The following is a 57671-nucleotide window of genomic DNA, read 5'->3' on the forward strand; positions in this document are numbered from 1 at the left end:
GACACCAAGCTCGCCGTCTTCTTTTGCTGAATACCGTCGCGGTTGATATCATGATAGACCTTACCAACGATAATACCATCAGTATTCATAACGCCGCGCTCTACATCAATCTTCCACTGCGCTTCTCTTGAGCTTACGCTTTGACCTTGTTCATTTCTAGCAATTGCGGTGGCGCGGTTAATACCATCGCCGCCTAGCGATGACGCACCGATGAGCACACGATAAGTAACTTTTTACTTTCGCCAACTGCCATGTTTCCTAAGTTCAATACCTGATATTTACCATCAGCTTTAAACTCAGTGGTCTGCGCTTGGTTGATATCAATATCAGTCGTTGGACTAACACGTACACTGTTCTCAACGTAGTCAAAACCACGTGGTAAAGCGTCTTTTAGTTGTACATCGTAAGCAGTCGATTTGCCGTTATTGGTAATATCGATGGTATAGCTGACATAATTACCAAGCTCTGCAGTTTTGACATCGCTTTCTTTAGTGACAACCAAACTGGCACTATTATCAATTATACTTACTTGAGAACTCAGATCCTCGATAACTACAGTAAAATCGCTATTACTTGGTAGCTGATCAGCATCTGTACCAACAGAAGGAGCAATACACGCTTCTAGACTAGCAGTTAAAGTATCGTTAGCTAATGTCTGAATGAACTTATCATTAATAGCATTGGCGTTGTTTTGTGTCGGTGCAGTTAGACGATATTTGCCTGTATTATTACCAGTTTCAATTCCTTTAAGAGAATAGGTATCACCTGTTGCAGGAGACTTAACGGTAATCCATACTTGATCAGGCTTATCAGATTGTACATTACAGTGCGCGTAACTGGCATCAATATAAACGTTGTCGCCGATTTGTGAGGTAGTTTTAGTACCGTCAAATTGAGGCGTGGTAAAGTTGATTTTAGGTTCAACAATAACCAGTCTGTCAATTGCTTCGACAGCTGCTATTGATGGATCTTCTAGTATGATAGCGCCAATCTTTACATCAGCGGTATCGCCATCTTCACCCTCGGCATCTGATAGAGCCTGTACGATAAGCTGAATACTCTCACTCTGACCAAGTTTGATCTGAGCGCTCAGGTTATCGAGCATGATTTGTCGATCTTCTGAATCGACTTCTCCGTTATTATTAAGATCTTGATAGACCTTTAAATTAGAAACAGTTGGTGATATAGCAAGTGTCAGCTCAACAGTCTGACTACTATAGCCAATATTACTAAGAACATTGACCCAATTCACCAATGTATTGGGTGCGACAGTACGCAAGGGTTGCTGAGTTAAATTAATACCATATTCAGGTAAGGTAGAGGCTTTGACTTGAACTTGGTTTGAAATGCCATTTTGTTCAATAGAATCGACGTCATAAGTTGCATTAGCAATGTTATTGATAGTTTGTACGAGAGTGCTAGGCGCAGCAGACGCCATATTTGATTGCATAAGCAACATTGCAGCTGTCAGCGCAGAGATCTTCGCTGTATGCAACGTAGTACGATTAGACGTTGAGTATGTAGTCATATGTCGCTTATCCAATAAAACATAGAAGAGTAGGTTAGTAACGCTCCAGTTTGGCTAACCAAAAACGATTAGGTCAAGCTGGAGCGTTAGACTATAAGTGTCTTGTGACGCTTATAGTCTTTGAAATATTAAATATAAATTAACGATCGTTTTTGATTTTGATTTTAAAAGTCAAGGTGCCAACGCCGCCAGGAACTATAGTAAAGTTAGTGCCAAGAACAGCAGCACTAGTCGTACTAGGCGTGCCTGCAGTAGATGAAGCAGTCGCAGAAGTAGCAGGTGAACCAGCTACTAAATTTGCACCAGCTGAGAAGTTAGACAACAAATCCGAGATGGTTAAAGCGTTAAGATTAAAACCTAACGCTGTTGAAGAAGTGTTAGTTGCCTGAATACGATAGATGACACATTGATCAGGTTTCGCCTCGAGCGCAGTCTGAACAAAGGTACTTGCAGCAACCGTACCTGAACAAGTCTCATCTAATGCTTGAGACTTCACTAAAGTTAAGCCTCTAACGTTAGTCGTATCAGTCACTGAAGTAACAGCAGGTGGATTAATACCAGCAGGCGTTAGCGTTACAACAGAAGTTTCAGTGCTACCAACAGCTGCAGCATCATCAACAGTTGCAGGAGCAGCTACATTGCCAGACGACACATTGTAGTTGATCGCTAATTTGCCACCAGGTGCAATACCATTTGGAAATTGAGCAGTTGGTAGTGTAGTGCTATTAAGAGTATATGTATTACCACCAGCAACGGTAGGTTGCAGTGTTATAGTAACCGGGGCTCCACCACCAGGCGGCGTATAAGTAGCACTAACAGGACCAGTAACAGGTCTGACACCCACATTATTGCCACCATCGGCAATAGTGAAAGTCAATGGGTTAGCATTGGTACCTTCAGCATCTTGACCGCTGTTAGTAATGAGAGTTGAATGAGTCGCTTGACTAGCAGTACCTGAGGCAGGGGAACTTCTCTAGTCGTTGGATTGCTCACTACAACCGCTCGTCTGGTAAAGTTAGTCACACCAGCAGTATCTATACCAGCGCCGTTACCTTCACCTGCATCATCAGGTATTCTAGTAACGCCTATAGTGCTATCTGTACTATCCAAAATGTTATAGTCAGTATCAAGTACAGGAGCAGCAATTAACGGACTAACCGGACCGATGAACTTATCGTAGACTTCTGCGTTGTTAGTTACTGAACTATTAGCAGCTGTAAACTGAGTTTTATCGACGTTAACCGTGAAAGTAATCGTGCGACTTGCGCCAACAGCTAAGTTCGCTACGGCAACATTAATAGCTTGTTGAGTACCAACAGTAGAGATCGTCGCGGTACCAGCACCAGTTACGGTCACATCTGATGCTGTGCCACTAGGCAAGCTCAAACCTGCAGGAAGGACATCTCGGATGACAAAATCAGTCGCAGCAGTACTATAGTCAGTAGTCGCGTTAGTGACTACGATACTATAAGCAATCTGTGGGTTAGCGACTGTCAAATCGACAGTACTGGTCGCTGTTTTTGTAATTTTGAAGGTAGGCAATCTCACGATAGTTTGGTTTTCGTTCACCAATGTCGCATTTGCTGGAAGATTAGCAGTAAAGAAAGTACTGGTCGCTGTTAATGTGCCTACACCTTTGTCATTACCGTTACGAGCGGCTGGTGTAGCTGCTTCGTAGCTTAAGTTAGCTCTGGTACCTGGTTGTAGTCTAATAGTACCACCGTTGGCTAGGGTACCTGTCTCCGCTTGAGTTCCTAAAGCGGTGCGCTGAGCAGAAGTCAAAGCAGTGCCATCTGCTTGTACAATCGTAAACGTGACAGGCGCAGTACCTAAAGCATAGTCTGGCGTAGCTGTTACTAGTGCTGAGTCATTACCTGTGGTATTAACGGTATAAGTATCCGTCACGTTACCCGTATTGGTTAAGGCATGAGTAAAGGTAGTCGTACCACCTGGCGTAGCAGTCTGATTGATAGCAATATCGTCACCAATGCTACCATCATCAACAGTCGATACGAGTGCAAAGTTAGCTGTTTCGCTAACGCTTACAGTCACTGTGTTAGAAGTAACGTTTGGCTGAGCAATGCCAGCAACGCTATAGTTTGCGGTTGCGACGTTGGTAATCGGTGCTGCTCCTGCACTAATACCACCAGTAGTATTAGGAGTAGCTGCATTAGCGGCAGTAGAGATACCCATTGCAGCCACAACACCTACGGCTAATACTGAATATTTAAAAGAATTTGGTTTCATGCAGTAAATCTCCGAAAGATTAAATCAGTAAGGGTGAAGGGTTATTTGTTAACGACAGTATTAAGGGCAACAGCTGCTGCCTTTTTTGCGGGTAGTAATTTGATGTTCCAGCGTAGCGTACGGTATTCAGAGTAGGGTACTTTAACCATTTTGCCATCGACTTTGCGCATTAGCGGCATATCAGCATAGTTTTTGCCATCAGTGCTGGCTTGCGCGCTTGCTGGCATCGCATCACCAGTAAAGGTCATGTTGGCAGGAATGGGTAGAGTTACCATCAGATCATTAATATCTTTATTAATGGTATTGGTATAAGTTGCCTTGTACTGAATGACAGTACCTGCTGGTGCGGTACGTACTGCCGTATATACTGTCTTACCATCAGCATTTTTGATGACTTGATTGGCAGTCAGTTCCATCTTTAGAGCATCTTCAGCATGCGCGAGGCCTAACATGCAAGTAGAAGCAACCGTTGCTAATAGAACATTGCGTAGAATCTTGAAACGTTTCATATAAAATCCTTTCTTATACCGTTGCTATCATTGGGATATTGATGCTTTGGGCTCCAGTGAGGCTGTCTATAACTCGATATCAGGCTCGTCTGTAAAAAGCACACATCTCCCTTTAAGCTATTGTCACGTAACCAATACAAACTTTCATTATAAAGACGACAAATGGTATTTCGAGATGACCAAACGGTAAAAGCCCTATCTAGGAAGATAGGGCTTGATTGAGTATTCAGTAATTTGATACACAGGTGTTTAGTTACTAATGGTAGTACCATATTTAGTATTAAAACGAATGGCATGACGGCGAGTGGCTGTTGTAGTGGCACCTAAAGAAAAAGTATTGGTAGTCACTGTACCGTTGTTACCAATAGATACCGAGTTTGTTGCAAATGATGGAGTGCCGCTATTTTCACCAATAGGTGTTGGATTAACTAAGGTAGAGGTAATCAGCGAATTATTAGAGTCATTTTTACTCTGTAGCGTATCCTTGATAACAATATCTGTCAGAGAAACATTGCCCCGGTTGATGGCTTCAATTCTATAAGCGATACATTGTCCTGGCACAATGCCAGATATTGGTTTTATACTATACGCGCTGTTAGCACTACCTTCATAATTGACACCAATTGTAGCAAGGTTATTTAGACTACAGTCATGAACATACTGACTTTTGATTAATACTAATGCAGCATTTTCTTGGATAACATCACCGAAATCATTGCTAGGATAGTTGTACTGACTATTAATAATGTTTATTTGTCGCACATCGCTTGTCGTGTCTACAGAATATGCATAATTGCTAGGTTCATTCTGAGTGACACAGAGTCTTGTGTAACTGCCAACTTGTGCAGATGTCAAATTGAAGCTGTAGGTACCGTCACTATTGATATTCACTGTTTGAGGCGAAAACGTCCCACTATCACCAGCACATTTATTCAAAGTAATGGTGTGACCAGTGGTAAAAGGGATTCCAGATTCAGTTGGTGAGTCATATCTACCATTAAAATAAAGACTATTATTTAGATATTTAGTAGAGACATCATCTTTGGCTGGAGATGTAATTTGACCGTTATCGTTAAATACAATACCTGAAAAGACATAATTGGATCTGTCATTTGTGATTGTACATGCCCAATTATCTCCGTACGTAAGCTTTAGATTTTTTGGATCTAAAGTAGTAACGGTTGTACCATCCGATCTTCTACATGCATATAACGCAGTATAATCTACTAGGTTGGTCGTTCCTGAGACGGCTTCTGTCAGTGTATAGGTCTTGGCAGGGTTCACCTTAAAGGTTCCTGTAGTGCCTGTACCCGTAGTAACTGTATTGCCTGAACCCGACGTAGTGACCGAGCTGATGCCGTTGGTAACAACCGAGTTATCTGCATTGTCCTTGATTTGAACAGTAAATTGATCGGTATTTGTTTTACGAGAAGAAGAGAGAGCTTTAGTATATGTTAGGCGCGGCTGTGGTAGGTAGCAGTAACCATCAAATACAATGTTGATCAGCTGATCACCAGGGTTACCTACAGTGCCAGTAGTATTATCGTAGTATTCTAGGTTAGGGTTATTGCCATAAGACACATCTACTCTAACGATAGGTTGATTAAAAGCAACGGATACTTTACATCTTTCATCTACAGAATCTGTACTACATAAAACGCTACCAGTAGTAGTTGTTTGACGATAGGGTGCAGTAGTCGTTATTCCGATGCCTCTATATGTCAAAGTTGGCGTCACACTAGCACCCGCACTAGTAAAACCAGTGATTGTTACTTGGTCGGAAAACTCGAAATACCTAGTACCTGCTGTTGTTCCTCCGTTTCCTGTCCCTGTACCTAAATAGTTCACATCTATATCATAAATACTTAAGCTGACATTGGTAAGGGCTTGAGATTCGTTGGTGAAACTGTTTTTAAAAGTGTATGAGACCGCACGAGACGATCCCTTATTAGTAAAATCCTGAAAAAATTCAAACGATTGAAGGTTGCCTGCTAGCGTCTTAGGTCTATAAAAATTTGAGCCGCCAGCATCTAAACTGCCAGTAGTCACTAAACTGTTAGAAGCAATAGTGTAACTTTCACTTCTGAGACCGTTTAAAAGTTGGTTTACACCAAGGATAGGTGGCGATGCTGTCGATCCTAAGTTACTGTAATCAGTGCTTGCAAACTCATCAGAAATGTAACCAGCAGGACATGTTGTTATCGCTGCAAAAGCTAAATAATTAGGTAGCAGGATTAATAAGGATGGTAGAGCTATCCAATGCGTTACTCTTGACTTTAGAGTCGATGGTATAATATACGGGTTCATAATAGCTCCGAGAACAAGGATAGAATATACATATAATCTTATAATAAGAATAATACTTAAATCACAATTAATATACACAAATGAGACGAATGTCTATTTATAGGGTATGAGTAACAAGAAGTGTATTTTCGATTAGTGTATTTATTAATTAAAAAAGCAGATATCTACCGCTATGGACAGCAAATTTCATCTACCTATTACTAAAATCTTGGTATCAACGGAATAATGGTTAATAATATTTACCTAACAACTAATCATTATTTATTTAAAAAATACTTGTTATTTCATCATTTCTCTACAGCCATAAACAACTAGCCCGTAAACGCTTATAATGGAATGTCATAGTCAAATAACGATTAAACGAATAGCTATAGCATTATGACGATTTGATAGGTGTGTTAATTTGATGCATTTGTCGGTACAAGTAATACTATTTTTATAATCAAGCTGTATATCATCGCACAAAACAATGGAATGCTTGGACGTAGCAAGGATGTCATAAGTAAACCAATCTCTCATCATGCATTTTTCAATGAAGCCCTGCCATTAGGTAGGTATGACTGATATAAAAGGATTAACAAGAATGAATTATTATAAGGATGCTGATAGCACCGAAACTCAGGAATGGCTGGCAGCCTTTGAGTCTGTGGTCAAACACGCAGACAAGGACCGTGCTCAGTTCCTCCTAAAAGCCTTATACAATATGGCAGTTCAAGAAGGACTGCCGTTCAACAGACTAGACACTGCGTACGTCAATAGTATCGCTGTTGAAGACGAGCCAATGTACCCAGGCGATCTAGGCATGGAGCGTAAGATTCGTGCACTGATTCGCTATAATGCGCTTGCCATGGTGATGCGTGCGAATAAAAACGATGACGATTTGGGTGGTCACTTAGCGACATTCGCGTCTAGTGCCACGCTATATGAGACAGGTTTTAACCATTTCTTCCGCGCTGCTAGCGATCACTTCGGTGGCGACATGATCTATTATCAAGGTCACTCAGCACCAGGTATCTATGCACGCTCTTATCTAGAAGGTCGTTTGACCGAAGATCAGCTTGATAACTTCCGCCGTGAAGTAGGCGGCAAAGGCCTATCGAGCTATCCGCATCCATATCTCATGCCTGATTATTGGCAGTTCCCAACGGTATCAATGGGACTTGGCCCAATCATGTCTATCTATCACGCCCATGTACATCGTTATATGGAGAACCGTGGCTTGCTAGAAAAAGAAGGTCGTAAGATTTGGACATTCTTAGGTGATGGTGAAACGGATGAGCCAGAAAGCTTGGGTGCTATTTCTCTGGCAGGTCGTGAGAAGCTGGACAACCTAATATGGGTAGTCAACTGTAACTTGCAGCGTCTTGATGGTCCAGTCCGTGGTAACGGTAAAATCATTCAGGAACTAGAGTCAGTATTCCGCGGCGCAGGCTGGCGAGTCATCAAAGTTATTTGGGGTGGCAATTGGGATTCATTACTTGGTAAAGACCATACGGGTGTGCTTAAACAACGTATGGAAGAAGTGGTGGATGGCGAGTATCAGTTATACGAAGCGCGTACGCCTGAATTTACTCGCAAAGAGTTCTTTGGTAAATATCCAGAGCTAGAAGAAATGGCAGATGCGCTGACTGACGAAGAAATCTCACGTCTGAACCGTGGTGGTCATGATCCAGTTAAAGTTTATGCTGCCTTTAGCGAAGCTATGAAAACCAAAGGCCAACCGACGGTTATTTTGGTTAAAACTGTCAAAGGTTATGGCTTGTCTGCCCAAACGCAAGCAGTCAACAAATCGCATCAGGTGAAGAAGCTTGATCAAGAAGCGTTGATGTATTTCCGTGATCGTTTTGATTTGCCATTTACTGATGAGCAGTTAGAGACCCTACCGTTCTACCGACCTGAAGAAGGTTCGGCGGAGATGAAGTATCTAAAAGGTCGTCGTGAGTCGCTAGGTGGTCATTTGCCAAACCGTCGTAGTGGTCATATTCCATTGAATATCCCTGAGTTATCGATGTTCGATCGGGTATTAAAAGGCAGCAATGGTAAAGAGCAATCTACAACGATGGTATTTGTGCGCTTGCTATCTGCGATGCTCAAAAACAAAGACATCCAAGATCGCGTCGTACCAATCGTACCTGACGAAGCGCGTACGTTTGGTCTAGAAGGTATGTTCCGTCAGCTAGGTATCTACTCGGCTGTTGGTCAAAAATATACGCCAGAAGATAGTGAAGCATTGATGGGCTATAAAGAAGCCATTGATGGTCACATGTTAGAAGAAGGTATCAACGAAGCAGGCGCAATGAGTACTTGGATTGCGTTGGCAACCAGTTATTCTGTGAATGCATTGCCGATGATTCCAATGTATATCTACTACTCAATGTTTGGTTTCCAGCGTGTGGGCGATTTGGCTTGGGCGGCAGGTGATTGTCAGGCGCAAGGCTTCTTGTTAGGCGCAACCGCTGGCCGTACGACACTTAATGGCGAAGGCTTGCAGCATCAAGATGGTCACTCACAGATTCTATTCAATGTCGTGCCAAACTGCGTCAGCTATGACCCTTGCTTCGGTTATGAGCTAGCTGTGGTTATGCATGACGGTCTACGCCGTATGTATGGTGAAGGCGAGCGCGTTTACTATTACTTGACTTTGATGAACGAAAATTACGAGCAACCTGCCATGCCAGAAGGTGCAGAGGAAGGCATTAAGCGTGGTATGTACTTGCTTGAAGATAACGGATCTGCACAAGTACAACTATTAGGTTCTGGTGTTATCTTACGCGAAGTACAAAAGGCATCACAAATTCTAAAAGACGAGTTCAATATCACCTCTAACGTCTGGAGCGTGACCAGCTTCAACGAGCTGACTCGTGATGGTATGGATTGTGATGATTACAATCGCCTACATCCAATGGATGAAGAAAAAGTGCCATGGGTTACTGAGCAGTTAGCACCGCATGAAGGTATTGTGGTTGCAGCGACAGATTATATGCGTAACTATTCAGAGCAAATCCGTGCTTGGCTACCAGACAACCGTCCTTATACGACTTTGGGTACGGATGGTTATGGACGTTCTGACACGCGCGAAAACCTACGTAGCTTCTTTAACGTGGACGCTGCGCATATCGTTGTTGCAACGCTTAAACGCTTAGCCGATGAAGGCGAAGTTGAGATGCGTTTGGTTAAAGACGCTATTTCAAGCTTAGGTATTGATGTGGATCATCCACCCGCATGGCAACAGCAGTCTTACTATGACCAGTCTCCAGATGCACCAGCACCAGGTAACGTAAATCCAAATCCTGTACCTGAATTTATCGCTGAAGACGATGATGAAATCAGTAATGAAGGCCGTGCTGAAGATCAAGCAGATGCAAACGTACTTGATGATAAAGATGTCAAATAATAATAACCATAAGACGAGGAAATAAATCATGGACATTAAAGCCCCCGATTTAGGTGTGGATAGCGCCGAAGTCAGCGAGATTATGGTAGAAGTTGGTGATGTCATCGCAAAAGACGACAACATCGTATTATTAGAATCTGACAAAGCATCGGTTGAAGTACCAAGCTCTGCTGCTGGTAAAGTGACTAAGATTAGCGTTGCTATCGGTGATCAAGTTAGCGAAGGTATGGTGCTAATTGAGCTTGAAAGTGCAGAGGATAGCGTAGAAAGCAACGATGACAATGCTGCTGAAGAGCAAGAAGCGAACAGCACAGACGATGTTAAACCAGAATCAAAACCTGAGCCTGCTGCAACTGAATCAAAGCAATCAGAGTCTGCTGCCAAGCCAGCCGCTAATGCTGGTAAAGCAACTACTCATGCATTACCTGACTTAGGTGTTGATGAGGCACAAGTTTCTGAAATTATGGTTAGTGTTGGTGATACTGTTAGCGCTGAGCAGTCGATTTTGCTAATCGAATCAGATAAAGCTTCAGTTGAAGTACCAGCACCAGTTGCTGGTAAGATTGAGAAAATCTTGGTCGAAGCAGGTGATATGGTTGCTAACGGTCAGGACTTTATCGTTATCATGGCGAGTGGCACAGATGATGCTAGTGATAGTGAATCTGAAGCTCCTAAGCCACAAGAGTCAGCACCCGCCAACACAGAAGATAAACCAGCTGCTAAAACCACTGGTGAGCCAAAACAAGCTGCCAAACCGACCAATACTGATACAGCTGCTAGCAAAACAGAGGGTAAATTAACTGAAGCACAGGTCAATGAAAAATTGGTCGATGTGTATGCAGGTCCTGCCGTTCGCAAACTAGCGCGTCAGTTAGGTGTGGATATCACACAAGTGAATGGTTCAGCTCTAAATGATCGCATTCTAAAAGAAGACTTGTTTGCACATGTTAAGAGCAGTCTAGCCAAGCAGAAAGCAGCACCTGTGAGCAGTAACGCTGTTGGCTCAGGTCTACCGAAACTGCCTGACATGAGTAACGCTGAAATCTGGGGTGAGACAGAAACGCAAGACCTCAGTCGCTTGCAGAAAGTCTCGATACCACAGCTCAACTACAATACTTTGCTACCGCAAGTAACGCAGTTCGATCTGTCTGATATCACTGAGACCGAAAAACTACGCGGTGAGCTAAAAGGTGGCATGAAAGCTGAAGGTATTGGCTTTACTATCTTGGCCTTTGTGGTTAAAGCAACTGCTTACGCATTGACCCAGCATCCACGATTCAACAGTCATTTAAGCGATGACAATACTCAGGTCATATTGCGTAAAAGTGTCAATATGGGTATCGCAGTGGCAACTGATGATGGTCTTATCGTACCTGTTATCAAAAACGTACAAGATAAAGGCCTGAAGCAAATCGCAATTGAGATCGGCGAGCTTGCTGTAAAAGCTCGTGATAAGAAGCTCAGTACCAAAGATTTGCAAGGGGCAAGCTTTACTATATCGAGCCAAGGTAACTTGGGTGGTACCGCCTTTACTCCACTAGTCAACTGGCCACAGGTTGGTATTTTAGGTGTCTCTGAAGCAAGTATGCAGCCACGTTGGGATGCTAAAAACAAAGCTTTGAGCCACGTTTGATGCTGCCACTGTCTTTGTCTTATGACCACCGTGTGATTAATGGCGCAGACGCTGCTGTATTTACTCGTTATATCGCAACGCTATTGGCAGATCCACGTCGTATCTTGATCTAAAGCTAACTAGCAATTAGAAAAGACTGCCCACGGGTGGTCTTTTTATGGAGATTATTTGTTCTTACAGGTTATTATCTATTTTTATAAATAATTGCTTAGTAGCTAGAGTAACTAGTAATAGCCATCATTAATGGGCACAAAAAAGCCAGCCTGGTAGCTGGCTTTTATTACACATAATATTTTGACTAATTTAGAACTGTTTAACGAATGCTACGCCATATACCCATGGGCTAATATCAATCTCACCAGCATCTACGCCGTCCAACTTAGCATCGGTTTTGATGTCCTTGTAGCGCGCATCGATACGGAAAGATTCAGTAGGTGCATATGGGATGTCAAGACCGATATGACCAGCAACACCCACGCTATCATCAAGATCTAAATCTGCACCATTAGAAACTCTTTCTTTAAAGAAAGTGGTGTAGTTCACACCAACACCAACGAAAGGCTTCACATTCATAGGCAGGTTATAGCCATCGAAGTGATACTGTACAGAGAGAGTAGGTGGCAAGTGCTGTGTTTTACCTGTTAAAACTTTTGTACCATCAGCACTATTTAAATCAAAATCATGATGGAATGGAAGCGCCGCTAGTAGTTCGACACCAACGTTGTTAGCGATAAAATACTCACCACTGATAGTAGGACGTACATCACCATCAACATCAACAGATAAACCGTTATCTAGAGTACCATTGTCACTTTTAGGATCAACATAGTGTGCACCAGCAGCAACAGACCAAGTACCAGCTGGGACAGCAAAAGCAGTTGTCATTGTAAGTGCAGCAGCAGTTGCTAAAACTAGGGATTGTAGTTTCATCATTTCATTCCTTAACGTAATAGAAAATTATCAGCAGTGTTCTAATGAGGGATGGCATTAGCTACTGATACACAATGTCCTGATTAATGTTTAATCTGTAACATTTAGTCTCTATTATAGTACGAAAATCATTATTGTTGGTAAGGTTTTAAATATAAATTAGCAATGTTTCTGCAATAAATTACATTTACGTGTAATTCAATTGTCTACAGTCTATAATTAAACACAACAAAAGCTGCTTTTTAAGTAAGTGTCATTGACGTAAGTCGGTATCTCTTATTTACGATTCAACAAGAGGTGCAATATATTATGCTTGGCTATTGCAGTAACTCCCCTCTACGCTGTACGAATGCGCGTACGATGAAAATACTGAATCAGGTAGACTCTTGTTGTCCTGAATGTCACTTGTTTTTGATACCTGCGCAGGATATTAGTCAGCAGCTTCGCGCTGACGAACAGTTCTTGAGGTTCTCTATCCTACTAATTGTGTTTATACTGCTTGTATCAGTCTATATTTATTATCTGCATTTTGTATAGCCGATAGTCATGGCTGATAATGGACAGGTCAGTACCAAATGAAGCGTTTCTGATACAAATCATGGATGATTGCTGCAAATATATCCTATGTCCTGTGATGAAAGTTTGGTTTTTATGGTTTGACCGTTGTTTTATTCTATTAATATCAAATCGGTATTTCACCGCATAGGGCTGGCATGTTATTCCAATCTATACGGCGCTTGCGTCATTTTGTTTATGATATTTTACAAAATGAAGAACATGACACGTTATTTAGCCGTTACGTTGATTATTTTCTTATATTTTTGATTATGACTAACGTAGCGGCTGTGATAGCCGAGTCTGTCGATCAGTGGTATTACCCTTATCAAGATTATTTCACCTTATTCGAAAACTTCTCTATCGTTGTTTTTTCTGTTGAGTACTTATTGCGTTTGTGGAGTGTCGCTGAAGCCAAGCCTGACAATACGACGTGGAAACAGCGTTGGGATTGGATTAGAAGCCCATCAGCGTTGATTGATTTAGTAGCCATCGTGCCCGCCTTTTTGAATTTCTTTGTCAACATTGATTTGCGTTTCTTACGTATTTTACGTTTGTTTCGAATCCTAAAATTGACGCGTTATTTTGCCTCAATGCGTATCTTGCTAGTCGTAATTAGCAAGGAAAGAGGTTCGTTTCAAGCCGTTATCTTTATTCTTATTATTATGATTGTGACTGCCTCTAGCGGTATTTATTTAGTGGAGAATCACGCACAGCCAGACGAGTTTGAGTCCATACCTAAAGCGATGTGGTGGGCTGTGGTGACACTGACAACCGTAGGCTATGGAGATGTCACACCAATTACTAATGCGGGCAAAATATTGGGTGCGGTCATTACGATATTGGGCGTAGGTCTCGCAGCACTGCCAGCTGGTATTCTAGCGACAGGATTGGCAAATGAGTTGGCTCAGCGCCGTGAAGAGCTTGAACAGCATTTTCGTGAGCAGCTCATTGATAGCGACTTTGATCTGGTACAGAATCAGATGATGATTGATAAAATTCGTCGAGAGCTGGGTTTAGATAAAGAGCAGGCACAAAATATCGTCTTACAGGTACTTCGAGAGCAAGAGCTTGAACGGCGTGAGAAAGAAGTTGAGACGCGCCAAAAGAACTTCTGTCCGCATTGCGGTGAAGTTTTATAGCGAAGTGTAAGATGATTTATGACAGGTAGGTTTTTAGCAATTAATCGTAGTTAATATTTTGACCATAAAAAGAGGTCTTGTGTTTACATAGCATAAGACCTCTTTTATATGCGATTACTAGTTGCTGTTATATTCCCTGAGGAATAGGCAATGCACGTGCTAACTCATGAGCTACTTCTTGTGCTGCACCTGCTAGATCTTCTGCAGTAAGTGGTAAGTTTTGCAATGTTAAATGCCAGTCGTCAACAGATCGACGCAAATGCGCTACCCATAGCGTGGTGCAGTCGCGTGGGAGCTGCTTAAGGTTGACTTCAAAACAACGGTTTCCTTCATCGTCACTCAGATGAATTTCGCCTTTTTTCACCCTAGAAAACGAATGGCCATGGTATGAGTTGGCAATTAAACCAATATGAGTAATATGAGCGGGAATTTTTCGAGCTCCAATCTGATTTGCTCTTGATCAAGTGGGGCAAGATACATGGCTTGTTCACCGCGATCCTTACCATTTAAGCTGTCACCTTGATGCTTGACCGACTCAGCTTTATCTCGTAATTGTTTAAACCAAACAATGTCACTGATGACACAGTTATCATCATATAACACACAAGCCAAATCAATATCCATCGCGCTTTGATTTTTCTTAAAGCGCTTAAACATGCCTTTTGGCTCAATTTTGGTAAATTCATAATTGAGCGCAAAGAACAAAGTCCCTGCATCTAGTCCCAGTCCTCGTAAACTATCTGACAACAGTGGTGATGGGGCAGTGGTCGACATAACTTTCCTTTTTTATTCTTAGTTTTTAACTGTTATCTAGATTTGGTGTTTGCTTACTTAAGGTGTGCGGATGTTAGCCTATCTCAGGTCAGTGATGTCACTCACTGATTGCTGTCGAAGACTTATCTAATACTGCTTGATAGAGCAGCTCAGGCTTAGCATCTAATAACCCACTACCAAACCCACGTAGCCACCAGACCAGCTGTGAGGTTAAATTAACAGTGGCTTTGACAGTAAGGGTGTTATCCTCATTTAGCGTCACGGTTTGATTATCATTAAGCTTACTTTCGGTCAGACTCTTACCAGCTTGCCTAGTGAACCTAAGCTCAACAGCAGTATTTTTGCCACGCTCATCCAATTCGCCAAACAGTGGGTGACTAAAGCCCATGCTGCCTTCATCCAAATACGTATCAAGTTGGAAGTTTTCTGGCGTTTTTGCAGCGGTTTCGAGAATCTCAACACTATCAAAACGATGTAAGGCAAAGGTGCGAATGGTGGCTTCTGGGTCGTCGGTACGAGTTGCCAGTAGATAGATAATCACGCCACGCTGGATAATTGCGATTGGATTTAGGACGTATTCGCTGGCTTGTAATTTGTTGCTACGAGTATAACAAGCATGAATTTGCAGCTGATAAAATAGCGCGTGGTAAATATTGTCTTTACTGTCCAAATCTATATCTGGTGCGATGAGTGGCTGTGTGGCAGGCTCAATACGCACTCTGTCTATCCAAGAGTGGGTCACTTTGCTGTTTTTGAGCTGTCGCCGTGCTAAGTCAAACCAAGGAAATAATTCATCTAAGATAACAGGTGGCAGTAACTGGGTCAGATTGGCCTCGACCATATTAAAGGCAACCGCTTGTGATAAGTTCATATGCGGCAAGCTTTGTAATGGGGCATCTTCTTTCCAGCGCCATCCTTGTGGATTGGCATTGTTTTTTTCGATAGGGAAGCGTTTGGCAAGGGCATTCAAATCGCGTTGGACAGTACGTAGGCTGATATCAAAGCCTGCCATCATCAGCTGCTCATAAATATGCGTGGTACCTACCCAGCGATTGCGCTGCAGCTGTGATAGTACCTGCCATTGCCGAGCAGTCGTTGCCGCACCATGTCGATTGTCATTAATATTGGCGGCATTGGCCTCTTTTGAGGTGCCAGTGTCTACAGCTGCAAGCGCACCTGCCTGTTCACTAGGATTGGACTGAGCTTGGATGTTATCAGCATCAGTAGGATGTACAGTCATTAAGAGATACCCTTTATGAAGTTACAAGTCGGTTTCTGGCACGATATTGCTCGATCAGGAACCATTAATCATCGCAGAAAAGCAGCGTAGCGTCTAGCGACGTTCATGCATGTGTATGTTTATTTAATAGTTGCTATTCGATGGTTGCTGCTCGATCTAGCCATAGACATAACAATGAATCTAGTCGAACAGCAATGTGCGTGCGTATCGGTAGTACTGTTCAAATTTTAATTATCATCCTCATCGATAGCTGTTGTCTGACTATCGTTTAAGGTGTCATCAATAGGCTTAGCATCGCTTTGCTTGTTACTTTCCCCGCTGTTTCTCTCATTACTTTTCTCACCTTTTCGCTTTTCTTTTATTCTCTTATCTTCTTTCTTTTGACGTTTTTCTTTACGCTTTTTCTTCGCTTTCTTTTTGGACTTTTCATCATCGATGTCATCAGTGCTTTCTTGGTTTTCATCCCATAGCATCAGACGGCTTAATACTTTGCCAAATAAAGTATCTTTACGATAACGGCCTTTTTATTCATGGTGTCGATGGGCAAACCAGTCATCAGCGTCAGGGCTTCACTTAGAGTATAGACGCCATAGATATGAAACTGACCTCTATTTACTGCATCGATAATGTCGTCACGTAGCATCAGTTGTTTGACATTGGCCATCGGAATGACAACGCCTTGATCGCCTGTTAGCTCTTGCTCGCGGCAGGCGTCGAAAAAACCTGCGATTTTAGCATTGATGCCACCAACTGCTTGTACTTCGCCTAGCTGGTTCATAGATCCAGTAATCGCAAGAGACTGATTGATAGGGACGTTTGCTAACGCGGATAGCAATGCACAGCCCTCGCTAACAGTAGCACTATCACCATCGATTTGCGCGTAGCTTTGCTCGAACGCCAGTGAGGCACTAAAATTCAGCGCATGATGTTGACTAAACAACGCACGCAAATAGCTGGTCATAATCAGCATGCCTTTGGCGTGTAAACTACCGCCCAAGTCTACATCACGCTCAATATCAAGAATTTCACCTGTGCCAATATTGGGCTGAATGACCGCAGTAAGCCGTGCTGGCATGCCAAACTCACTATCGGCATAACTGACCACGGTTAATGCATTAACTTGTCCGATAGCATCGCCTTGCGTTTGAATCAGCTGTTGGCCGTTTTTAAGCTCATCCCAGTACAGATCGCGCAAATATCCTGAACGCTCATCCATGTCATCGATTGCTTGAGTGACGTGATCTGCCGTCACCATAGTCTCATTGTTTAAGCGAGCGTGACGGTTTGATTCATGCAGTAGTTTAATCAATAAATCACTGTGTAGGCTTAAACGATCTTGTTCTTCAGCTTGCAGGCTTAAGTGCTCAAGTAGTGTGGCCTGCGCGCTGCTCTCAAACGGATAAAGGTCGGCATAGTCGATGATATCAGCCATTTTTGCGACCAATGCCAATTCATGTTCAATGGTACGAGGCACATCGTCATGAAAGTCAGCGCGGACTTTGAATACCGCATCAAATTCAGGCTCAAGCTCTAGCAGCTCATAATATAAATCTGCTTCACCTAACAAGATAACTTTGATATCTAAATCAATAGGCGCTGGTGAGAGAGATAAGCTACCGGTTAGCGTCAGCATTTGCTCTAGACTAGACAGTTTTATTTTTCGTGATTGTAATGCGCGCTTTAAGCCCTGCCATGCATAAGGATGCTCAAGGACGTGGCTGGCTTCTAACAGTAAGTAGCCGCCATTGGCGCGATGTAGAGCACCTGCACGAATCATACTCACGTCAGTGGTTACTGTGCCTAATTGGGTGATTTGCTCGACATGCCCCAATAAATTGAGATGGGTTGGCAAATCTTCAAAAACCACGGGTGCGCCACTGTCAGGTGTGTGACTGACAATAACATTGACCGCATAACGACTGGGCGTCGTAGCCAATACTGCCGTCACAAACTCTTCATCATCGCCATTAACGATACGCTCTACGTGAGTGACCATGTCATCAAATACAGCCTTGAGATATGCCACGACAAGTGGATGAGTCGCAAACTGCTCATAAATAGGAGTAAATAATGGCTGTAAAGCACGTTGGGCAATACTACGATGTAATGCCTCTATCTCATCGTTGGCTTCGTCTTCTAATTGCTCTAAAGCAATGGTCAATTGACTCAGTCGCTTTTGCATATGGTTCTTTTGTACAAAGTTATTCAGCTCAGCTTCATACTCATTATTGCCATATGTAGAACCTTTGTTTTCCTTACTTTCAGTGTTTTCATCGCTCAAAATGTTAACTTTTTCGCTATCATCGAGCTTTTCTGAATCTTGACGATTGCTAGGTATTTTTATTTGCTTGTCATCATCGCTATTACTTTCTGTAGGCAGTTGACTAGGATGAACAAATACTGCTTTATTATCGAACGAGCGAAACGTTAATGCTAGGTCATATTGTTTGCCTTCAGCATTAAGCGCGTCATAGGCATGACTTTCTTTTTGATGAGTACTGTTTTTGATGGCTTCGATTTTGCTTTGGTATTGATCGCTACGAAAGCGTTGGCTTAAACGCTTTTTTGCTTGCTGCCATAAGTTATTAACTTGCTTCTGTAATAGCGAGGCTTGACCAGCTGGTAGACGCAGCGCCAATGGTGTGCGTGGATCGGTAAAGTTATGCACATATACCCAATCATCAGGCGTCGGTGCGTCGGCGGCAATACGCGTCAAAAGACGACTAATCACAGTACGTTTGCCCAAACCGTTTTCACCAGCGGCAAACACATGATAACCACTGGCTTTAATATCCAGCGCTGTATGTAATGCTTTAAGCGCGCGTTGTTGACCGAAGCCCACATCTAAGTCGGGCGCCGTGCGTGTGTCTGTAGGCAATTCATCAGGGTCGCTATAGCGTTTTAATTGCTCAGCGGAAATGCGACAATTTTGCTGAACTTCTGTGAAGATAGGGTTTGGGGTATCAGGTGCTGTTTGCTTAGTATTTTTTGTATCGGTAGCAGGTACTATCATATTGTTAGCGTCTTTTGATACTTGCGATATAGGGGTGTAGGGTTGTTCTGTCATAGGCGTTTGAAAAATCATCTTAAAAAGTATTAAAGGAGTATGAAAAGTGATTGGTTTTATCTGTTCATGCGTATTCTGAGTTTTTTATAATCAATCATGACATCTTACAAGATATAGTCACCTATTAGCGAAGTCATTAAGCGCAGTTTTGTATCATATTTAGACAAATGCTTGAGTAAAACTGGTAAAAAACGAATGAATTAATCAACGAATTGGAGGCAATCAAAGCAGAATAACGCCTCATGATCAGCGTAGATAGTATAAGATGTCCCACATTGGCGCAATCTGCAACTATTCAATGGGCAGACTGCATGATAAAATAAACGGTTCACAAGTCAAAACTGGATAACTCGTTGTATGTCAGCTTCCGCTAAAAACTCTTCATCGTCTGCTAGTATGGATACTATCAATATTGATCCGACTGGTTTCGTAAAGCTTGGTGCGCAACTGCCAAAGCTGGCCAATATCTTAGCGCAAGCGATAAATGAGCTGGGTCTGCCGTTAAGTGAAACGCAGCAGCGCACGTTATTATTGTACTTAGACCAGCTTTTACTATGGAATAAAGCGTATAATCTGACCGCCATTACTGATCCAGAAGAAGCGCTGATCAAGCATGTGATAGATTGTCTGTCTATTATAACGCATTTACCCGCTGGATCGTTGCTAGATATCGGCACGGGAGCAGGGTTGCCGGCAGTTATTATTGCCATTTGTCAGCCTGAGCGCCAGTGTACGGCGCTTGATAGCAATCAGAAGAAAATTCGTTTTATTAAGCAAATCAGCAGCGAGCTTGGTTTGAGTAATATGCAGCCGATTGCATCGCGTATTGAAGCGCATGAAGCAAGTTATGCTGTGGTGACATCACGAGCGTTTGCCAGTTTGATAGATTTTGTAGAAGTAGCGCAGCCAAGATTAGCAGATGGCGGCTTCTTATGTGCTATGAAAGGCAAAGTGCCGAGTGAAGAAGAGCTGCAAGCACTTGATAGTGATTGGCATATCAGAACCATCAAGCTGACGGTACCACGTTTGCACGACAGTCGTCATTTAATTGAAATGTCTGCTAAAGATAGTTAAAGCATAAATACTTCGCAGTCATGAAACAGGCACTGTTTTTTGTGAAACACAGTTTACGTCTGTATCTAAATGACATAGTATTTAAAAGCATTTAAAATACTCGACCGTAAACTGAGTATTTTAGACCATGAATTGCTTATTTTTAAATACTGAGTGAGTGTCGCTGTATAAGATTGAACAAAAATAATCGTACCAACCGAGTCAAAAGTAATAGACCCTAATAAAATTGAGTGAGTGTATGGAAATCATAGCAATTGCGAATCAAAAAGGCGGTGTGGGTAAAACCACAACGGCAGTAAATTTGACCGCCAGCTTGGCCGCTAAACGCAAGCATGTACTGCTGATTGACTTAGACCCACAAGGTAATGCGACCAGTGGCACAGGTGTTGACAAAAACGAGTTGGATCTTACCATAGCGGACGTTTTGCTAGATGGTGTCGCGTTGTCTGAAGCAATTGTTACTAGTCCTGCAGGGTTCGATGTCATCGGTGCCAATCGCGATTTGGCTGGCATGGACATTACGCTGATGAGTAAGACGGACAGTCATGAGCTGTTCAAAACTGCGATGGTCGAATTGGTTAACGATCAGGTATCCACACAAAAACAGCCATACGATTATGTGATTATCGATTGTGCGCCTAGTTTGAATCTATTGACGATTAATGCGTTGGTGGCTACAGATAGTGTGATTATCCCTATGCAGTGTGAGTACTATGCACTAGAAGGGTTGGCTGACTTATCACAAACCATTGAACGCCTTACAGAGTTGAACCCTAAGCTATATATTCGCGGTGTGGTCAGAACGCTATTTGATGCGCGTAACACGCTTGCCCGTGATGTCTCTACTGAGCTAGAAGCGCATTTTGGCGATATCATGTACAAGACTCATATTCCAAGAAATATTCGCTTGGCAGAAGCTCCTGCACACGGCCTACCAGTTATTGCGTATGAGAGATGGTCGAAAGGCGCGCGCGCGTATCAAAAGTTGGCTGCTGAAGTGATGAAACAAAGCAGCTAGTTTTATCTAAAGTTCTTACAAAGGGTTCTTAGATAAAAAGCGTCACTGATTAGCACAGTGAATGAATAGTATAAGTATAGAACACTTAACATTGTATTTAGTAAGCCGCATCAGTAATCAATGGGCTTTTATTTTAGCGTTAGAGGATAGGTAATCATGGCGAAGAAAAGAGGGTTGGCTGCTAATCGGGGCTTAGATGCCTTATTAGGGTCAATCAAAAAAGAAAAGCAAATTACCGCCTCTGCCTTGCAAGACGACATGGTGGCGCGTGAAAGTGCTGCGCCAGATACCAATGTGCCTGTAGATACTAATGCGCCTATAGATACTGTGTCCACAGATATAGCGCCAGATATCACTCCAACGAAAGCCAGTAAAAAATCGACTGCGAAGACTACTGATAACGATACTGCTAGTGAGAATAGCACTCGTGCGCCACGTTCACCTCGTGCTAATAGTAAGGCGTCGCTCAACAAATCGCGTGGCAATAGTGCAGATACGAGCGCTAGCGAAGATCAGATTAGCCTTGTGCAGATTGATGTCACACGCTTGCAAGCAGGTAAGTACCAGCCTCGTCGTGATATGAGTGAGACAGCACTTGCAGAATTGGCGTCTTCCATTGAGCAGCATGGCGTGATGCAGCCTATCGTTATCCGCCCGCTATTGGCAAATGAAGATAAGAGTGAAGCATTTGTCACTCACGAAATTATCGCTGGTGAACGCCGCTGGCGTGCAGCAAAAATGGCAGGAAAAGCAGTTATCCCTGCGATTGAGCGCGCTTTATCTGATGAGTTGGCGATTGCCCTAGCATTGATTGAAAACATCCAGCGCGAAGACTTATCAGTGATTGAGCAGGCAGCAGCATTGCAGCGCTTTCATACGGAGTTTGGTATGAGTCATGCCATGATCGCTGAAGTCGTCGGCAAGGCGCGTACGACAGTATCGAATCTACTCCGCTTAAATCAGCTGCATGATACAGTAAAAGACCATTTAGCCAACAGTGCGCTAGATATGGGTCATGCTCGTACACTTTTAGCATTGTCCTCTGAACAACAACCTATCATCGCGCAAAAGATTATCGATGGCGGTATGACCGTGCGAGAAGCAGAAAAATTGGTCAAATCCATCTTGCAGCCAGCGCCCAAGACTAACCGTGCTGAACAAGCGCAATCTCGTGATGTAGAGCGTTTGACCCAAAGATTAACAGACATGCTGGGTGCTGAAGTCAAACTAAAGCATAAAAAAGATGGTCAAGGTAGTGTTGAGATATTTTTCCATAATCAAGATCAATTAGCTGCATTGATTAAACATATAGAAGCTCAAGCTTAATAACGTTTGCGAGTTAGCCGTATATATCCAAATGCTAAGTCGCCTCTGAATAACTATTTTTGCAAAAATATGGAAGAGAGTGGGTATGTGGGAGTTGGTAAAAGCAGGTGGCTGGCTAATGACACCTATCGTTGTCTGTTCTATATTGGCTTTAATTATCATTATTGAACGTAGCCATACGCTACAGTTTAATAAAGTCTCTCCTAGCAGGTTGCGCGAACAGCTAATAACTCGTTTACGTGAAAATGGCGATATTGGCCGCACACAATTGATGAATGTAAAAGAAAAGACGGCGCTTGGCGATATCTTGGCAACGGGTTTACTGTACCGTCAGTATGGGCTAGAGTCGATGACGATGCACATGCAAAACCGTGCCAGCGTCCAAGTTCATCAGTTAGAAAAAAACATCAATATGTTAGGAACTATCGGTGCGATAGCTCCGTTGCTTGGCCTATTAGGTACGGTACTAGGAATCATCTCTTCATTCTTAGCGATTACCGATGGCGCCATGCAAGATCCGACGATGCTAGCCGCTGGTGTATCACAGGCACTAATCACTACCGCTGCAGGTATGATCGTTGCTATCCCTGCGTTGGTTGCTTATCGTTATTTTCAGCGCCGTATCATTGATATTAACGCTCAGTTCGAGACTCAAGCAGGGCTTATGATTCAAGAGCTGTATGATTATCAATTGTTAGAAAATACGCATGATTCTGGCTTTAATACGTCTAATCCTGATACCTCATCATTACATGGCATGGTAGGTAAGGATTTTGTAGCAGGTTCGCTAAGTTTAAGTGATGGGGTAGCAGTGACTTCTTAGTACTATTTTTAGGGTGAATGGTTAGATGAACTATCCATTCATCCTATTCGTATTTTGAACACGCCCTAAGCATAGTGAAAATATTAAGAACATTAAAGAGAGTGATATGCGCTTTAGAAAACCAACCGTTGAACCACTTGAAATTAATCTAACACCAATGATTGATTGCTTATTATTTCTGATTATATTTTTGCTGTTGGCTACCTCGTTTAATCATTTTAGTCGCTTGAATATCATTCTTCCTGAAGCTGAAGGTGTCGCGTTGACAGAAAAAACAACAGCATTGAAGTGGCGGTACAAGAAGATGGTAGTTATTTGGTGAATGGCATCACTCTTGCCAGTAGCAATGAGGCTGAATTGATCAGTATGCTACAGCAAGAAGCAGGTGGTAATCGTGATATGCTATTTGTGATTGCTGCCGATGCTAACGCTACTCATCAGTCTGTTGTGCGAGTAATGGATGTCGCAGGAAAACTAGGGTTTTTGAACCTTAATATCAGTACAGTTGTGCCACTTGGTCAACCATTACCGCAATAATATATGGCTATATTAGTGTCATACATACTCCTATAAAACTGTGCTTTGAATGCAGTTTATTCATATCATGATACCCAAATTGAGGCTTTTATGAGCCAAACATATCAATCTGACCCAAAAACGTCTGCTAAGAAATCATCAGCGGAACCATCGACTACGCCCAAGCATAAGACTTTACTACGTCTATTAAGGTATTTAAAACCTTACTGGTGGGCATTGCTGTTGACTATTATAGGCTTTGCTATTAATGCATCGACCGAGATTGGGACAGCGAAGTTATTGCAATATATTACTGATGCGATCAAGCAAAGTGATCAGAGCAAAAGGGATTGGTTTCCCGTTCTAATTATTATGCTTTTTTAGTTCGCGGTGTGGGTAGCTTTTTGGGTAATTACTATTCTGCTTTGATTTCACGAAATCTGGTTTATGAGCTACGAGTAGAAGTTTTTAATAAGCTGCTGCGCTTGCCAAGCTCATTTTATCTTGCCAATCCAGCAGGTACTATCTCATCAAAGCTGATATTCGACGTTGAACAGGTCACAGCGGCCAGTACAGACTCAATGAAAACCTTGTTACGTGATGGCTTGACTGTTATTGGGTTGATTGGTTTCTTGCTTTATAGCAATTGGCGTTTGACATTGATTCTATTCCTCGTACTGCCACCGATACTGTGGCTCATTCGCATAGCATCTAAGCGTTATCTCAGATTATCTAAGGGGATTCAGGAAACAATGGGTGATGTCAGTCACGTGACCAACGAAGTTATTGGTGGCTATCAGGTGGTGAAAAACTATGGTGGACAAGCATACGAAGCTGAACGTTTTGACAAAATATCTAAAAAGAACCTGCGCCAAGGCATGAAAGTGGTCGTGACTAATAGTATCAATACACCAGCAGTACAGCTACTGATGGCGATGGCAATGTCAGTTGTGGTATGGCTTGCCCTGCGTCCAGCAGTGATAGACAATATATCAGCTGGCGAATTTATCGCTTATATCGCAGCCGCAGGATTGCTCAGTAAACCCGTTCGTTCATTAACGGATATTAATCAAAAGCTGCAAAAAGGTATTGCGGCTGGTGAATCGATTTTTGCCCTACTAGATGAGCCAGAAGAAAAAGACACTGGTGTGATCAGCTCAGCCCTAACGGGTGAGATGAAACTCGATAATGTCAGTCTAATCTATCCGGATTCGACAGTGGCACTGCGCGACTTTACGTTAGATATACGTGCAGGAGAAACCGTTGCACTGGTAGGGCGTAGTGGTGCTGGTAAATCATCTTTAGTAAATCTATTGACACGCACCTTATCAACTTCTGCAGGACAAATTACTTTAGATGGTATACCAATCGAAGATATCAAACTAGAGAGCCTACGTGCTCAAATTGCGATGGTCAATCAGCAAGTGGTGCTGTTCAATACGACAGTGTTTAACAACATTGCTTATGGTAGCTTAGCGAATAAAAGTCAGTCCGACGTTGAGCGTGCCGCAAAAGATGCCTTTGCTCATGACTTCATAATGAAGATGCCAAATGGCTACCAAAGCGAAATCGGTGCCGAAGGTTTGCAACTATCAGGTGGGCAGCGTCAGCGCTTGTCTATCGCGCGTGCACTATTAAAAGATGCGCCAATTCTCATTTTAGATGAAGCGACCAGTGCGCTGGACAACGAGTCAGAGCATTATATTCAGCAAGCGCTAGACAATGTGATGAAAAATCGCACGACGCTAGTGATTGCACATCGATTGACCACTATCGAGTCTGCTGATCGTATCGCTGTGTTGGATGCCGGACAGATTGTCGAGTTAGGCACGCATACAGAATTGATGCAGTTACAAGGCCATTATGCACAGATGTATGATCGTGATTTCGAATAGAGTCATGTGATTCTATTTTAATATACATCTTATGATAAAGCGGCACTGAATTTATAGAATAAGTGGTCAATAAACATGAGCATTGAAACGACAGTGACACGTGCATGGCAACGGCAGGCTCTTTGGTTGTGGCTATTGCTACCCATTAGCTGGTTGTACGGACTCATTACCATGCTCCGCCGTCAAGCTTATAAAATTGGTTTGCTATCAAGTTATCGTGCGCCCATTCCCATCATGGTAATCGGAAATATCAGTGTCGGTGGTAGCGGTAAGACACCATTGATTATTGCTTTGGTTAATTATTTACAAGACAAAGGCGTCAAAGTCGGGATTATCAGTCGCGGCTATGGTGGGGATTCGAGTCAAATGCCAGCATTGGTTACCGCGACTAGTTTGCCAAGTGTAGTAGGGGATGAGCCTTGCTTAATTGTCCATATGACAGGGGCTGCGATGGCAGTATGCCCCAATCGTCAGCAAGCAGTGACCACCTTATTAGATGCTTATCCAGATTTACAATTAATTATTGCAGATGATGGCTTGCAGCATTATGCATTGCAACGTGATATTGAGTGGATTGTCGTCGATTCAGCACGCGGTTTTGGCAATGAGCAACTACTGCCAACAGGGTTTTTACGTGAGCCAATGTCACGACTGCAGGGTGCCACTGTCATTTATCATGAAAAGTTAAAGACAGGTGCAATTCGTAATAATAAAGATAATAATATGCTGCCTTTAGGCAATCGTTCGACTATGCATTTAATGCCTGACAAATTGCATCACTTGTGGCAACCTGAACCAACTGGTACTAACAAAACTAATGCCAAAGTGGAAATTGACATGCCTGAAAAGGGCAGTCAGGTACACGCCGTCAGCGGGATTGGTTATCCGCAGCGTTTCTTTGATACCTTGGGTTCTATTGGCTTTGAGGTAGTCGGTCATCCTTATCCTGACCATTATGATTTTGGCTTGTCTGAGCTATTGCAGTACTCTGACTATCCGATTGTGGTCACGAGTAAAGATGCGGTCAAAATAAGAGCATTACTATCAGCGTATACAGCAGCGCAATCATTAAGTGATGAGTATATAGAGCTGGTCAGTAGACTGTGGGTGTTGCCGGTCACAGCGATATTGTCCGATAGCTGTTATGACACTCTAGACGAGCAACTCAAGACACTAGGTATTCAGTCTGATACTGATATCAGTATAAAAACTACGTGATAGATAACCGCTAATATTCTACATTGCCAAAAAATTTATAGGAACAAACCATGTCGCCTGTCACCACACCTGCCAAGACCCATATTGTTATTCCTGCACGCTTTAAAAGTACTCGTTTGCCTGGCAAACCATTGCTACAGATACATGGTAAGCCGATGATATTGTGGGTGGCCGAAAAAGCAAAGGCTGCGGATTTCGCTGATGACTTGTGTATTGCAACCGATGACGAACGTATTGCTAAAGTATGTACAGAGGCGGGGTTTGATGTGGTGATGACCAGTAGCGAGCACGCTTCAGGTACAGATCGCTTGGCAGAAGTGGCTGCTATAAAGGGCTGGGCCAGTAATGATATCGTTGTCAATATGCAAGGGGATGAACCACTCGTACCGCCTTTATTATTAGAGCAGGTGCAGGCACTGTTGGTGGCTGACGAAGACAGTGTGATGGCGACGCTGTGTGAGCCTATCGAGGACTATGAGACATTCGTGCGACCTTCTGTGGTAAAGGTAGTCAGTCAGCAGGCCAATGGTCGGCAGCGTGCGCTGTATTTTAGCCGAGCGCCGATTCCTTGTGACCGTGATGTTGCATTGGCAAACGAGCTGCAAACATCAGCCCCAAAAAATGCCTATCGTCATCTAGGGTTATACGCGTATAGAGTCAGTCTGTTGGAGCAGTTTGTTCACTGGCCACAAACGCCACTAGAAATCATGGAAAGCTTAGAGCAGCTACGTGTTTTAGAAAACGCTGAGCATATTGCCATTGCCGTTGCGGCCTGCCAATTGCCTGCAGGTGTCGACACACAAGAAGATTTGGATCGCTTAAATGCGATGAGTTTGGCTGACTTTGATCTTAGCTAATGGGCGATATGGCTTCGCTTTAGTCAAATTTGATAGCTATCTAGTATATCGTTTTGAGCTGTGTCTTAACCAATCCCATCTGATAGAGCCATAACCATGAATAATTTGACAGGAAATATGGACGCACTAGATAACACAGACCGTATGTATTTTGCGCCACTACTGCCATGGCAAAAAGTACTATGGTTACAGTTGACCGAGCGCGTACTTAAGCAGCAGTCTTTGCCGCATGCATTGCTCGCTGCTGGTATGCAAGGTATGGGCAAACGCGCCTTTGTATGGCGGTTGGTCGCTTGGCTATTATGCCGTGAGCGTGGTACACACCCATTAGGTGCTTGCGAAGTATGTGAGAGCTGTCAATGGCTCAAGTCGGGAACTCATCCGAGCCTACAAGTATTACCACTCGTTAGTATGCCTATCAGTGCCGAAAGCGATGCGCTTCAAGAAAAATCAAGCAGTACAAAAGATAAAAAAGGCGCTAAAGCTACTAGCAATAGTGCACTTAAGATCAAAGTAGATGATATTCGTGCTTTGCAGCCTTTTATTTATCAAGGCGGGCAAGGGATGCGTATCTGCGTGTTAGATCACGCTGAAAAAATGACGGTGGCCGCTGCTAATGCGCTGCTTAAAACATTGGAAGAGCCGCAAGCGCAGGTGCATCTGTTTTTGATTAGTGATACGCCTGCTCAGCTGTTGCCAACGATTAAGAGTCGTGTGCAACAGTTGGCACTACAGACAATTGAGCCGACTGTTGCTGTCGATTACGTGACGCAGGCGTTAGGTCATACGATTAACCGCGAAGCCGTCGGTACCGCTGCGATTGAACAGTTAATACAATTAGCCAATGGTGCGCCGTTAGCTGCTATCGCTTTGGCGCAAGCATCATGGTATAGCAAGCGCAGCCTATGGCTGACCACATGGCAGGCGCTACGTAGTGGTAAACGTAGTGGTGTGGCGGCAAGTGACTATTGGCAAGGTCAGCTCAATATTAAAGAATTTATACAGCTATCTGAGCTGATGCTTCTTGATATACGCCGTGTCTGTTTGGGCCTTGTTGAACTACAAAAAGATGTCAATCTATCAACGATATTGGCGACTTATCAGCCTACTGATAGCGGGTTAGAGGCATTTGCCAACAGCGTACAGCAGACCAAAATTGCACTGCAACAAAATATGCAAGAAAAATTTGCCTATGATAAGCTAATGCAAGAATTGGCAAGCTTATAGAGCCATGTTTTAGCATCTAATTTGTGTTCTAAAATTTGTGATTGTTCTTAACTATATACTATCAATTATTTATATAAACATATTAAACCCAGTTGATGAAGGAAGCTGACTATGGCAATGCCAGGACGTGGCGGGATTTTAACCTGTCATTATGAAAGTATCGAAATGTTATATGCCAGCTATTTATCTTTTGTCAGTAATGGCGCTTTGTTTGTACCGTCTGACAAACCTCAGCAATTGGGTGATGAAGTGTTTATCGCTATCACGTTACCCAACTCTAGTGAACGTCTACCAATGAATGGTAAGGTGGTTTGGATTAACTCTAAGAGTCAAGGCAGTCGCCCAGCAGGGTTTGCTGTGCAAATTGGTAGTGATGTCTCTGGTCAAAGAATTAAGAATGAAGTTGAGCGCCTACTAGCAGGAAAAATCGATAGCTTGCAATCGACTTATACTATGTAGTATCTAAAAGTCACACCTGTATCTTTAATAAGTTTGGCTGTGATTTTTAACTTATAAATATAAAAAAAGCAGCCTTATTATTTAGTAAGGCTGCTTTTTTAGATCAAGTTTCTGTAGATTTTTATAGTAGTAGGTGCTAGTCACTTAATAACGAGGCGGGACATACATATCATCGGGAATAGGTTCGCGGTAATATTCATCATCGCGTTTGCGATTGGGTAACTCAATTTCGTCACGAGGCACTTCTTTGTAAGGGATTTGGTCGAGCAAATGGGCAATACAGTTCAGCCTAGCACGTTTTTTATTATTGCCTTCGACAACCCACCAAGGTGCTTCAGGAATATGAGTGCGCTCAAACATGGTTTCTTTTGCTTTGGTGTAATCTTCCCAGCGTCGGCGCGACTGTAGGTCCATTGGTGAGAGTTTCCACTGCTTAAGCGGATCATATATTCGGCTCATAAATCGTGCATGTTGCTCATCATCAGTGATAGAAAACCAGTATTTTACTAAGCGAATGCCTGAGCGTACGAGCATACGCTCAAACTCTGGTACTGATTGAAAAAATTCTTCATATTGCGCGTCAGTACAAAACCCCATGACACGCTCAACGCCTCCGCGGTTGTACCAACTACGGTCAAACAATACGATTTCGCCTGCTGCAGGTAAGTGGGCCACGTAACGTTGGAAGTACCACTGCGTTTGCTCGCGCTCAGTGGGAGCCGGTAGGGCAGCTACCCTGCAAACGCGTGGGTTTAATCGTTGGGTAATGCGTTTAATGGCGCCACCTTTACCAGCAGAATCCCGCCCTTCAAAAATAACGACGATACGCTCACCGCGATCAACGACCCAATCTTGTAGTTTTATCAGTTCTCGCTGTAGTCGTACCAACTCTTGAAAGTAGGTGCGTCGATCCAGTTTTTCTTGCTCGCTCATCTCACGTCCGTTAAAACGAAAGTCACGTGCATAATCATCTATTTCATTTTCTAGCTCTTCATCATAGGTATCGATTAAGTCTTGGTGCATTTTTCGACGTAAATCATCATCAAGAATGTCTTTTTCGATGCGTTCAGTAAGAATGGCTTGTTCCTGATGGTACCGATCTAAATCTTCCTCAGTCGTTAGAGATTGAAAATCAGCGGTTGCAAGCGGTTCTGTCATCACCAGTTTTTCAGAGCCAAAAATGACTTGCCTCATTTTTCTTAATAAAATTTTTGTCTTACCCATAAATATTACCTTTGTTTTGCGTATCGGCTTTTTTAAGAGGCTACTATCTAGGTCATTTCTATCATAGCAAAGTACAGACAATAAAAAATGCCCTTTAAATAAATTAAAGGGCATTTTTTATTGATAAATATGTACTGATTGAAATAATAAGTCAGCGTATCTTTTTCACTTAAAAGTGACTAAGCTTATTTTTCTAGGATACAAGTCACGCCTTGACCACCTGCTGCACAGATAGAAATAAGTGCGCGGCCTGAACCTTTTTGATCCAATAATTTAGCAGCAGTAGCTAAAATACGACCACCAGTTGCTGCAAATGGATGACCTGCCGCTAGTGATGAACCGTTTACGTTTAATTTGCTACGATCGATAGAACCTAGCGGGGCATCTAAGCCTAGGCGCTCTTCACAGAATTTCTCATCTTCCCAAGCAGCTAAGGTTGATAGTACTTGTGAAGCAAAGGCTTCATGAATCTCATAAAAGTCAAAGTCTTGTAGAGTCAGACCAGCACGCTCAAGCATACGTGGTACCGCATAAGCTGGTGCCATTAGTAAGCCTTCTGTAGTACCAGATTTACCAATAAAGTCTACTGCTGCGGTTTCTTGATGGACGATATAAGCAAGTGGTTTTAGGCCATGCTCTTTTGCCCACTCATCAGTACCTAGTAGTACACAAGAAGCACCATCAGTAAGTGGTGTAGAGTTGGCAGCAGTCATCGTTGGATTTGCGTTTTTTCTGCCAAATACTGGCTTTAATTTACCCAATTTTTCTAATGTAGTATCTGGACGCAAGTTGTTATCACGAGTTAGGCCTTTGTATGGCGTGATCAAGTCGTCAAAGAAACCTTCGTCATAAGCGCGTGCTAGGTTTTGATGGCTGTTAAATGCAAGCTCATCCTGTGCTTCACGGCTGATATTCCACTCAAGCGTGGTAATCGCTTGATGATCGCCCATTGATAAGCCAGTACGTGGCTCACCATTTTGCGGTGAATCGATTAAGTCTTTTGGATTTAGACCCATTAGTGCTTTTAGACGTTGTTTGTTGTCTTTTGCCGCACCAAGTTTGATCAGTACTTTACGCAAGCCATCGCCGACAGCAATAGGAGCATCAGAAGTAGTATCTACACCGCCAGTGATTGCCGAATCGATCAGACCAAGTGCAATCTTGTTAGCAGAAGCAAAGGTCGCTTGTAAGCCAGTACCGCAAGCTTGTGAGATATCATAAGTCGGCGTATGTGGGTTTAGCGCGGTATTCAATGTCGCTTCACGAGTAAGGTTGATATCACGGCTAAGTTTCATGACTGCGCCAGATACCACTTCACCTACGGTTTCGCCTTGCAGGTTATAACGCTCAACCAAACCGTCCAATGCAGCGGTTAGCATGTCTGTGTTGCTAACATCAGCGTATGATCCGTTTGAGCGCGCAAATGGAATACGGTTGCCACCTAAGATCGCAACACGATTCAGATTTGAAGCCGGTTTAGTTTCGCTGGCTTTTTTAGCCGGAGCAGGTTTTTTGGCAGCAGTGGTTTCCACTTTTTCATCGACCGCTTTTTTGCTAGCAGGTTCTTTAGCGCTAGTATCTTTAGTCGAGGTGCTTTTTGCAGCGTTTTCTTTTTTGCTGTATCTGATTTTGTATCCGTTGCTTTAACAACTGTACTTTCAACAACAGGGCTATCTGGATGATTGTTTTTATTACTCATAATATTATCCTTAAAAAGTATGGGTAGAAGTAAAAAGTGATAGGTAATAATAAAAAATAGTTAAGTTATTTTATACAAGCAAATATTATCACTTATTACGCAATACAGCTGTTTATCATAAGGCGTTTTTTATTCACTTAATGTATCTCTTTAGCAAACTATGTGACGCTTGTATGAGGTCGGTAGTAGATTCATGACCATGACGCATCGCTCTAATAGACTGACTAGTAAGAAATATTAGCATTGCATAACAGTACGTTTGATAATATATTGTTATCAATAATTAAGTATGCCATAACCTATAGGTCAGATTTTAACATGTTATAGTGGCGCTTAACGCTGCTAAAAACGACTGGCTTGTATACTGACTTGTTTACAGATTGTTGTAGACATTATCTGTTTTTGGACTTGTTTATGAGGGAAGTGTATAGTTAGGCTAGTTTTGAGGCGATTTACTAAATTTAAATAATTACGATGTCAATGTCTCTATATAATAGATTCATTGCATTTTTTATTATTATACGAATCATTAATTATAAGGATTATATTATGTCAGACCGTTACGGTGATTTTGTTCAATCTTCTATTGGCAAAAAAGTAGCAAAAAATTTAGGTTTGCCGATGCCAACGACACTTGATCGTTTCGAAAGCGGCGAGCGTTTGGTGCGTGGTAGTGTATTGGTTGGCCGTGCTACTGGTGATGACAAAAGTGTCAGTGATTCTGTTGCCCGTATCCTGTCAGACGTGCATGCTGAAGTATATGTAAACAGCAGTGATGATATCAAAGACGCACTTGCTGATGCAGGCGTAGAGGCAAAAGCCAACACGGGCAGCGATGATCAATTCAAAGTATTGCTTTTTGATGCCAGTAATATCAGCAATGCTGAACAGCTAAAAGAGCTTTATGAGTTTTTCCATACAGTTGCACGCCGCGTAGAAAAATCAGGCCGTGTGGTTGTGGTTGGTCGTACGCCAGAGAACATCACGGATATTGAAACAGCAATGGCTCAACGCTCGCTTGAGGGCTTTGTAAAGTCAGTGGGCAAAGAGTTTAAACGCGGTATCACAGCGCAGCTGATTTATGTTGAAGAAGGCGCAGAGCAAAACCTAGATTCAACCTTACGCTTTTTACCTCAGCTCGTTCAGCTTATGTATCAGGACAAGTAGTACGTGTCAGTAAAGGCAGTTCAGTTGATGTCGACTGGAACCAGCCTTTGGGCGGCAAGACGATGCTAGTGACTGGCGCAAGTCGCGGTATTGGCGAAGCTATCGCTCGCGTATTGGCTCGTGAAGGGGCGCATGTTATCTGTCTAGATGTACCACAGCAGCAAGCTGACCTACAAAAAGTTGCTAGCGAAATCAGTGGCTCTGCTTTGACGGTAGATATCACTAGTGAAAACGCTGGTGCAGAAATCGCTGACGCTGCTCAAAAACGTGGTGGTCTAGATTCAGTCATCCATAATGCTGGCGTGACTCGTGATAAGACGTTGGCTAAGATGGATGAGAAAAAATGGAACATGGTCATCGATATCAACTTAGGCAGTATCGCTAGATTGAACCGCTACTTGTTGGACAATGACGTACTGAAAGAAAACGCACGTATCGTATGTGTGTCATCAATTTCAGGTATCGCGGGCAACATGGGTCAGACCAACTATGCCACTTCTAAAGCTGGGGTAATTGGTTTGGTTAACGCAACTGCCAAGCAATTAGAAGACAATGCTAAAGGCATGACGATCAATGCAGTCGCTCCTGGTTTCATCGAAACCCAAATGACAGAAGCCATTCCATTTGCTATTCGTGAAGCTGGTCGCCGCATGAACTCAATGAGCCAAGGCGGCTTACCAGTAGATGTGGCTGAGACTATCGCATGGTTTGCTTCACCTGCGTCTGGCGGTCTAAATGGCAACACGGTTCGCGTCTGTGGTCAAAGCTTACTTGGTGCGTAATGTTGATTAATTGACAGGTATATGTGAGAAATAAGGTACAGATAGAGACAGTAGTTGTATCATATAAGCTATTATTTCTCGTTTGTATCACATATGCTTACGAAATAATCTTTGATAAAGTGTAATAAAGCTGCCCAAGGGTGGCTTTTTTATGATAAAAACACAAGAACCAATAGCCAAACTATTTTTTGCTATTAAAGATACTCATGAGGTTGATTAAATTTAATGCTTATTAGATGATTTAATAGTAGGCTTTAGTCAATGACTGCAGATTATTTTTATATACGTTAAAGAACTTGTTCAAGCCACACTTAGGATGTACTTATGTCAGACAAACATTATGATGCGTTGCCAAAAGCGCACACCACTTATGCCAATATTGTCAAAAGCTTATTGCCTATCGGTAATGGCGGCAAGGTTAGTAGAGACCAGTTGCCACAATCTACTTACTATGTAGATGACTTGCATATCGATCAAGAAAACCTAGATGACTATCGCAAAATTTGCGGCTTTGCTGATGATGGCAAAGTGCCAGCGACTTACTTCTCGGTATTGTCACAGACGCTGCAGATGAACATGATGGTCAAAGAGCCATTCCCATTTGCCATGTTAGGTCTTGTTCACGTTGATAATAGCGTCACCCAGTATCGTCCGATTGGAGAGCGTGAAACGGTAGCAATGTCGGTCACTTTTGATAACCTGCGCGATCATGCCCAAGGTCAGCAGTTTGACTTCGTGACTATCGTAAAGTCAGAAGATGAAGTCATCTGGGAAGGTACGTCGACTTATTTATCACGTAGCAAAAAACCTAGCAGTAAAGATAAGAAGAGCGTGCCGCGTCCAGTCATGGTCAAGCCTGAAGTAAACGAAGCAGGTGTTCATAGCATTTTTGAAGTGCCAGAAGATATCGGTCGTCGTTATGCTTTTGTCTCAGGCGATTTTAACTTGATTCATTTGCATCCACTATCAGCACGTGCGTTTGGTTTCCCTAAAGCGATTGCGCACGGTATGTGGTCAAAGGCTAAGTGCCTTGCTCTGATGGGTGACTTGCCTGATGCTTACACAATTGACGTCTCATTTAAGCTGCCTATCTTTTTGCCAGCTGAAGTAGAGCTGATTGCTGAGCCAGTAGCCCAGCTCAAAAACGTAGATGATACTTGTGAGTTTGGACTGTATAGCTCTAAAAACAATAAACCGCATTTGGCGGGTGTTGTAACCTTAAATAGCGACAGCAAGTAATATAAACATCATAAAGCTTCTATTTTAACAGCCATATTTAACGTACATATTTATTATTATGACTTCACAAAACATGCCTTCAGAAGAAAACGTGATAGACGTAGATCAAACAGATAGCTCGATAGCAACCGATACGGTCGCTGCTAACGATAGCGGCGCTAACATTCATGTTAGTGCCGATAATGGCGTTGATTTGGCCGATATCTTTGAGCCTTATTTTCGTCCAGATGCAAACACTATCGTGTGCGGTACATTAGATGACGAAAAAGTTGCGGCTTTAGCGAAAGCAGGTGTCGAGCTGGTCATCAACTTGCAGCCTGATGACGAATTAAGCTTTGATGAGGCATCAGCAGTTGAGCAAGCAGGTATGCACTACGAACAGCTGCCTATCAGCGGTGCTAAAGAGCTAAAGCAGCTTAAGATATTGGCGTTTGATAATGTATTACGCCAGCACCATGGCAAAAAATCGCTATGCACTGTGGGTCGGGTAATAGAGTAGGAGCTGCAATAGCGCTGCGGGCAGGATGGTTGCGTGGACGTAAGATGGATACAGCGATGGAACGTGGTCGCAGTCATGGTTTGACCAAGCTTGAACAAGAAGTTCATAATCGTTTGCTAGTACCGCGTTAACTAAATTTACAGCACTGCATTTCAATGCTGTCTTAGACGTGAGTAAACTCTAAAAATAACATCAAAATAAATAATAAAAAAGGCGACCAATGGGTGGCCTTTTTTATTGGCTCACAATTCATTTATACTGGTTCAAATATTTTATATAGCTTACGTATTCCTATCATCTTAAAAATAGAATAATTCATATCACTGGAGCAAGGTAATAATAATGGATCATAATACAGAAAATTCTAATACATCTATAAATGCTGAATTTCAAAAAAATTACAGCAATTATTGACAGATTTACAGCTTGATGATGTACCTGCTGGCGGGGCTGTGGCCGTGTATCAGGCAGGTCAGTGTATTGCGCAAGTCAGTACAGGTATGGCGCGTCCTGATATGCCGTGGCAGCCTGATACGTTGGCCATTAATTTTTCTACTGGTAAAGGAGTATTGGCAACATTGGTTCATGTGCTGGTTTCGCAGCAACTGCTTGAATATGACAAACCTATTGCCCATTACTGGCCAGAATTTGCTGCAAACGGAAAAGACCAAATTACGTTGCGACAAGTCATGCCACATCAGGCCGATTTGTTTTCGATTCAAAGTATCGATGTCGATAGCGAGACGGTACTCGATTGGAATACGATGCTGCGTCACATTGCAGCGATGCCTATTACCTCTCCCGAAGATGCGCCCAAATATGATAGCGCTTATAGTGCGTTGATCTATGGCTGGGTATTGGGCGGCGTAGTAGAGGCGGTCACAGATCTATCATTCGCTGAAGCACTGCGCCAGTATCTAACAGAGCCTCTGGGTATTGCCGACAGCTGCTATTTTGGTGTGCCAGATAGCAAAGTAGATCAGGTGGCAAAATTAGCCAAAGATTTTGAAGAATCAGAGGATACGAGTGCTCAATTAAAATCGAGACGTCAAAAACCAACCTTAAAAGTAGACTCTCAAGAAACTTTACGTACTTATGCAAGCTTACCTAGTTATCATTACTGGCAACAGAAAATGCTAAATGACAAACGTGCAGCTGAGACGCAAAGTAGCCTAGATGACAGCCTAGATAGCTCTGATATTGATAACGTACAACATGTATTAAATACTGCACGTATTAATAGCTTATATTTCAATACCACTCAGCTTAATCTAAAAAACTATAAGGTAGCGCTGATACCTGCTGGCAAACATGCCCTTGATTATCATAACCGTCAAACATTACAGGCGGTCATTCCAGCGGCAAATGGTGTCGCTTCCGCTAAAGCACTGGCAACGATTTATGCAATGCTCGCTAATGGCGGTGTATGGCAAGGAAAAACGCTGATTGATGGTACTACTTTTAAGCAGTTATCTACTCCGCAGGTTGAGGGTTTAGATGCGGTTATGCCAGCAGCTATGAAATGGCGATTGGGCTACCATAGATTATTTAGTTTGTATGCTAACAATGATGATACGGATAAGGGAATGAGTCCTGCTTTATCAGGATTTGGGCATATGGGGTATAACGGTTCGGTTGCTTGGTGCGACCCTGAGCGCCAATTGTCATTTGCTTTTATTCATAATTTTGATACCACTATGCTCAATGACGTTCGTCAGTTTGCGCTGACAGAAGCCGTCTTGAGCTGGGTAGAAAAGATACTTTAATAATGCAAACTTCAATCGCGAATTTATTCTATTTCAAATATAAGCAGCATTAATTTTAATGCTGCTTGTTTGGTGTCATTTTAAGCAGTCTCGATGCGCTAAGACCGTGGATAAAGATAGAAGTCAAAATGACAATCGAACAGACAATCCACAATTTAAGCGCATCTTCATCCGCGAAGAAACCTTGATTGAGCGCATAGGACAGATAATATAGAGTACCAATACCGCGAATACCCAAAGCCGATATTGCGTATTTCTCGGTATGTGGTAAGTTCAATCCTGATAAGGCAATAAAACCTCCAATCGGCCGTATGAGTAGTAAGAAGGTAAAGCTGACGATATAGACGCGCCATGTCAACTCGACACCTGCTTGTAACCCTTGACCGAGGAACATGCCAAAGATAACCAGCACTAATGACATCAATAAGCCTTCTGATTGCTCAGCGAAATCATGCAGTTTTTGATGATAAGTATGCTCACACTCCGAGCGACGAAACGCAAATGCTGCCACAAATACAGCGATAAAGCCATAACTGTGTACATACTCTGCAAGACCATAGGCTAGTAGCGTCAACGCAATAACCACATAACCTTGCGAGATGGTAGTCTCACGGGTATGTTTAGAAAACACGACTTTGGCCAATAATTTACCAACCAATACACCTACCACTACACCTGCGCCAATCTTCCATAAGACATCATGAGTAAACCACGACCATAGCATCTCGTAAGTAAAGGCTTTGCCTTCACTGAATGCTTCCGCAATTTTAATCGCTAGGTACACAAACGGAAAAGCCAGACCATCGTTCAACCCTGCCTCTGACGTTAAGGTAAAGCGCGGTGTGTCTTCTCCTCCTGTATTGGGAGGTCCCACCTGAATGCTCGACGCTAACACGGGATCAGTAGGTGCTAGTACTGCACCTAATAGAATAGCAGCACCAAGGCTCAAACCAAACGCGTAATACCCCAAGACTGCCATCGCAAAAATACCAATAGGCATGGTAATGAGTAGCAGTCTTACTGTTGGTCGCCACAATCGCCAAGACAACTCTGTGTCGATTTTAATACCGGCACCAACCAATGAGACCAATACAACAATCTCAGTCAGTTTCTCGATGAGTAAACCGTTATCAAGTGGGTCTAAAAAGGATAAAGACGTCCACCAGTAGCCCATCATCAGACCGAAGCTGACTTGGAGCATCGGTAACGAGATAGAAGTGCGCTTAAAAATAACAGGAAACAAGGCCCCGAGTAAAAAGGCAATCCCGCAGATTAATAAGAATAAGTTATATTTTTCAATCATAAGGTTTACGCACGTCGTTATGTTTTAAGGGTCGATTTTATGAGGGTAATTCTATATATTGATGACAATTCACAGCAATAGTTGATAGTCAGTCACTGATACTCTTTATCATGACGTCAAAATAAAATAATTACCGCAAAAAATAGTTATCAAAACGACAGCTACGTTGTTTTTTGGTGAAAAAAGCCTGCATTGCGCAGGCTTAATATGTTTTTATCAGTATGTCTGGAGCATTGATAGCTTACAGACTAGCGCTCCACTTGACTCACGTCACGTACGGCACCAGTATCAGCGCTGGTAGTCATAGCCGCATAAGCACGTAATGCTGGCGAGACATGACGATCACGGTCGACAGGCTTCCATGCATCACGACCACGCGCTTCCATAGCTTCTCGGCGAGCAGCTAAGTCTGCATCGCTTACTTGCATGTTGATGGTACGATTTGGGATATCGATATGAATACTATCGCCTTCTTCAACCAAACCAATCGCACCGCCTTCAGCAGCTTCTGGGCTAGCATGACCAATTGATAGACCTGATGTACCACCAGAGAAACGACCATCAGTCAGTAGGGCGCATTCTTTACCCAATCCTTTGACTTGAGATAAGTCGTTGGATAAAGCATTTCTTGCATACCAGGGCCGCCTTTAGGGCCTTCGTAGCGAATGATGACCACATCGCCTGCAACGATTTGATCAGCCAATACCGCAGCAACCGCATCATCTTGTGATTCAAATAGTCGCGCACGACCAGTAAAGGTCAAGATGCTTTCGTCAACGCCTGCAGTTTTGACCACGCAGCCGCGCTCAGCGATATTGCCATATAATACGGCTAAGCCGCCATCTGTAGAGTAGGCGTGTTTGGCACTACGGATACAGCCTGACTCACGGTTGACGTCGAGGTTTGACCACTCTTTTGATTGTGAAAATGCTTCTGTGGTACGTACGCCACCAGGAGCAGCAAGGAAGCGAGCGCGTGCCTCATGATTGTCAGGGTTCATGATGTCCCACTTATCGATCGCTTCTTTCATCGTGGCGCTATGGATAGTTGGCACGTCAGTTTTTAGTAACTCAGCGCGATCAAGCTCAGCGAGTAATGCAAATACACCGCCAGCACGATGCACATCTTCCATATGGTATTTCTGTGAAGCAGGCGCTACTTTTGCCAGACAAGGCACACCGCGACTTAGACGGTCAATATCAGCCATCTTAAAGTCGATTTCTGCTTCATTGGCCGCAGCAAGTAGATGCAAGATGGTATTGGTTGAGCCGCCCATAGCGATATCTAAGCTCATGGCATTTTCAAAAGCGGCTTTGGTAGCGATAGAGCGTGGTAGCACAGAGTCATCATCTTGCTCATAACGACGCTTGGCTAATGACACAATGGTACGACCCGCTTCTAAAAATAGCTCGCGGCGCAATGAATGAGTAGCTAGCAGTGAGCCATTACCTGGTAGTGCTAGGCCTAAAGCTTCGGTCAAGCAGTTCATCGAGTTGGCGGTAAACATACCAGAGCATGAGCCACAAGTAGGGCAGGCTGAGGCTTCAATAGCAGCGACGTCTTCATCACTGATGCTATCATCAGCAGCGTCCATCATCGCATCGACAAGGTCAAGTTTGCGAACAGCACTGCTGTCACTACTATCAGTATTATGGCTCTTACCAACGGTACTAGCTAATATTTTGCCCGCTTCCATTGGGCCACCTGAGATAAACACCACTGGAATGTTAAGGCGCATGGCGGCCATCAACATACCCGGAGTGATTTTGTCACAGTTAGAAATACAAACTAGTGCATCTGCACAGTGAGCATTGACCATATACTCGACAGAATCAGCGATCAAATCACGGCTTGGTAGCGAGTACAACATACCGCTATGGCCCATCGCAATACCATCGTCAACCGCAATGGTATTGAACTCTTTTGCAACGCCGCCTGCTTGCTCAATCTCACGGGCGACCAGCTGTCCAAGGTCTTTTAGATGCACATGGCCGGGTACAAACTGGGTAAAAGAGTTAGCAATCGCAATGATTGGCTTGCCAAAGTCGCCGTCAGTCATGCCGGTTGCACGCCATAATGCGCGCGCGCCTGCCATATTACGACCGCCGGTAGAGGTTTTTGAGCGATAATCCATGTGATATTCCTTACAAATAGGCGGGGTTGTTAAAATGTGCACCCTCAGTTTTAATAGGGATAGTGTGCTTTTTATAGAGAGTGAGTACTAGTGAATAATACTAATTCGTTACCATACCATTAGATATGAATAACTAAAAACAATATGCTAATAACAGTGAATTAATAATAATGAATTAATAATCACAAGCGATGAGCGAAAAAACAGTTATTCAAAATAGCTATTCAATACGTTCTAATATGGCTTTGTCAAACCAAGGAAGATCGGCTTTGTCTGCTTCTAGTTTTACAATGGCTGCAAGCGCATGAGTAGCCAGTAGCTGTTGATAATCGCCACTAGCTTCAATCGTCAGCAATGATTCGGCAGGTAGTGCTTGCGTATTGGGGTTTTGCTCGTCAATACTAATTAATATTTGCTTAGTGTTTTTATACAGGACGTCTACACGACCAAAAAACTGCCAGTCTTTAAAAGCGGCAATAATAGCGTCGGCAGCATCTTTGGTATATATCTGCTGAGTCTCTTTACCCGTATTGGTCCAATGTAGCCGTACGGCCAATTGCAATGCCTCACTAAATACTACCAACGAGCCAATAATTTTTACATGCCAAGGACTGGTCAGCAGCTCCTTGTCAATGCCAATTAACTTGGCAGCTTGATGAGCCGACATGGGTGTATTGAATTGAAGCAGTAGCTCAGGAGTGAGTGGGTGCGTTTGTTTGATCGCATCATCTAAACTGTCATAGTGATACAAAAAGGGCAGTGGCAAATCTTGCGTGACAGTCCTCTTTATAATTTTGCAATTGTGTATCTGCCAGCTGATGGCTTTATCAGTCAATGCTTCTGCTAATATGATAGCGTTCGGATCGATGGTTTGAGTATCACTTTCACTCTCAATATCAGAGTATTCTTCCTGATTATCAAGGGTTATAGCAGTGTTATCCATATCTGGTTGAGTCGGCAAAGTAGGCAAATCCATAAACATAGCGTTATTAAAATAGAGGGTTAATATAACATTTTAAGGGCATGACCCGCCAATAAATTAGTGAGCTAGCATGGTTGGAATATGGCTTGATATTTTTCAAATTCGATTGTCATACTGACTTGTACTAAAACTATATTTCGTCCACTATATGACAGATGCTTTTATCTATTTTGGATAGCTATTAAGCTATTCAATAACTAATAATAAAACTCTTAAAGGAACAAGTGATGACTGAAGTAAATCAAAAGACTGCTTATGACGACAATAATATTTTTGCCAAAATGTTAGATGGTGATATTCCGTATCACAAAGTATATGAAGATGATAAAACGCTCGCTTTTATGGATATCATGCCGCAAGCAGAAGGCCATGTATTGGTGATACCGAAGCAAAAAGCTGTTGATTTGGCCGATCTGGAGCCAGAGTATGCCGCTGCGGTATTGATGACGTCTAAAAGGTCATGCAAGCCCAGCGTCAAGTGTTTGAGCGTGAAGGCGTTATCCAAATGCAGTTGAATGGCTCACAAGCAGGTCAAACGGTTTTTCATTATCATGTGCATCTCATTCCATCAAGTATCCATGAGTTAGGACGTCATGCAGTGACCCAAGCCGACAACAATGATTTGGCAGATATTGCGCAGAAGTTGGCGGTAGTGATTGATGCCTAGTCAGGAAACAGAGTGCTTCTGTTTAGGTATAAAAAATATTGGTATTTACAAATTAGCGAGCATTTATAGATTATAAATCACTAAAAAATACATATACAATCAAAAGGCAGCTAGCAAGCTGCCTTTTTTATTTTCTTGGTAATAGTCATGTAACATTCGTTAAAGTCATGTTACGAGTTGAACGCTTGTCTAGGGTTTTGGAAAAGAGTGTGATAATTATTATAACCATTCACACACATTTTCTAATCTTTGCCTTAATTAAAATTTTTTATAAAAAGGCATCGTCAAATTTTGAGGATATTATCTTTCATGAGTAAATTACCTCGTTCGACTATTTTATTACCAGTCTTTGTACCTGCAGCAATTATTATGCTGTTATTGGTCATTGGTACCGCGATCAATCCTGAAGCAGCGGGTGCTCTGTTTAGTGATGTGCTTAGCTTTACGACCGAGACCTTCGGCTGGTTTTATATGCTGGCAGTGGCGCTGTTTTTGATGTTTATTATTGTACTGGCGTTTTCGTCTTATGGCAGTATCAAGCTGGGCCCTGATCATGCTGAGGCGGAGTACGGATTTCTTGAATGGTTTGCCATGCTGTTTTCGGCAGGTTACGGGATTGCGCTACTGTTTTATGGGGTAGCGGAACCAGTGATGCACTTTTCTAGTCCGCCAATGTCGGATCCGCAGACTATCGCCGCGGCAAAAGAGGCGATGCAAATTGCGTATTTTCATTGGGGTTTTCATATTTGGGCAATTTATGGTGTCGTTGGTTTATCACTAGCTTATTTTGCGTTTCGTCATGGTCTACCATTATCAATACGCTCGACACTGTATCCGATTATTGGTGACAGGATTCATGGCCCTATCGGTCATACAGTCGATGTGTTTGCGATATTGGGTACGATGTTCGGTATTGCTACCAGTCTTGGCTTGTCGGTGTCGCAAATTAATGCGGGACTCAATTATCTATTGCCAGATATCATTCCAGTGAATACGACCGTGCAGGTGATTGCCATTGCCTTGGTGACCGCCGCGGCATTGGTATCGGTATTGGCAGGTATGGATAAGGGTGTAAAACGCTTATCTATTTTAAATATGCTATTGGCAACTGCGCTGATGCTGTTCGTATTTGTTTTCGGTCCGACCATTTTTATCTTAAATGCCTTTATGGAAAATACAGGTAGCTATTTGGGTAATATCGTTGAACGTACCTTTAGCTTGCAGGCATACGAAAATAGCAATTGGATCGGCAGCTGGACTTTATTTATTTTTGCATGGACGATTGCATGGGCGCCTTTTGTGGGTCTGTTTATCGCCAAGATTAGCCGTGGCCGTACTATTCGTGAGTTCGTATTGGGTGTGATGCTAGTACCGACCTTCTTTACGTTCTTCTGGTTTTCGGTGTTTGGTGATACCGCGCTACACATGATTATGGTCGATGGTTATACCTCATTAATCAGTGAAGTACAAAACAACCAAGCGATTGCTTTGTTTAAATTGTTAGAGAATCTACCGTTTACTGAATTTGTGTCGTCGTTGACCATTTTATTGATTATTACCTTTTTTGTGACGTCATCGGATTCTGGCTCATTGGTAATTGACTCGCTAGCGGCAGGTGGTCGCAGTGATACACCATGGTGGCAGCGTAGCTTTTGGGTAGTGACTGAAGGTGCTGTCGCAGCAGTATTACTACTTGCAGGCGGTTTAGAAGCCCTACAAACAGCAGCTATCGTTAGTGCGTTACCATTTGCGATTATTATTCTTATTTCTATGTTTGGTATGTGGCGTGCGCTGCGTATCGAAGGACATCGTAATCAGAGCCTTGGTAATGACAACAGACTGCCGCCGCATCTACTCAAACCGTCTGCATGGCGCGAGCGTATTGATTATATAACCGATAAGCCAACGCGTGAAAAGGTCTTAAGTTATATCAAAGAAGTGGTGATGCCTTCGATGATGGAAGTGTCGTCTAAATTTGCAGAAACTGGCTGGACGACTGAGGTCAACTATGACGCGGTCAATAACCGTGCGGTGCTTGAGTTACAACGCGGTGACGATGTCGAGTTTTGGTATGAGGTGCGCTTATCTGAGCATGATGCGCCTGACTATTATACTGAAGACAGTGCAGATACTTTGCCACAAGAGCATCATCATCGCGCTGAGGTGTATCTACGCCGTGGTGGTCAGACCTATGACTTATACGGCTACAAATCTGAATCAGTGATTAATGACATTATTGATCAGTTTGAGAAGTATTTACATTTCCTCAATGTATCGCCTGATAGCCTGCCGTGGCGCATGCAAGAGCATGATGATGACATCACACTAGAGCAGGGCAGTGTGCTTGATAAATAATGCATGAAATGTATCAAAAACGAGTAATGCTTATGCAAGCTATTCACGTTAATCGCTTGCAATAAACGCAGGAATCCTTAGAATAACGGCTTGTTTTCCTTACAAATCAAGCCGTTTTTTTTATGTCTATTGATTCTCCCATTTTACCTTCGTCCTCGACTTTGTCTGATCATCCGCTATTACAGCCATTAAATATCGGTGGCCTGACGATTGAAAATCGTTTGATGGTCGCACCGATGGCAGGCGTGACGGATAATCCTTTCCGCCGATTGTGTAAATCATTTGGCGCAGGTCATGCGGTCAGCGAGATGATCATCGCTGATACGGCCCTTTATGCACGCAAAAATCCTTGTACCGTGCCAATTTTGATAATGAGATTGCGCCTATTTCGGCACAGATAGCAGGTGCTGAGCCGGACAAACTGGCTGAAGCGGCACGATATCAGATTGATAATGGTGCACAGATTATCGATATCAATATGGGCTGTCCGGCCAAGAAGGTCTGTCGTAAGCTGGCAGGTTCTGCATTGTTGCAAGACGAAGATTTGGTCGCGCGCTTGCTAGATGCCACGGTCAATGCGGTGGATGCACCTGTCACGCTAAAGACACGTCTAGGGTTTGAGAATGGTCGTGAAAATATCTTACGAGTCGCTAAGCGTGCTGAGCAGGCAGGCATTGCAGCAATTGCTATTCATGGCCGTACACGTGAAGACATGTATACAGGCAATGCACGATATGAGCTAATACGCGAAGTCAAAGAAAGTATCAGTATTCCTGTCATTGCCAATGGCGATATCGATAGCGCACAAAAAGCCCAACACGTCTATGAGATGACAGGCTGTGATGCGGTGATGATTGGGCGTGCTGCACAAGGGCAGCCGTGGATATTTCGCGATATTGAGCATTTTTTGCGTACTGGCGAGCGTCTAGAGGCACCAAGCGTTAGTGAAATAAAAGAGATCGTACTGGCCCATTTGCAAGAGCTCTATGATTTCTACGGAGAGTACTCAGGCTGCCGTATCGCTCGCAAACATATTGCATGGTATACGACAGGTATTCCAAACTCTAACGCCTTTAGACAGGCGATGTATGGTGAAGAAAGTACGGTTGGGCAATTCAAAGTGGTCGAGACTTTTTTACAGGCGCACGAATAGTAATCGCTTAAATCTTGTTTTATAAACTCGTGCTAATTACTTTTAATAGTGCTTTTACGTGTTGCCTTTTGATAGCTCTTTTATCTAACAGCTATGCTTTATCGATTGGCACAGTATCAGTATCAGGCTGTTTGTCAGGCGCAGGTTTTCTATTTTGCCAAGGGAATCGACCTTCTAATTCAACCTGTAACGATAAGCTTAAAAAGGTTCGAATCAGTACGATAAAACCTAGCACCAGTACGCTGCGTAGCGATGGCTCAGTGACGACAGTAGCCACGATATCAGCGGCGATTAGCACCTCTAATCCCAACAATATAGACTTGCCTACGGTCTGTCTGATCTCTACATAAGTATCATTATTAAAATGCCTCGACGATCGAAAAGCCCTATATAAAGCAAGAAATAGCCCAAAAAACATAATGAGGACGCCAATGACTTCGATCATTTTGGCAATTAAGTCGATATAGTGAGTTAGTGTGTCTATCAAAGCAGGTACTCCTCATAATTGATTAGAAAAAGCTTAGCACTTAGCACTTAGCACTTAGCACTCAGCACTTAGCACTCAGCACTTAGCACTCAGCACTCAGCACTTAACACTTAACACTTAGTAATTAACAATAAGCTAAAAATGTATGTATAAATATTTATGTCGACGAAATTTGTAAAAGTCCCGTTAGCTAATGCCCACTATGGTTTTGTTCACTCCATACGACATTTTTTTGCTATGCTATAACCGAATACCAATAACTATAGAGTAAACGAAAAGGACTTTTTATGGCCAATCTCTCGAAAAAGCAATTACCAAAGCCGTCAAAGGCAAGAATATTATCATCACAGGCGCTTCAAGTGGTATCGGCGAGCGTACGGCTTTTTTGCTCAGTGAATGCGGCGCGCATGTTATTTTGCTGGCCCGTACTGAAGATAAGCTAAAAATGGTCAAAGAAAACATTGAAACACTTGGTGGCACGGCCAGTTATTATCCATGTGACCTGACCAATATGGATGAGATTGAAAAAACCAGTGAAAAGATTTTGGCTGACTTTAAGCATGTTGATGTACTAGTCAACAATGCAGGACGTTCGATTCGCCGTTCAGTGCATGAGTCGGTCAACCGCTTTCATGACTTTGAACGTACCATGGAGATTAATTATTTTGGCGCGGTCAAAATCATTCTTGGTTTCTTGCCAACGATGATTGGTCGCCAGACCGGTCAAATCGTGAATATATCTTCGATTGGGGTATTGGCAAATAGTCCGCGCTTTTCAGCGTATGTCGCGTCAAAGGCTGCCTTAGATGCATTTAGTCGCTGTTTGGCTGCTGAAGTCAAAGGCGATAACATCAGAGTGACCAATATCTTTATGCCACTTGTACGTACCCCGATGATTGCGCCAACCAAGCTATATCGCTATATGCCAGCACTGATGCCTGACGAAGCAGCGATGATGGTCGCAAAAGCCATCGTTCATAAGCCAAATAGCATTGCTAGTAATATGGGTAGATTTGCCTCGGCGACTTATTCACTGGTACCAGCCTTTAACGTTGGCGTCCAGTCCATTGGTTATCGCATTTTCCCAAGTTCGACAGCTGCACAAACGACGGATAGCAAGCCTAACCTTGCTCAGCGCGCCTTTGCCAAAATTCTTCCTGGTGAGCATCACTAGAATCAATTTGTTATCAGGCTCAAATTTGAATAAGAAGGATACTACGGTATCCTTTTTTATGCCTCAAATACTCTTAAGCAGTATAAAAGCCTTCTTCACCGCCAGTATGTGAAAGGCTTAGTTATACGTTAAATAAACCTTTAAAACTTCCGCTGTTAAATTTCCTTTATATCTAAGTTTCAGGAAGATGAATAAAATTCATCTTATGTTTAAATTGTATCGTTTTTATTCATGTTTAGATTTCGGTATGATTCACCTCATACACAGATTTGGTTTTATCTCAGATAAATAAGGTAGCGAATCACCATGAGTAAAGAATTCAATTGTTCAATTAAGCACATTCGTTTTGACGAAAACTATCAGCCTGCAGATAGCACGCGTTTGACGACTAACTTTGCAAATTTGGCACGCGGCGAGCACCGCCAAGAGAACTTACGCAAAACGTTAACCATGATCAATAACCGCTTTAATGCATTGGCGCATTGGGATAATCTGACAGCAGATCGTTATTCTGTTGAAGTTGATATCATCTCTGTCGATCTAGATGTTAAAGGCAATGGTCAGACGTTTCCTATTATCGAAACGCTAAAAACAACGATTGTGGATCACAAAGAAAACAAGCGTATCGACGGCATGGTTGGCAACAGTTTCTCCTCTTACGTGCGTGATTATGATTTTAGTATTGTGTTACCAGAGCATCGCGACAAAAACCTAGCATCCATAACGCCAGATAATTTTGGTGAGTTGCACGGCAAGCTGTTTCAATATTTATTGAACTCAGAGGCTTACAACGCTCATTTTCACAAAAAACCAGTGATTTGCCTGAGCGTGTCAACCAGCAAGACTTACTACCGTACTGTCAATCAGCATCCTGTATTGGGCATTGAGTACAAGCAAGATGAATACTCGTTGACCGACGACTATTTTCATAAAATGGGCTTAACGGTACGTTATTTTAAGCCTGAGGGTAGCGCCGCGCCATTAGCATTTTATTTTGCAGGGGACTTGCTCAGTGATTACACTGATCTTGAGCTGATTAGTGCAATCAGTACCATGGAGACCTTTCAGAAGATCTACCGTCCTGAGATTTACAATGCCAACTCAAGCGCTGGTCAAGTGTATCAACCTAGCCTGAATTACCAAGACTATTCATTGACGCAAGTAGTTTATGACCGTGCCGAACGCAGTCAAATGGCAGTGACCCAAGGCAGATTTACCGAGACGCATTTTATTAAGCCGTATCAAACAATCCTTGAGGAATGGGCTGCAAGCTATGATGTAACAGGCGAGACTGCTCAAAAAGAAGCCGCTGACAAGAAAACGGCTAGGAAGCAAGCTGCTTAACTGAGCATCACTCATCAATATAATAAAAAATAAATTAATCAGAAGATAAATCGTATGAAACTACTATTACCGACGTCTACCGCTGGCAGCTTACCAAAACCGTCTTGGCTAGCAGAACCAGAGAAAATTTGGTCACCTTGGGCGTTAGAGGGCGAGCAGTTGCTTGAAGCCAAGCAAGATGCGCTGCGTGTATCATTGCAAGAACAGCAGCATGCAGGGATTGATATTGTCAGTGATGGCGAGCAGACCCGTCAGCACTTTGTGACTACGTTCATCGAGCACCTTGATGGTGTTGACTTTGAGAAGCGTGAAACGGTCAAAATCCGCAATCGCTATGATGCGAGTGTGCCATCAGTCGTTGGTGCGGTGAGCCGTCCGAAGTCCGTTTTCGTTGATGATGCCAAATTTTTACGTCAGCAAACTGATCAGCCAATCAAATGGGCGTTGCCAGGGCCGATGACGATGATTGATACGTTATATGACGGTCATTATAAAAGCCGTGAAAAATTGGCTTGGGAATTTGCTAAAATCCTGAACCAAGAGGCAAAAGAATTAGAAGCGGCTGGCGTCGATATTATCCAGTTTGATGAGCCAGCATTTAATGTATTCTTTGATGATGTGAACGACTGGGGTATTGCAACTTTAGAGCGCGCCATTGAAGGCCTAAAATGTGAGACAGCTGTCCATATTTGCTACGGCTATGGCATCAAAGCCAATACCGATTGGAAAAAGACACTGGGTTCAGAGTGGCGCGAATACGAAAAAGCGTTCCCTAAATTGCAACAGTCGAAAATTGATATTATCTCACTGGAGTGTCAAAACTCACGTGTACCTATGGATCTGATTGAGCTGATTCGTGGTAAAAAGTGATGGTCGGTGCCATTGATGTGGCAACCAACACTATCGAGACACCAGAAGAGGTAGCAGATACGCTACGCAAAGCGCTACAATTTGTCGATGCTGACAAGCTGTATCCTGCGACCAACTGCGGCATGGCACCTTTGTCTCGCCAAGTCGCACGTGGTAAGCTCGCAGCCTTAAGCGCTGGTGCTCAAATCGTTCGTCAAGAACTGACTGCTTAGAGTTTAGCCGTTTAGGAAATTCTATTTAAAGAATTTCCCTTACAAAACTAAAATTGAAGCACAATTTTTTAACGTTATTTTTTAACGTTTCTCGGGATTGAAGCAATGATTAAAGATAGGATTGACGCGACCGACTTTAGAGATGCTATGTCTTTGCTAACGACTGCGGTCAATGTGGTGACCACAGCAGGTGCGACGGGCATGCATGGGTTTACAGCATCGGCAGTATGTAGTGTCACAGACACACCGCCGACCTTGCTGGTCTGTATGAATCAAACGTCTCGGTCACATGGCTATTTTCTGGAAAACAAGATTTTAAGTGTCAATGTGTTAGGCGCGCAACATGAGCAGCTGTCCAATGCTTTTGCCTCTAAGCTGTGTTCAGAAGAACGGTTTGAATATGGTTCTTGGACACAATTACAAACAGGCGCTCCTGTATTGGAGGATGCCTTGGTCAGCTTTGATTGTGAGATTGAACAAATTCAAGAAGTTGGCACGCATAGCGTCTTTATGTGCCGCGTTGTCGCCATCAATCAGGCTGAGCCACAAGGCGGAACTGATGAAGGGTTGGTTTATTTTAATCGTGCCTATTCTAGAGTGGGGCAAGTAGAGCTTATTTAATCCAATACCTATTATCCAACACCTAAGCCTATGGGCTATTGCTCGTTCAATATTGAGCAGTCGTTTAACTATAATTATCATCTCATTAAATCTAAATAAGAAGTAACTATCCTGTGGAATTAATAACTTTTTTAATAATAGGGGCGCTAGCAGGATTTGCTGCAGGGCTATTTGGAGTAGGCGGTGGCACTATTATCGTACCACTGCTATTTATTGTCTTTACGCAAATGGGTTACAGTCCTGACAGTATTATGCACTTGGCCTTGGGTACTTCACTAGCGACTATCATCGTTACATCCATAAGCTCGCTCATGGCGCACAATAAGAAAGGCGCAGTCATGTGGCCTGTCTTTAAAAATCTGACGCCAGGTTTAGTAATAGGCTGTTTTTTAGGGGCAGGGATAGCAGGACAGATATCTGGGTTGTATCTTCAGTTGATTGTTGGTGTGTTTTTGCTTTGGGTCGCTTATAAAATGTTTATGGGTGGCAAAAAGAAAGCAAATAACGATGCTGGTAATGTTCATATAGCTTTGCCTTCAAAACCTAAGCAATTAGCAGCAGGGGCTGGCATCGGTATCGCTTCTGCTATTTTTGGGATTGGCGGTGGTAGCTTAACCGTACCTTATCTCACGCGTTACGGTGTGGTGATGCAAAAAGCCGTTGGAACCTCAGCCGCTTGTGGTTTACCTATCGCCATTGCAGGTGCGCTAGGATTTATGTTCTTTGGCATGCAAGCTCAAGTCGACGTGCCCAATACGATTGGCTTTGTTCACATCTATGCTTTTTTAGGCATTAGCATTATGAGCTTCTTTACCGCCAAGCTAGGCGCAAAAGTCGCTCACGCATTATCGCCGCAGTTGCTGAAAAAATGCTTTGCGGTACTATTGACCGTCGTAGGCTGTTACTTCTTATATAAAGGATTGCTCTAAGTAATTTGAGATTAATGGACGCTTGAAAGGATTCAAGGGCAGGTTTCAATTAGCATACCGACTAGCTACATTCTTAAATTGTAGCTAGTCGGTATGCAGTTTTATAGAAGGTATGTTGATTCAGTCCTTTATTTAGCTAAATCACTTAACCAAATACTCGCCATAATATCCAAAATATTCCTATCATCAAGACAGCGATCACGAGCAATCGTTTTAGCCAATAAGGTAGTAGGGGTTTCTTATAGCCTAAGTCATTCAACTGACTATCGACACCGTCTTGCAGCCCCTTAAACCCTTGACTCTGTTTGGTGGTTTTAACACGATTTTTTACCAATGGTCCAGGCTCGTCTTCCTCTTGCTCTCTATCAAAGCTAATGGCTTGATTTGGAATGCCTTGTTTACTAGCGATGGTATTGAGCTTCTGTTGTTGCTTTACTTTCAGTTGGGTCTCATAAGCATCAATTCTACTTTTGGCTTCATCCATACTGATGTTTTCGTCTGCCGCCAAAGTTTTAATGGCCATTACTAGGTTGTTTTTTTCGACCATCATAATGACGTCTCTTGGCAACTTGGTATTGACCGGTTTTGCGCTAGGGTCGGGGTTAAACATGACTGTCCTTATTACGGCGTATAAGTGTGAATGAGTAATATGCTCATTATAACCATGTTAGATAAGCAATGTTCAAGCAAAAAATACCGCGGCCACTATGGTGACTGCGGTATTTTGTGATTTATCGTTATCGGCATTTTTGCCAATATTTGATAATTATAGATCTTTCCAGCGTTGGATAGACTCTTTGATAACTTCTTTGGCCTCGCTTACATCACCCCAAGATTCAACAACCGTCGTACCAGCTTTTTTCAGGTCTTTGTAATGACTGAAATGGAACTCTAATTGGTTGATCAACTGCTTTGGTAGGTCTTCTAAGCTGTTGTAAGCATTACCTGTGTCACGGTCATCAGCAGGTACGACAACGATTTTGTCATCTACTTCGCCATCATCAACAAACTTCATCACACCGATGACTTTTGCTTTTAAGAAAATACCAGTCGGTAGTGGCTGCTCAGTCAATAGCAATACGTCAAGCTCATCGCCGTCTTCGTCAAGTGTTTGTGGGATGAAACCATAGTTACAAGGTTTAGCAAAAATCTGTGGGTCAATACGGTCAAGCTCAAATACTGCTAATTCGCGATTCCACTCAATTTTATGGCTGCTACCAGCTGGGATCTCTACTACTACGTTGATGATGCCGCCGTCTACGTCGCCTGCGTCCAAAATTTTGTTAAAATCTGCCATAAAATGCTCCAATTTGCTTTTGTTTTAAATGTTTGAATAAGGGGCTGAGCTAGGGATCCAGCAAGGATAGTTGCTGCGTCCGATTTGTACTGCATGCGATTATAGCAAGTTTGTACTGAATTTTCTCTTAATGCTTAAGTCTAAGCGTGCAAGATATTATGCAAAAAAGATTATGCAAAAACGGACTCAAAATTTACTTGGGCGCGATAGCTCGCAACTCAATCAGCCCAGCATGACGCTTGGCGATGTTATCAATAAGTTTTTGAGTGACTGTCTCATAGCTGAATGAATCGCTCATTTGCTGCCCGGTTTGCGCCGTTAGCTCTGTTTGCTCTGAATCTGTCTGCATGGCTACAAAGTCAGACAATCGCAACATTTGCATGCCGGCATAACCACAAGGGTTGATGGCGTTAAATGAAGACAAGTCACAATTTAAATTAATCGCAATACCATGGTAGCTAAAGCCATGCTTAATCTTAAAGCCTAGCGAGGCCATTTTTCCAAGCATAATCTTATTATCAAGAGAGCTGTCGTCTGTAGAGGTGCTGTCATCTGTTGCAGCAGTATCTGCATATAGGTAGACACCAGGGGCATCACGTCGCGCATGAGCACTGATATTGTCACTATTAGATGGTGAGCTACGCAAACAGTCGTTGATGACGTCTTCTATCGCTTGCTCAGCGTGAGAGACGAGATTGCGCACACTCCATTTGAGACTGTCCAAGTCAAACAACCAATAGATAACCAACTGGCCATGACCATGCCATGTCACCTGACCACCGCGATCGGTCTTGATGATAGGCGTATCAGTACGCTGTAATATGTGTTCTTCTTTGCCTGCCTGTCCAAGCGTGTAGACGTCGTTATGATCGACAATCCACAATTCATCAGGCGTACGCTGCCCTTGTTGTTTTTTTAGATCGATACGTTCGAGGGTGCGTGCCAGCATCGCATCGAGAGTAGGGACATAATCGGCGGCTGAGAGAGATTTGCTGACAAGCGTGTCATTAAGGGGTTGTGTGTCATTTTGCATGAGAATATCTGTCTTATTATTATCAAGTTTAAAATAAATAATGCTCATCGGTAGTGTAGCAGTTTTGGCGACTATCGCCCAAAGATATATACTGGCGCAATGTCTGTAAATGGCGTAAATGCTAATAGCAATCAGCTAGCAATTGATGATGAAATAATAGGTATAGAACAGTGGTAAGTCGCTTATAAAGGTACTGCTAGTACAGACGCAGTAGTCAACCAAAGATGCTGTTCATTGCTCAGTCGATGCGCTACATTAAAGTGTGATGAATGGAATCTGATGAAATTTATAGTCAGAGTAGGTTATCAAAGAGCGCACCTGACTAGAAAGATAGAGCCTCTAACCCAATATAATGTAGTGACTACAAACCTTATGACTATTACTATGATTATGACAAGGAAGACACATGACAGATAGCAACCAAAGCGCCCATGAGCAGGCAGTGACCGAGACAGGTTTTGCGCTGCAGCGAGTGCCTGAAGCCCTAAGTACGGCGACGACTATCGATGAGATGAAAGCGCAATTTGCACGCTTGCAAATGTTAAGCCGTACCCAGCCAATCAATGATTGGGGCACACGTACGACGCAGCTAGACAATCTAGAAGTGATGCTTAGCGATAACCAAGAGAGTTTTGCAAAGGCGATTAGTGCAGACTTTGGCTATCGTAGCCAGTCAGAGACGCAGTTTGCTGAGTTGTTTCCTAGCTTTACCGGTATCAGCCACGCCAAAAACACGGCAAAAAATGGATGAAAGCACATCGTGCGCCTATTTCAGCGCTATATATGCCAGCTCATAATGAAATTCAGCCGCAGCCATTGGGTGTGGTCGGTATCATGGTGCCTTGGAACTATCCGTTATTTTTAGCAATTGGCCCGATGATTGATGCACTCACCGCAGGCAACCGAATTATGGTCAAGATGAGTGAAGCCGCACCGCAATTTGCTCAGACGTTTGCTGATGCCATTGCTCGTTATTTTTCGCCAGATATGATCTGTGTGGTGCTCGGTGAAGTTGAGATTGCCGCCGCCTTTAGTGAGCTACCATTTGACCATCTGCTATATACCGGATCGACTGCGGTGGGCAAAAAGGTCATGGCTGCCGCTGCACCAAATCTAACGCCAGTGACGCTTGAGCTTGGTGGTAAATCACCAGTGATTGTACTAGATGATGTCAATCTAGAGTCTGTCGTCAATCGAGTGATGATGGGTAAGACACTAAATGCTGGACAGACGTGTATTGCGCCAGATTATGTCTTGATTCAGCGCCAATACCATGACCAGTTTATCCAACTCGCAAAAGAGTGGATGACCAAGCATTATCCTGATATCGAAGAAAACCCAGATTACTCTCGCATTATTAATGGTGAGCAGTTTAAACGGGTAAAAGGCTATCTAGATGCGCTAACAGGTGGCGAGGTGCATGCGTTAACTGGCGCCGAACCCAATATAGAAACCCGTCTGATGCCGCCAGTCATCGTCAGCGAGCCTGCGCCTGATAGCGACCTTATGCAAAATGAAATTTTTGCTCCGATATTGCCGCTGATGCATTATGAGACGCTTGATGATGCCATTTACTTTGTAAATTCGCGTCCACGCCCATTGGCGCTATATGTGTTCAGTGATAACTACAGCAGTATCGAAAACGTGCGTAATAATACGGTCTCGGGTGGTCTTTGTATCAACGAAGTTTTGATACATGTGGCTCAGCATGACTTGCCATTTGGTGGTGTGGGTGACTCTGGTACTGGCGCATATCATGGTAAGGCTGGCTTTGAACGTCTCAGCCATATGAAGCCGATTTTTGTACAAACCAAGCTCAATGGCTTGAATTTATTATTGCCGCCTTATGGTGGACTGTTTAAAAAGGCGATGGCGCTGTTTTTAAAATAACAATTCTTGAGTTAGACATTTTATAGTAGCTATAGAAATTAATAGTGACCTTTTTAATCGATACCATAACCAATAGCACCTATCCAGATAGGTGCTATTTTTTATCTAAAATACCAATTTACAAATATAGGTTTCTAAAATTAAGAGCGACTTTTCATAAGAGCTTTATCAAAATTATCATAAATTTATCTAATGCGTTAATCGACAAATAAGCGTTTGTCATCACTTCTATAAATCGCTACACTTTGTAGTAAGTCTAAACAACAGTAGATAGTAGCTGAATGGTCTAGAGCCAGCATTGGTAAACTTGATATAGACCTTTCAGCTGTTTTTTAGTTCTATTGTTTTGATAGTGATTTCATGCCGATACAACATAATAATAGGAAAGAGTATGCGCCAATGGATTGCATTAAGCTTACTGTGGATGAGCGCGATACTATTGCCTGTATCGGCGTCTGCAGCCTGCAACTCGCCGATTAAATTTGGGGCGCTAACCTGGGAGAGTGGGCAGTTTACCTCTGGCGTACTCAGACATATCGTAGAAGATGGATACGGTTGTACGGTAGAAGAAGTGCCAGGAGCAGGGCCTGCACTTGATACAGCGCTCTCACAGAATGACATTCAGGTCATCGGGGAGCAGTGGGTTGGTCGCTCGCCAATCATGGAAAAAGCCATTGAGCAGAATAAAGTGGCTATCATCGGCGATACGCTAAAAGGCGGTGCAACTCAAGGCTGGTATGTCCCAAGATATGTATTGGAAGAGAACCCAGGACTACGCAGCTATCAAGATTTGCCTAAATATACTGAGCTATTTAAAGACCCTGAAGATCCTGGTAGATCACGCTTTATGAACTGTCCTTCTGGTTGGACATGTGAGATTTTTAACACACGTTTGCTAAAAACCACCGGCCTAGACAGTCTTTTTAACAACGCACATCCTGGTACGGGTGCTGCTCTCGATGCCGAAATTGCCTCCGCTTTTGAACAGCATAAGCCACTGTTGTTTTACTACTGGCAACCCACTGGGCTAATGGCAAAATATGACCTTGCGCCATTAGAGTTTCCAGCTTATGAGGATGCTTGTTGGCAAAATCTGCTGCTCGCT

44 protein-coding genes and 7 pseudogenes (2 of these 51 cut by a window edge) are annotated in these 57671 nt (G+C 43.0%); 29 read left to right on the plus strand and 22 right to left on the minus strand.

All coding sequences use genetic code 11. From position 1 onward, the window contains the following. The 6 genes from ACOBWA_RS05295 to ACOBWA_RS05320 all read right to left on the minus strand — a co-directional run. Positions 1–218 carry the 5' portion of a hypothetical protein gene (locus ACOBWA_RS05295; RefSeq protein ID WP_420230403.1) on the minus strand. Its footprint begins 43 nt before the window's first position, so 218 of the gene's 261 nt are visible here — the first part of the coding sequence; it begins with the start codon at positions 216–218; its stop codon lies off the left edge, out of view. Next, entirely contained in the window at positions 194–1528 is a 1335-nt protein-coding gene (locus tag ACOBWA_RS05300) for a hypothetical protein (RefSeq protein ID WP_420230404.1), read from the minus strand. Before ACOBWA_RS05300 ends, ACOBWA_RS05295 begins: the two co-directional genes overlap by 25 nt. A 139-nt stretch (positions 1529–1667) precedes the next feature. After that, positions 1668–2405, minus strand: a complete 738-nt coding sequence (locus ACOBWA_RS05305) for a hypothetical protein (RefSeq protein ID WP_420230405.1) — start codon at positions 2403–2405, stop codon at positions 1668–1670. Then, positions 2402–3775: a hypothetical protein gene (locus tag ACOBWA_RS05310; protein ID WP_420230406.1), complete on the minus strand. Its 1374-nt coding sequence runs from the start codon at positions 3773–3775 to the stop codon at positions 2402–2404. The genes ACOBWA_RS05305 and ACOBWA_RS05310 overlap by 4 nt, the downstream gene beginning before the upstream one ends. Before the next feature lie 41 nt (positions 3776–3816). After that, complete coding sequence (locus ACOBWA_RS05315) at positions 3817–4284, minus strand: hypothetical protein (RefSeq protein ID WP_420230407.1); 468 nt, start codon at positions 4282–4284, stop codon at positions 3817–3819. A gap of 249 nt (positions 4285–4533) precedes the next feature. Continuing rightward, on the minus strand, positions 4534–6591 hold the full coding sequence (locus ACOBWA_RS05320) for a hypothetical protein (RefSeq protein ID WP_420230408.1): 2058 nt from the start codon (positions 6589–6591) through the stop codon (positions 4534–4536). Between the two features lie 583 nt (positions 6592–7174). Between ACOBWA_RS05320 and aceE the strand changes: the two genes are divergently transcribed. From aceE to ACOBWA_RS05335, 3 genes are read left to right on the plus strand one after another with little or no spacing between them, the layout of a single operon-like run. Then, positions 7175–9985 (plus strand): pyruvate dehydrogenase (acetyl-transferring), homodimeric type, encoded by a 2811-nt coding sequence (gene aceE, locus ACOBWA_RS05325; RefSeq protein ID WP_420230409.1) that lies wholly within the window; start codon positions 7175–7177, stop codon positions 9983–9985. 28 nt (positions 9986–10013) lie between these two features. Further along, entirely contained in the window at positions 10014–11618 is a 1605-nt protein-coding gene (locus tag ACOBWA_RS05330; protein WP_420230410.1) for a 2-oxo acid dehydrogenase subunit E2, read from the plus strand. Then, a complete protein-coding gene (locus ACOBWA_RS05335) occupies positions 11618–11731 on the plus strand; it encodes a 2-oxo acid dehydrogenase subunit E2 (RefSeq protein ID WP_420230411.1) in 114 nt (37 codons plus the stop codon). Before ACOBWA_RS05330 ends, ACOBWA_RS05335 begins: the two co-directional genes overlap by 1 nt. A gap of 190 nt (positions 11732–11921) precedes the next feature. Here ACOBWA_RS05335 and ACOBWA_RS05340 read toward each other — a convergent pair whose 3' ends face one another. Then, positions 11922–12548 carry an OmpW/AlkL family protein gene (locus ACOBWA_RS05340; RefSeq protein ID WP_420230722.1) on the minus strand — a complete coding sequence of 209 codons (627 nt, stop codon included), beginning with the start codon at positions 12546–12548 and terminating at the stop codon, positions 11922–11924. Positions 12549–13261: 713 nt separating this feature from the next. Between ACOBWA_RS05340 and ACOBWA_RS05345 the strand changes: the two genes are divergently transcribed. Beyond that, positions 13262–14245, plus strand: coding sequence for an ion transporter (locus ACOBWA_RS05345; protein ID WP_101205420.1), 984 nt, complete (start codon positions 13262–13264; stop codon positions 14243–14245). 127 nt (positions 14246–14372) lie between these two features. On the opposite strand, the gene ACOBWA_RS05350 is transcribed toward ACOBWA_RS05345, so the two are convergent. From ACOBWA_RS05350 to ACOBWA_RS05370, 5 genes are all read right to left on the minus strand, one after another. Then, the gene (locus ACOBWA_RS05350; protein WP_420230412.1) at positions 14373–14609 is read right to left on the minus strand and encodes a hypothetical protein; all 237 of its coding nucleotides are present in this window, start codon (positions 14607–14609) and stop codon (positions 14373–14375) included. A 35-nt stretch (positions 14610–14644) separates the two neighbouring features. Next, positions 14645–15019, minus strand: a complete 375-nt coding sequence (locus ACOBWA_RS05355; RefSeq protein ID WP_420230413.1) for a TerD family protein — start codon at positions 15017–15019, stop codon at positions 14645–14647. A 97-nt stretch (positions 15020–15116) separates the two neighbouring features. Beyond that, on the minus strand, positions 15117–16259 hold the full coding sequence (locus ACOBWA_RS05360) for a helix-turn-helix transcriptional regulator (protein WP_420230414.1): 1143 nt from the start codon (positions 16257–16259) through the stop codon (positions 15117–15119). Between the two features lie 227 nt (positions 16260–16486). After that, entirely contained in the window at positions 16487–16732 is a 246-nt protein-coding gene (locus tag ACOBWA_RS05365) for a hypothetical protein (protein WP_420230415.1), read from the minus strand. 8 nt (positions 16733–16740) lie between these two features. Continuing rightward, positions 16741–19272, minus strand: coding sequence for an AAA family ATPase (locus ACOBWA_RS05370; RefSeq protein WP_420230416.1), 2532 nt, complete (start codon positions 19270–19272; stop codon positions 16741–16743). 411 nt (positions 19273–19683) lie between these two features. On the opposite strand from ACOBWA_RS05370, the gene rsmG reads away from it, so the two are divergent. From rsmG to ACOBWA_RS05420, 10 genes and pseudogenes are all read left to right on the plus strand, one after another. Continuing rightward, positions 19684–20400, plus strand: a complete 717-nt coding sequence (gene rsmG / locus ACOBWA_RS05375; protein ID WP_420230417.1) for a 16S rRNA (guanine(527)-N(7))-methyltransferase RsmG — start codon at positions 19684–19686, stop codon at positions 20398–20400. Positions 20401–20638: 238 nt separating this feature from the next. Further along, a complete protein-coding gene (locus ACOBWA_RS05380) occupies positions 20639–21418 on the plus strand; it encodes a ParA family protein (RefSeq protein ID WP_420230418.1) in 780 nt (259 codons plus the stop codon). A 156-nt stretch (positions 21419–21574) separates the two neighbouring features. Next, a complete protein-coding gene (locus ACOBWA_RS05385) occupies positions 21575–22744 on the plus strand; it encodes a ParB/RepB/Spo0J family partition protein (RefSeq protein WP_420230419.1) in 1170 nt (389 codons plus the stop codon). Positions 22745–22829: 85 nt separating this feature from the next. Beyond that, the gene (locus tag ACOBWA_RS05390) at positions 22830–23567 is read left to right on the plus strand and encodes a MotA/TolQ/ExbB proton channel family protein (RefSeq protein ID WP_420230420.1); all 738 of its coding nucleotides are present in this window, start codon (positions 22830–22832) and stop codon (positions 23565–23567) included. 106 nt (positions 23568–23673) lie between these two features. Continuing rightward, positions 23674–24104 (plus strand): annotated as a pseudogene (locus tag ACOBWA_RS05395) (ExbD/TolR family protein). 90 nt (positions 24105–24194) lie between these two features. Then, positions 24195–25978, plus strand: a pseudogene (gene msbA, locus ACOBWA_RS05400) (lipid A export permease/ATP-binding protein MsbA). Positions 25979–26053: 75 nt separating this feature from the next. Continuing rightward, complete coding sequence (gene lpxK / locus ACOBWA_RS05405; protein WP_420230421.1) at positions 26054–27196, plus strand: tetraacyldisaccharide 4'-kinase; 1143 nt, start codon at positions 26054–26056, stop codon at positions 27194–27196. Positions 27197–27246: 50 nt separating this feature from the next. Then, positions 27247–28053, plus strand: a complete 807-nt coding sequence (gene kdsB / locus ACOBWA_RS05410) for a 3-deoxy-manno-octulosonate cytidylyltransferase (RefSeq protein WP_420230422.1) — start codon at positions 27247–27249, stop codon at positions 28051–28053. A 96-nt stretch (positions 28054–28149) separates the two neighbouring features. Beyond that, complete coding sequence (locus ACOBWA_RS05415) at positions 28150–29280, plus strand: DNA polymerase III subunit delta' (protein WP_420230423.1); 1131 nt, start codon at positions 28150–28152, stop codon at positions 29278–29280. A 111-nt stretch (positions 29281–29391) separates the two neighbouring features. Further along, entirely contained in the window at positions 29392–29739 is a 348-nt protein-coding gene (locus ACOBWA_RS05420; RefSeq protein WP_101205408.1) for a PilZ domain-containing protein, read from the plus strand. 144 nt (positions 29740–29883) lie between these two features. Here ACOBWA_RS05420 and ppk2 read toward each other — a convergent pair whose 3' ends face one another. The 3 genes from ppk2 to ACOBWA_RS05435 form a co-directional block, all read right to left on the minus strand. Beyond that, on the minus strand, positions 29884–30963 hold the full coding sequence (gene ppk2, locus ACOBWA_RS05425) for a polyphosphate kinase 2 (RefSeq protein WP_228724812.1): 1080 nt from the start codon (positions 30961–30963) through the stop codon (positions 29884–29886). Positions 30964–31148: 185 nt separating this feature from the next. Further along, positions 31149–32426, minus strand: coding sequence for an acetyl-CoA C-acetyltransferase (locus ACOBWA_RS05430; protein ID WP_420230723.1), 1278 nt, complete (start codon positions 32424–32426; stop codon positions 31149–31151). Beyond that, positions 32423–32662, minus strand: coding sequence for a hypothetical protein (locus ACOBWA_RS05435; RefSeq protein WP_420230424.1), 240 nt, complete (start codon positions 32660–32662; stop codon positions 32423–32425). Before ACOBWA_RS05435 ends, ACOBWA_RS05430 begins: the two co-directional genes overlap by 4 nt. Before the next feature lie 549 nt (positions 32663–33211). Between ACOBWA_RS05435 and ACOBWA_RS05440 the strand changes: the two are divergent. The 4 genes and pseudogenes from ACOBWA_RS05440 to ACOBWA_RS05455 all read left to right on the plus strand — a co-directional run bounded on the left by ACOBWA_RS05440 (position 33212) and on the right by ACOBWA_RS05455 (position 38115). Further along, positions 33212–34611: pseudogene (locus tag ACOBWA_RS05440) on the plus strand (3-oxoacyl-ACP reductase). Positions 34612–34935: 324 nt separating this feature from the next. Next, positions 34936–35850, plus strand: a complete 915-nt coding sequence (locus ACOBWA_RS05445) for a MaoC family dehydratase (RefSeq protein WP_420230425.1) — start codon at positions 34936–34938, stop codon at positions 35848–35850. 58 nt (positions 35851–35908) lie between these two features. Further along, positions 35909–36349, plus strand: a complete 441-nt coding sequence (locus ACOBWA_RS05450; RefSeq protein WP_420230426.1) for a serine/threonine protein phosphatase — start codon at positions 35909–35911, stop codon at positions 36347–36349. 386 nt (positions 36350–36735) lie between these two features. Then, entirely contained in the window at positions 36736–38115 is a 1380-nt protein-coding gene (locus ACOBWA_RS05455; RefSeq protein WP_420230724.1) for a serine hydrolase domain-containing protein, read from the plus strand. 55 nt (positions 38116–38170) lie between these two features. Here ACOBWA_RS05455 and ACOBWA_RS05460 read toward each other — a convergent pair whose 3' ends face one another. The 3 genes and pseudogenes from ACOBWA_RS05460 to ACOBWA_RS05470 all read right to left on the minus strand — a co-directional run bounded on the left by ACOBWA_RS05460 (position 38171) and on the right by ACOBWA_RS05470 (position 42528). Further along, positions 38171–39418: a cation:proton antiporter gene (locus ACOBWA_RS05460; RefSeq protein ID WP_420230427.1), complete on the minus strand. Its 1248-nt coding sequence runs from the start codon at positions 39416–39418 to the stop codon at positions 38171–38173. Between the two features lie 248 nt (positions 39419–39666). After that, positions 39667–41552, minus strand: a pseudogene (gene ilvD / locus ACOBWA_RS05465) (dihydroxy-acid dehydratase). 220 nt (positions 41553–41772) lie between these two features. Beyond that, a complete protein-coding gene (locus tag ACOBWA_RS05470) occupies positions 41773–42528 on the minus strand; it encodes a hypothetical protein (RefSeq protein ID WP_420230428.1) in 756 nt (251 codons plus the stop codon). Positions 42529–42761: 233 nt separating this feature from the next. Here ACOBWA_RS05470 and ACOBWA_RS05475 point away from each other — a divergent pair. From ACOBWA_RS05475 to dusB, 3 genes and pseudogenes are all read left to right on the plus strand, one after another. Next, a pseudogene (locus ACOBWA_RS05475) lies at positions 42762–43201 on the plus strand (HIT family protein). Between the two features lie 309 nt (positions 43202–43510). Then, on the plus strand, positions 43511–45556 hold the full coding sequence (locus ACOBWA_RS05480; RefSeq protein WP_420230429.1) for a BCCT family transporter: 2046 nt from the start codon (positions 43511–43513) through the stop codon (positions 45554–45556). A gap of 122 nt (positions 45557–45678) precedes the next feature. Continuing rightward, positions 45679–46709, plus strand: a pseudogene (gene dusB, locus ACOBWA_RS05485) (tRNA dihydrouridine synthase DusB). Positions 46710–46800: 91 nt separating this feature from the next. Here dusB and ACOBWA_RS05490 read toward each other — a convergent pair. Further along, the gene (locus ACOBWA_RS05490) at positions 46801–47196 is read right to left on the minus strand and encodes a DUF1622 domain-containing protein (protein WP_420230430.1); all 396 of its coding nucleotides are present in this window, start codon (positions 47194–47196) and stop codon (positions 46801–46803) included. 310 nt (positions 47197–47506) lie between these two features. Here ACOBWA_RS05490 and ACOBWA_RS05495 point away from each other — a divergent pair, with 310 nt between their 5' ends. The 5 genes and pseudogenes from ACOBWA_RS05495 (at position 47507) to ACOBWA_RS05515 (ending at position 52346) form a co-directional block, all read left to right on the plus strand. Then, positions 47507–48370, plus strand: coding sequence for an SDR family NAD(P)-dependent oxidoreductase (locus ACOBWA_RS05495; RefSeq protein WP_420230725.1), 864 nt, complete (start codon positions 47507–47509; stop codon positions 48368–48370). Positions 48371–48676: 306 nt separating this feature from the next. Then, positions 48677–49714, plus strand: a complete 1038-nt coding sequence (locus tag ACOBWA_RS05500) for a DUF1852 domain-containing protein (protein ID WP_420230431.1) — start codon at positions 48677–48679, stop codon at positions 49712–49714. A 54-nt stretch (positions 49715–49768) separates the two neighbouring features. After that, positions 49769–50796, plus strand: a pseudogene (locus ACOBWA_RS05505) (methionine synthase). 105 nt (positions 50797–50901) lie between these two features. After that, positions 50902–51417: a flavin reductase gene (locus ACOBWA_RS05510; protein ID WP_420230432.1), complete on the plus strand. Its 516-nt coding sequence runs from the start codon at positions 50902–50904 to the stop codon at positions 51415–51417. Positions 51418–51530: 113 nt separating this feature from the next. Further along, the gene (locus tag ACOBWA_RS05515; protein ID WP_414558491.1) at positions 51531–52346 is read left to right on the plus strand and encodes a sulfite exporter TauE/SafE family protein; all 816 of its coding nucleotides are present in this window, start codon (positions 51531–51533) and stop codon (positions 52344–52346) included. Between the two features lie 145 nt (positions 52347–52491). Here the strand turns inward: ACOBWA_RS05515 and ACOBWA_RS05520 are convergent, their stop codons facing one another. The 3 genes from ACOBWA_RS05520 to lipB form a co-directional block, all read right to left on the minus strand. Then, complete coding sequence (locus ACOBWA_RS05520; RefSeq protein WP_101205393.1) at positions 52492–52956, minus strand: hypothetical protein; 465 nt, start codon at positions 52954–52956, stop codon at positions 52492–52494. 156 nt (positions 52957–53112) lie between these two features. Further along, positions 53113–53643: an inorganic diphosphatase gene (locus tag ACOBWA_RS05525; protein ID WP_290177799.1), complete on the minus strand. Its 531-nt coding sequence runs from the start codon at positions 53641–53643 to the stop codon at positions 53113–53115. 193 nt (positions 53644–53836) lie between these two features. Then, entirely contained in the window at positions 53837–54676 is an 840-nt protein-coding gene (lipB, locus tag ACOBWA_RS05530) for a lipoyl(octanoyl) transferase LipB (protein ID WP_420230433.1), read from the minus strand. A 406-nt stretch (positions 54677–55082) separates the two neighbouring features. On the opposite strand from lipB, the gene ACOBWA_RS05535 reads away from it, so the two are divergent. The 3 genes from ACOBWA_RS05535 to ACOBWA_RS05545 all read left to right on the plus strand — a co-directional run. Continuing rightward, a complete protein-coding gene (locus ACOBWA_RS05535) occupies positions 55083–55427 on the plus strand; it encodes a hypothetical protein (protein ID WP_420230434.1) in 345 nt (114 codons plus the stop codon). Further along, positions 55424–56566 (plus strand): aldehyde dehydrogenase family protein, encoded by a 1143-nt coding sequence (locus ACOBWA_RS05540; RefSeq protein ID WP_420230435.1) that lies wholly within the window; start codon positions 55424–55426, stop codon positions 56564–56566. Before ACOBWA_RS05535 ends, ACOBWA_RS05540 begins: the two co-directional genes overlap by 4 nt. Positions 56567–56957: 391 nt before the next feature. Beyond that, on the plus strand, positions 56958–57671 hold the 5' portion of the coding sequence (locus tag ACOBWA_RS05545) for a glycine betaine ABC transporter substrate-binding protein (protein WP_420230436.1). 1215 nt of this gene lie beyond the right edge of the window; only the first 714 of its 1929 coding nucleotides appear in the window; the start codon lies at positions 56958–56960; the stop codon falls past the right edge of the window.

Origin of the sequence: Psychrobacter sp. ER1, assembly GCF_048631835.1 — a bacterium.
In the GTDB taxonomy this organism is placed as follows: Bacteria; Pseudomonadota; Gammaproteobacteria; order Pseudomonadales; family Moraxellaceae; genus Psychrobacter.

Bases quoted from the DNA above. Each gene is read 5' to 3' on its own strand.
- ACOBWA_RS05300 (WP_420230404.1), bottom strand. From the start codon at position 1,528: ATGACTACATACTCAACGTCTAATCGTACTACGTTGCATACAGCGAAG.
- ACOBWA_RS05310 (WP_420230406.1), bottom strand. From the start codon at position 3,775: ATGAAACCAAATTCTTTTAAATATTCAGTATTAGCCGTAGGTGTTGTG.
- ACOBWA_RS05315 (WP_420230407.1), bottom strand. From the start codon at position 4,284: ATGAAACGTTTCAAGATTCTACGCAATGTTCTATTAGCAACGGTTGCT.
- ACOBWA_RS05320 (WP_420230408.1), bottom strand. From the start codon at position 6,591: ATGAACCCGTATATTATACCATCGACTCTAAAGTCAAGAGTAACGCAT.
- aceE (WP_420230409.1), top strand. From the start codon at position 7,175: ATGAATTATTATAAGGATGCTGATAGCACCGAAACTCAGGAATGGCTG.
- ACOBWA_RS05330 (WP_420230410.1), top strand. From the start codon at position 10,014: ATGGACATTAAAGCCCCCGATTTAGGTGTGGATAGCGCCGAAGTCAGC.
- ACOBWA_RS05335 (WP_420230411.1), top strand. From the start codon at position 11,618: ATGCTGCCACTGTCTTTGTCTTATGACCACCGTGTGATTAATGGCGCA.
- ACOBWA_RS05340 (WP_420230722.1), bottom strand. From the start codon at position 12,548: ATGAAACTACAATCCCTAGTTTTAGCAACTGCTGCTGCACTTACAATG.
- ACOBWA_RS05345 (WP_101205420.1), top strand. From the start codon at position 13,262: ATGTTATTCCAATCTATACGGCGCTTGCGTCATTTTGTTTATGATATT.
- ACOBWA_RS05355 (WP_420230413.1), bottom strand. From the start codon at position 15,019: ATGTCGACCACTGCCCCATCACCACTGTTGTCAGATAGTTTACGAGGA.
- ACOBWA_RS05360 (WP_420230414.1), bottom strand. From the start codon at position 16,259: ATGACTGTACATCCTACTGATGCTGATAACATCCAAGCTCAGTCCAAT.
- ACOBWA_RS05365 (WP_420230415.1), bottom strand. From the start codon at position 16,732: ATGCTATGGGATGAAAACCAAGAAAGCACTGATGACATCGATGATGAA.
- ACOBWA_RS05370 (WP_420230416.1), bottom strand. From the start codon at position 19,272: ATGATAGTACCTGCTACCGATACAAAAAATACTAAGCAAACAGCACCT.
- rsmG (WP_420230417.1), top strand. From the start codon at position 19,684: ATGTCAGCTTCCGCTAAAAACTCTTCATCGTCTGCTAGTATGGATACT.
- ACOBWA_RS05380 (WP_420230418.1), top strand. From the start codon at position 20,639: ATGGAAATCATAGCAATTGCGAATCAAAAAGGCGGTGTGGGTAAAACC.
- ACOBWA_RS05385 (WP_420230419.1), top strand. From the start codon at position 21,575: ATGGCGAAGAAAAGAGGGTTGGCTGCTAATCGGGGCTTAGATGCCTTA.
- ACOBWA_RS05390 (WP_420230420.1), top strand. From the start codon at position 22,830: ATGTGGGAGTTGGTAAAAGCAGGTGGCTGGCTAATGACACCTATCGTT.
- lpxK (WP_420230421.1), top strand. From the start codon at position 26,054: ATGAGCATTGAAACGACAGTGACACGTGCATGGCAACGGCAGGCTCTT.
- kdsB (WP_420230422.1), top strand. From the start codon at position 27,247: ATGTCGCCTGTCACCACACCTGCCAAGACCCATATTGTTATTCCTGCA.
- ACOBWA_RS05415 (WP_420230423.1), top strand. From the start codon at position 28,150: ATGAATAATTTGACAGGAAATATGGACGCACTAGATAACACAGACCGT.
- ACOBWA_RS05420 (WP_101205408.1), top strand. From the start codon at position 29,392: ATGGCAATGCCAGGACGTGGCGGGATTTTAACCTGTCATTATGAAAGT.
- ppk2 (WP_228724812.1), bottom strand. From the start codon at position 30,963: ATGGGTAAGACAAAAATTTTATTAAGAAAAATGAGGCAAGTCATTTTT.
- ACOBWA_RS05435 (WP_420230424.1), bottom strand. From the start codon at position 32,662: ATGAGTAATAAAAACAATCATCCAGATAGCCCTGTTGTTGAAAGTACA.
- ACOBWA_RS05445 (WP_420230425.1), top strand. From the start codon at position 34,936: ATGTCAGACAAACATTATGATGCGTTGCCAAAAGCGCACACCACTTAT.
- ACOBWA_RS05450 (WP_420230426.1), top strand. From the start codon at position 35,909: ATGACTTCACAAAACATGCCTTCAGAAGAAAACGTGATAGACGTAGAT.
- ACOBWA_RS05460 (WP_420230427.1), bottom strand. From the start codon at position 39,418: ATGATTGAAAAATATAACTTATTCTTATTAATCTGCGGGATTGCCTTT.
- ACOBWA_RS05470 (WP_420230428.1), bottom strand. From the start codon at position 42,528: ATGGATTTGCCTACTTTGCCGACTCAACCAGATATGGATAACACTGCT.
- ACOBWA_RS05480 (WP_420230429.1), top strand. From the start codon at position 43,511: ATGAGTAAATTACCTCGTTCGACTATTTTATTACCAGTCTTTGTACCT.
- ACOBWA_RS05500 (WP_420230431.1), top strand. From the start codon at position 48,677: ATGAGTAAAGAATTCAATTGTTCAATTAAGCACATTCGTTTTGACGAA.
- ACOBWA_RS05510 (WP_420230432.1), top strand. From the start codon at position 50,902: ATGATTAAAGATAGGATTGACGCGACCGACTTTAGAGATGCTATGTCT.
- ACOBWA_RS05520 (WP_101205393.1), bottom strand. From the start codon at position 52,956: ATGTTTAACCCCGACCCTAGCGCAAAACCGGTCAATACCAAGTTGCCA.
- ACOBWA_RS05525 (WP_290177799.1), bottom strand. From the start codon at position 53,643: ATGGCAGATTTTAACAAAATTTTGGACGCAGGCGACGTAGACGGCGGC.
- lipB (WP_420230433.1), bottom strand. From the start codon at position 54,676: ATGCAAAATGACACACAACCCCTTAATGACACGCTTGTCAGCAAATCT.
- ACOBWA_RS05535 (WP_420230434.1), top strand. From the start codon at position 55,083: ATGACAGATAGCAACCAAAGCGCCCATGAGCAGGCAGTGACCGAGACA.
- ACOBWA_RS05540 (WP_420230435.1), top strand. From the start codon at position 55,424: ATGAAAGCACATCGTGCGCCTATTTCAGCGCTATATATGCCAGCTCAT.